Genomic DNA, 53,086 nt, shown 5'->3' with positions numbered 1-53,086 from the left:
CTAGCTCCCCCGGGGCTCCCCCGCCGGATCACCCGGTCATTTGCGGTACCCGAGGATGGTCATCATCCCGCTCTCCGAGTGGTACTGGTTGTGGCAGTGGAGCATCCACAGGCCGGGGTTGTCGGCGTCGAAGTCGACCACCAGTTTGCGGTGGGGGAGGACCAGGGCGGTGTCCTTGCGCGCGCCGACGCCGTCCAGTCCGGTGACGGCGAAGGTGTGGCCGTGCAGGTGCAGGGGGTGCCACATGTCCGTGGCGTTGATGAGGGTGAGCCGCACCCGCTCACCGGCGCGCACCGGGTGGCGCTGGCGCACGTCGTAGGGATGGTGGTCGAAGCCCCAGTCGTACTTCGTCATGGTGCCGGTGACCTTGATGCGCATCTCGCGGTCGATGTCGCTGTCGTCGAGGGCGACGGAGTCGTCCGGAACGAGGCGACGGGCAGGGATGACCTTCCCGTCGAGTTCGTCCGGGTGGACGTTGGCGGGGGGCATGCTTCTCCCGCTGTCGGTGCGCAGGACGGCGAGGCCCCGGGCGTTCTTGCCCTCGGCGAGCGCCACGAAGGGGAAGACACCGTCCTCGGCGGTGACGAGGACGTCGTACCGCTCGGCCATGCCGATGAGGAGGGCGTCGGTCTCCTGGGGCTCCACGGGATAGCCGTCGGTGTGCGTGACGGTCATGGTGTGGCCGCCCAGCGCCACACGGAAGGCGGTGTCGGAGCCGGCGTTGATGATCCGCATCCGGATGCGCTCGCCGGGCCGGCACCGGAACACGCGGGGATGGCTGGCCGTACGGCCGTTGACCAGGTAGTAGGGATAGGCGACGCTGCCCCCTTCCCCGTGGAGCATGCGGCTGTGGGAGTTGCGCAGCACACGGGAGGGGCCGGCCGGCCGGTTGTCTCCGGCGCCCATGGCCATGCTTCCCATGCTCATGCCCCCGCCGGGCTTGAGCTGGCCGAGCACCCGGTCGGGGGTGGAGCCGTCCACGCCGTCGACCCAGTCGTCCAGGACGATGATCCATTCGTGGTCGTAGGCGAGGGGTTCCCTCGGGTCGTCGACGACGAGCGGGGCGTACAGACCGCGGTCGGGCTGGAGTCCGACGTGGGAGTGGAACAGATAGGTGCCCGGATGGGCGACGGTGAAGCGGTAGGTGAAGTCGGCTCCGGGAGCGACGGCCTGCTGGGTCAGGCCCGGGGCGCCGTCCATGTCGCAGCGCATCCTGATGCCGTGGGAGTGGAGTGTGGTCGTGGTGGGCAGCCGGTTGGCGAGAGTGAGGCTGAGGACGTCTCCGGCGGTGATGCGCACCAGCGGCCCGGGCAGCGCCTCCTGGTAGGCCCAGGACCGAACCTGCCGTCCGCCCAGGTCCAGCGTGCTCTCGGCGGCGGTGAACCTGAGCATGCGTACGGGGCCGGAGCCGCGTGCGCGCTCGGCGGCGCGGACCTCCGGACCCGACGGGTCGACATATCCAGGGGGCCCCGGGGGAACGAAGCCCCCGCCGTCCGCCATGCCCGCGGGGCCGGAGCGGGCGTGGGCGCCGTAGTCGGTGCAGGCAGGCAGGAGTCCCGTGCCGACGGCAGCAATCGGGGCACGGAGCAGGCTACGCCGCGAAAGTGAGTGCATGAGGGAAATAAGACACGTTTTGCGCTGATATCTGATGGATCTGGGACGGCGCGTCCCATGGTGTCGGGTGTGGCAGGGCCGTGCGGGCCCGCCCGCGTCAGGCGGCGTCGTGGAACACCAGCCCCAGCGTGCGGCGCCGCCCGGACCGTACGGTGCTCACTCCGTGCCGCATCGCCCCGGCCGACCAGCCGCGGCGCGTCCGTACCGGGCGGTCCCGGGTCGTGAACACCAGGCCGTGCCCCTGCCGCAGGACACTCGCGGACCCTCGGGACTGGGCGCGCGGCCTCTGTTCCACCATCAGGAACTCGCCGCCGGTGTAGTCGGTGCCGTACGTGTCCAGGGCGATCACCACCTGGAGCGGGAAGACCAGCTCGCCGAACACGTCCCGGTGCAGGGCGTTCCAGTCGCCCGGACCGTGGCTGAGCAGGATCTGCGCCGACCGGTCCTGACCGGCCGCGTGGCACCGCTCGAGCCACGCGTCCAGGGAGTCCGGCCAGGGCGCCGGGCGGCCCAGGCGGGCCGCCCAGTCGCGGGCGACGGGGAGCAGATGCGGGTAGAGGGCGGCGCGCAGCGCGGCCACGGGGGCGGGCAGGTCGTGCGTGAAGTAGCGGTACGCGCCGGACCCGAACCGGTGCCGGGCCAGGTCGACAGTGGTGCGGAACAGCTCCGGCTCGTCGTAGAGGGCGGCAAGCTCGGCGCACTCGCCGGGCGTCAGCAGGGGGCCGGTGGGTGCGCTGCCGTCCTCGTCCAGTCCGGCCATGAGCGCGGTCCAGTCGGTGCGGGCGGCGCGGCGACGGGCCTCGGCCCGGGTGAGTTCCATGACTCCTCCTTCCGTCACACCAGGGTCGGCTGCAGCGCGCCCTCGTGGGTGAGCAGCCATACCTTGCGCTCCACCCCGCCGGCGTACCCGCGCATCGAGCCGTCCGTGCCGATCACCCGGTGGCAGGGGCGCACCAGCAGCAGGGGGTTGGCGCCGAGTGCCTGTCCCACCGTGCGGATCCCGTCCCGGGGCACGCCCAGGTGCGCGGCCAGTTCGCCGTAGCTGGTCGTGGTGGCGTACGGGATGTCCTCCAGGGCCTGCCACACCCTCTGCTGGAACGGCGTACCGGTGGCGGCGAGCGGGAGGGAGAAGCGGGTGAGGCGGCAGGCGAAGTACGCGTCCAGCTGACGGAGCACCTCGGCGAACGCCCGGTCGTCGCGGTCCCCGGCCCGCACCGTGGGCGCGCCGCGCTGCCCCGGCAGGGACAGCGAGGTGAGGGTGAGGCCGCCGGACTCCTCGCCGGTCAGCAGCAGTTCGCCGAGCGGGCTCGCGCAGGTGGTGTGGACGGTGTTCCTGGTCATCGGGTCCTCCTGACTCTCGTGACTCCCGATGGGTTCGCTGTCGAGTCTGCTCGGCCCGCCGCCTGGTCACCGGCGGAAATCGGACCTGGCTCTGAGATCCTGAAGGTACCGGGGGAAAGGGGGCTTGACCTGCTCGTATTTACGGGTAAGTACCCGCGCGGTACCGTGAGGGCATGCCAGCTCTCAACGTGGAGTTCAGCGAACGCGAACTAGAGGACCTGCGGCAGATCGCCAAGGAGCGCGGTACGTCGATGAAGGCCCTCGTGCGCGAGGCCGCCGCCGCCGACATCGCCCGGCACCGGGCGCTGCAGGAGGGCGCGGAGGCCTTCCGGAGCTTCTTCACCGCCCACGCCGAGGAGTTCGCAGCAGCGTTCCCCGACGACGAGTCGCCCGCCAAGGGCAAGGCCGCCTGAGCGATGCCCTCTGTCATCCACATCGACGTCCCGTGGCTGCTCCAGCGGCACGAGGAGGTCCTGCCCGACCAGCCCACGGTCGACGACTTCTCCGCGCTGGTCGCCGCCGTCGCCCGGCACCGCGTCGACCCGCCCCGGCTCGGCGTGGACTCCGACCCCGCCTGGCGGGCCGCCGCCCTGCTGCACACCCTCGCCGTCCTCAAGCCGCTGCCCGCGGCCAACGCCCGCTTCGCCTGCGCCACCGCCGTGGCCTACATGTTCACGAGCGGCGTCGGCATCGACCCGCCCTACGGAGCCCTCGTCGACCTCGCCCGCGACCTGATGTCCGGCAAGACCGACGTGTACGGCGCGGCCGACCGGCTCCGTTCCTGGCAGATCTGACACCGCCCCGGCCGGCGGGGGAAGCCGCCGGGGCCGCCGGCCGGGGCCCCGAGGGCGGGAGGAACGGGGCCGGCGGCCGGCTTCGCGCAGAACCGCCGTCCTGCGCGGGGCCTTCCGAGAAGGGCCGGATCCCAGTCCACTCCCGGGCCGTGTGCCCGGGGAGCGTGCGCGGCCCGCCGGTGCGTGCGCGCCCTTCACACGGGGCACGGGGAAAGCCGAAAGCCGCCGTACCGGACCTGGGTTCCCTGCCTGATTTCTGACTTTCTTTCAAACCTGCCGATGTCTTACGCGCGCCTTGTTGCGTGTGTGGAGGTTGTGCAAGGGTTGAAACACTCGTGCGGGGGATAATGACCGGGATTCTTCCGGTAGTTGGGGAACCGGGCCGCTACGGCATCGGCGAATTCCCGCTCCCCTCGCGCGCATCCCCGAGGTTCGTCACCAACGCACCATACGCATCAAAGGAATCCGCTCCGTGCCCACCCCCCACCCCCCTTGTCCTCCCTACCCGCCCTCCGGCGGCGATCCCGGAGAGTCCGACGAGTCCGTCGCCGCACCACTGCGCGCCGGTTCCGACGCGGAGGCCGCCCGGTCCGCCGCGCTGCTGATGGCCCGGCACTGGCAGCCGGTGCAGGACTACGCGGTCATCTGCCTGGCCGCACCCGGGCCCCTCGCCCACATGGTCACCGCCGCCGCCTTCCACCAGGTCCTCGACCGGCTCGCGCTCGGCGAACCGGCCGAGGCGCTCAGGCCCCGCCTGCTCGTGGCCGTGCGGGACACGGTCGTGAACTGGTCCGCCACGGACCGAATAGCCTCCGTACTGCCCGGACTTCTCAAACCCGCCGGGGGCCGCGGTATGCGCACCGCGAAGACCCTGATACCGGAAAACCGTGCACTCTCCGAACGTTCATTCCGCAGCCTTCCCCGGCTCGAACAGGCGTTGCTGTGGCACACCGAGGTCGAGGCCGAGCCGATAAACGTCCCCGCGGGCCTGCTCGGCATGGACTTCGACAGCGCGGCGACCGCACTCGAACAAGCCCGCGAGACATTCCGGGAAGGCTGTGTCCGCGCCCACCGGGAACTCGCGCCGAGCACCGACTGCCGCCACTACAACCGCCTTCTCGACGGGCCCATCCGCCGCGGCGGCGCCCTGCTGCCGGACGTCCAGCAGCACCTCGCCGCCTGCCCCTACTGCCGGCACGCCGCCGAGCAACTGGGGCAGATCGAGGCCGGACTCGGCGTACTGCTCGCCGAAGCGGTCCTCGGCTGGGGCGCCCGCCGCTACCTCGACTCGCGCCCGGGCCGCCGCGGGCCGGGCCCCGCCCGCACCCGCAGCACCTCCCGGCGCTCCGGCGGACGCCGGCACGGCGGCGGAAAGCCCGGGCTGCTGGCCCGGGTCCCGGTGCCCGGCGGACGCCGACGGGGCGGCGCGGAGCCGGGGGCGGTCGACCGGGTCCCCGTGCCCGCGCGCCGCGCGCGGGAGGCCGACCGGGCTGCGTCCCGGGTCGGCTGGTCGTCCAGGACGCTGCTCACCAGCGTCGGCGTCGCCTCGGCCGGGCTGCTCGCGACCGTCCTCGTGATCAGCGTGTGGCCGTCCGGCGGCGACGGCACCGACCCGGTCGCCTCGACGGGCGCGGCCCCCGGCACCGACGGCCAGTCCCCGCCCGCCTCCGCCACGGCGCCCGGCACGGCGGGACTGCCCTCGGCCGGCCGGCCGAACCGGCTGCACAACGCCGCCGCCGATCTGTGCCTGGACATCAAGGGCAAGCCCGCGGCCGGCGCGAGCGCGGTGCTCGCGGTCTGCTCCGCCGCGCCGACACAGCAGTGGAGGTACGACACCGACGGGCTGCTGCGCAGCGCGGCCGACTCCGGCCTGTGCCTGGACTCGCACGCCGACGCCGGCGTGGTCATCCTCGGCACCTGCGCCGGCTCCGGCGCGAAGCGGGAGGACGACGTGCGCTACGACCTCACCGTGCAGGGCGAGTTGCTGCCCCGCTGGGACGAGACCCTCGCCCTCGCCCCGGCGGGCGAGGACGCGGGCGCCGACATCGTCGTCAAGGTCCGGGACCGCTCCGCCGACCAGCGCTGGCTGACCGACGGGCCGTCGGCCGGCCCCGGCTCTCTGTCGATCGCCGGCACCGACGGACCCTCCGCACAGCCGGCAGAACTGCCGGGGACGGGCACGTAGCCCCCGGCACCGTGTCCCGCCGCGTCCAAGGGCGACACCGGTTTCCGCGGGGTGGGACCCGACCGACGCAGGCACTCGGTCGACGGGCGGCACGCGGTCGGCCGCGGGCCGGTGACGGGGCTTGGGCTGTGGGCGGGGCGTGGTCGGTTGGGGAGGCGGCCTGGCGGTCAGACGTGGTCTGGTGGCGGGGCTGGGTTTGTCCGTGGGGTGTGGTGTGGTGGTGGGTTGTGGTCTGGTGGCGGGGCTGGCTTTGTCGGTGGGGTGTGGTCGGTTGGGGGAGGGGGGGTCTGCTGGCGGGGTGCGGTCGGTCGGGGAGGGGCCTGGTGGCCAGATGTGGTCTGGTGCGGGACACGGGTCGGTGACGAGGCCGGGGCTGTCGGCGGGACACGGGCCGGTGGCGGGGCCGGACTGTCGGCGGGACTCGGCCGGTGCAGTGCGGCGAGACGCGAGCGGGGTGCAGGGCCAGGGTTGGCGGCGGGCGCCCGCGGGGTGTGTGAGGCCCGGTGGGCGCCCGTCGGGCCTCAGATGGGTGTCTCGGTGAGGTCGTCCGCGGTGACTGTCGCGGGTGTGGCGTGTCCGGACAGGGCGAGGGTGAGGTCGAACTCCGCGAGTGCGCAGCGGATCACATGCTCGACGCCCGCCTGCCCGTCCAGGCCGAGCCCGTAGACGTACGGCCGCCCGAGCAGCACCGCCCGCGCGCCGAGGGCGAGCGCCTTGAACACGTCGGCCCCGGTGCGCACCCCGCTGTCGAACAACACCGTCAGCCGGTCGCCGACCGCGGCCGCGACGCCGGGCAGCGCGTCGGCCGCGGCGACCGAGCCGGCCACCTGCCGGCCGCCGTGGTTGGAGACCACCACCCCGTCCATCCCGGCGTCCGCGGCGAGCCGGGCGTCGTCCGGGTGCAGGACGCCCTTGAGGACGATCGGCCCGTCCCAGTGCTCCCGCAGGAAGGCGAGGTCCGGCCAGGTGTGGCTCGCGTCCCCGAACAGGCCGAGGAAGTGCCGGACGGCGGCGTTCGGGTCCTCGTGGACGGGTTGGGCGAGGCCCGCCCGGAAGGCCGGGTCGGTGAAGTAGTTGGCGGTGCCCACCCCGTGCAGGAACGGCAGATACGCCTGGTCGAGATCGCGTGGCCGCCAGGCCATCATCGGTGTGTCCAGGGTGACGACCAGCACCGTGAACCCGGCGGCCTTCGCCCGGCCGAGGAAACTCCGGGTCACCTCGCGGTCCTTGCCCCAGTACAGCTGGAACCACCGCTCGGCGTCCCCCATCTCCTCGGCCACCTGCTCCATCGGCGTACTGGACGCCGACGACAGGACGTACGGCACGCCGTGCGCTGCGGCCGCCCGGGCGACGGCGGACTCGGCGTCCGGATGCATGATCGATATCGTGCCCACCGGAGCCAGCGCCAGCGGCGCCGGCAGAGCGCGCCCCAGCACCTCCACCGACAGATCGCGCTCCTGCACATCCCTGAGCATGCGCGGCACGATCCGGCGCCGGTCGAGGGCCGCCCGGTTGGCGCGCGCCGTGCTCCCCTCGCCCGCACTGCCCGCCACATAGCCCACCGGGCCGGGGCCGAGCCGGTGTTCGGCCAGTTCCTCCAGCCGGGTCAGGTCGGTGGGCAGCCGGGGCACGGCACCCGTCATCCCGTTCAGATAGATCTCGTACTGGAAGTCCGCCCAGTGCTTGGCCATCCGGCGCTCCCGCCGCTCGTCGCTGAGTACGCGTGCACCCCGACGATACTGGCGGGTAGGCGGCGGCTTCAGCCGCGGGTGGCCGCCTCGTTCAGGATCCGGGCCAGATCCCGCGGCCTGGAGAACATCGGCCAGTGACCGGTGTTCAGCTCCACCAGCTCCCAGCGCCCGCCCTCGAGCGCCTCGGTCACGGCGGGCAGCGGCGGGCGGCCGTCCAGCACGCACTTGATGTACGTCGCCGGCAGCTCGGCCGGCGGGCGCTTGAGCACGGCCGGTTCGGTGAGCGTGGCGGCCGGGTGCGGGGTGCCCTCGCCGACGAGACGGGCGATCTGCTCGTCGGTGAGGTCCTGGTTCGCGTAGGCCGCCGGGGCGAGGAGCGGCCACACGCCGTCCTGCTCGGCGAGGGCGGCACGGATGTGGTCGCTGGGGAAGGCGTCGAGGAACGACACGCCGTCCGCGGGCAGGTTGGAGTCGACGAACACCACGCGGCGCAGCCGGTCGCCGATCCGTTCGGCCGCCTGCCCGACCGGCACGCCCGAGTAGCTGTGCCCGACCAGGACGACGTCCCGCAGATCCAGCCGCTCGACCTCGTCGACGATGTCCTGGACATGGATCTGCTGCCCCGCGGGCAGCTCCTTCTTCTCGGCCAGCCCGGACAGGGTGAGGGCGTGCACCTCATGGCCGGCGGCGCGCAGGTCGGCCGCCACCTCGTCCCACGCCCATGCCCCGAGCCAGGCGCCCGCCACCAGTATGAAGTCGGTCATGGCCGTCAACGTACCGGATCGATCCGGCAACTCCGTATCAAGGGCCTGGAGTTGGTCATTCCGGTCGCGGGCCGGCCGGGCACATGGGCAGGCGCGGGCTCGTCCACCGGGGAGGGCCTGCGAGGCGCCGGGGAGGGCCTGCGAGGCGCTCAGCCGACCCGGGCGATGGCCCGTACCGGAGCACCGTCCGCCCCGCGGAGCCTGAGCGGAAAGAGGAACACCTCGACCTCCTCCGCGCCCACCAGCCGTTCCAGCCCGGTCAGGTTCTCGGCGATCACCCCGCCCGCGCCGCACAGCACCCGATGGGCCGGCAGGCCGGAGCCGGCGTGCGGATCGCCCGGCGGGGGAGTCGGGTCGACGCTGAGCGCGTCCACGGCCACGGTCCGGGTGCCGGCCGCCACGACGGCCTCGGCGGCCTCGGGAGTCAGCCAGGGGTGGGCGAGGTACATGTCGGTGCCCCAGTGCGCCGACCAGCCCGTGGCGAGCAGCAGCAGCGCGCCGGGTGCCGCCGCGAGCGCGTCGAGCGCAGGGGCCAGCAGGGCCGGCGTGATCGGCGACCGAGCGGGCAGCCCCCGGAGGTCGGCCACGACCGCGCGACCGGCGAACCGGTCCAGCGGCAGCTCGTCCAGGCGGGGCCAGGCGTCGTCCACGTGGTACGGCGCGTCGAGGTGCGTGCCGGACTGTGAACCCAGGTGCAGGGCCAGGACGTTGACGCCGTCGGCCGGCGCCCGCAGGGCGGGGGAGACCGTGACCTCCGGGTCACCGGGATACACGGGCATCCCGGTGACCACGGGCACCGACAGATCGAGCCAGCCGCTCATCGGCCGCCCTCCGCCGCGAGCGCGGTCGGCACGTCGTCCGCCGGAGCACCCGGACCGGTGATCGGCGGCACCGGAGCCTCGACGGTACGGGCCAGCCGCGCGCCCTCGGGGCCGTACGCCGCCCGGGGTTCGGGGAACAGCCGCAGGAGCGTCAGGAACAGGACGGCGGCCACCGTGAGCGACAGGGGCAGGCTGATGTCGACGCCGTTCGCCAGGTCGCCCAGCGGGCCGACGAACTGGCCGGGGATGTTCGTGAACAGCACGCCGATCACCGCGGACACCCACCAGGCGGTCATGCCGCGCCAGTTCCAGCCGTGCGCGAACCAGTAACGGCCGCCGCGCTGGCGCCGGTTGAAGACCTGGAGCGCGTCGGGGTCGTACCAGCCGCGCCGGGTGTGGAAGCCGAGCATCATCACGACCATCCACGGCGTGGTGCAGGTGATGATCATCGTGGCGAACGTCGAGATGGACTGCACGAGGTCCAGCCCGAACCGGCCGATGAAGATGAACGCGATGGACACCACGCCGACCAGCAGCGTCGCCTGGACACGGGACAGCTTCGGGAACACCGACGAGAAGTCCAGGCCCGTGCCGTACAGCGAGGTCGTGCCCGTCGACATACCGCCGATCAGTGCCAGCAGGCACACCGGCAGGAAGAACCAGCTCGGCGAGATCGCCAGCAGTCCGCCCACGAAGTCGGGCGCGGCCGGGTCGACGTACTTCGGCGCCTTCGTCGCGATGATGCTCGCGGTCGCCAGGCCGAAGACGAACGGCAGCAGCGTCGCGATCTGGGAGAGGAACGCGGCCCCGACCACCTTGCGGCGCGGGGTGGCGGCCGGGATGTAGCGCGACCAGTCGCCGAGGAACGCGCCGAACGACACCGGGTTGGAGAGGACGATCAGGGCCGCGCCTATGAACGACGGCCAGAACAGTGACTTGGTCGCCGCGTCCGCCGAGGCCGTGAACACACCGGCGTACGACGGGTCGAAGTCACCGGCGAAGGCGATCGCGCCGAGCAGGAACAGCACGGTCGCCGAGGTCACCGCGATCTTGTTGACGAACAGCATGAACCGGAAGCCGTACACGCACACGGCGAGGACCAGCCCCGCGAACAGCGCGTACGCGACGACGTAGGACAGCGTGCCGCGCTCCAGGCCGAACAGCCGGTGCGCGCCGCCGACCAGGGCGTCTCCGGAGCTCCACACCGAGATGGAGAAGAAGGCGACGGCGGTCAGCAGCGACAGGAACGAGCCGACCACCCGGCCGTGCACGCCCAGGTGCGCGGAGGACGAGACCGCGTTGTTGGTGCCGTTGACCGGGCCGAACACCGCCATCGGGCACAGGATCAGGGCGCCTGCGACGACACCGAGGACGGTGGCCGCGAGTCCCTGCCGGAAGGAGAGCCCGAAGAGGATCGGGAACGCGCCGAGGACGCAGGTGGAGAAGGTGTTGGCGCCGCCGAAGGCGACCCGGAAGAGGTCGAGCGGGGTCGCGGTGCGGTCCGCGTCGGGGATGCGCTCGACGCCGTAGGGCTCGACCTCGGTGAGGGAGGGCGGCGGCGCGGTGGGGGAGTCGGGGGACTGAGGGCTCAAGGGGGCTCCGGCGAGGCTGCGGCGGTGGAGCGCTTGGTGGCGCGGCGGTGGCGAACGACCGCCGGTGCCGCAGGGGTGTGCGACGCGGGCGGGAGGCCGTCCTCGAGGGGTCTGCCGACGGTACGGCGCCGGCGAAGACCCCTGCCAGAGGACGATTCATCCATCTGCGCCGTCATCAGTGGAGGAATCAGCCACCTCCTCCGTGTCCGGGCCCTGCGCCCGGACCCGCTGGACGTGTTCCAGGGACTCGCGCAGCTCGGTCAGCCAGTCGTCGGTGTGGCGCTGGACCAGGCGCACGCACCAGGCGAGGGCGTCACTGCGGCTGCGCGCGACGCCCCCGGCGATCAAGGTGTCCAGGACCTGCCGCTCGGGCTGTCGCAGCCGGGTCATCACCGGCGCCGCCACATGCGTGAACAGGGCGCGCTCCGCGCCGCACACCACGCCCCAGGACACCTTGCGGCGGAACCGGTGCTCGGCCTCGCGGGCCACCTCGATCCGGGCCTCGCGGGTCCGCTCCCGGAACTCGTGGATCCGCGCCTGTACGGCGGCCTCCCGCTCGGCGTCCGAGGCGCCCTCGGTGAGCCGGGGCTCGGGGATGCGCCCGATCACGGTGATCTCCTCGCGGTCCGCGGTCACCTCGACCAGTTCCGCGAAGAGATCGTCGCTCAGTCGGCCCGCGAACCAGCCGCGCAGCTTCTCTGTCTGCTCCGTTGTAATCATGTAATGAGGGTGACTCCGGCTCCTTCATGAACGCAAGGAGTCGTGAAGGGGTCGTGAAGGGGTTCGCCACAGGCGAAGCCGGAATGTTTCAGGCCTATTAACGAGGCGGTCTTTTTCGGCCATCTGGCCGCATCCATCGATCGAGAACCGCTCAATTATGCGGTCGACCTGTTCGATTTCCGTGACTTCACGCCACTGATTCAACACGCAAGGTTACTGAAAGCTATGGGTTGGATGTGTGTTTCGACGGCGGACTCGGCAGAGTGGCGCTCGCCGCTCCGGCGCAGACCGGGCCGGAGTGAGCAACCGTCTATTCGAGCGGAAGGATGCACACAATGCGGAACACCGCGCGCTGGGCAGCGACCCTTGGCCTTGCGGCCACGACCGTTTGCGGACCCCTGATCGGGGCTGCCGCCGCTGCACCGCACGCCGCCCCGTCGTCGCTCTACGCCCCCTCGGCGCTGGTGCTCACCACCGGCCACGGCGACAATGCGGTCGCGGCGACTCCGGAGCGCGCCGTCACCCTGAACTGCGCCCCGACTGCCTCCGGCACCCATCCGGCTGCGGCTCAGGCCTGCGCCGAACTGCGTGGCGTCGGCGGCGACTTCGCGGCCCTCAAGCCCCGCGGCGACGTGTGGTGCACCAAGCTGTGGGACCCGGTAGTGGTCACGGTCCAGGGGGTATGGCAGGGCAAGCGCGTCTCCTACGAGCGCGTCTTCGGTAACACCTGCGTGAAGGACGCTCTGGACAGCAGCGTCTTCGCGTTCTAGGGACCGGGATCGCAGGGTCCCCGAATCGCCGGATCAGGCTCGCAACTGGGGAGTGCGGCCCCCTGGATCGGGTACCTGCGATCTCGCACCGGGATCGGTGGGCGGAGTGGGGCCGCCCTCCGGTTCCCGGGCTCACAGCCGCTCCCCGGACAGGTCCGTGGGGGGCCTTCCGGGGAGCGGCGAAAACCAACGATGCACGACCCGCCGCCGCGGTCTCACGTGCCCCGCCAGGGCGTGCGCCGCGGCCGCCAGGCCGGTACGGCCCGCCGGTAGTGTTCGTACTCCGCGCCGAACCGGCGCACCAGCCCCGGCTCCTCGGACCAGCGGACGAAGGCCCAGGTCAGCACTCCGATAACGGCGGCGTAGCCGAACAGCACCGGGCGGGCGAGCAGCAGGGCCTGGCCGCAGATTACGGCGACGACCGCGATGTAGACCGGATTGCGTACGAACCGGTACGGCCCGTTCACCACCAGCCGTTCGGGTGGCGCCACCGGTGACGGCGTGCCGAGGCCTTCCAGAGCGAACCGGGCGAAGGCATCCAGGATCACCGCCGCCCCGGCGGCCACGGGCAGCAGCCCGATCAGCCGCAGCGGTGGCCACCAGTGCCCGGCCTGCCAGCCGTCCGTCAGCAACCAGGGCACCAGAACCGACACGCTGCCCGTGATGAGGACGAGGAACAGGGCGCTGCCGAGTACCGCGCTCGTCTTGCGCATACATCCACCATGGCACCGCGAGGGGCCGCCGTCTCCCTGCTGACGGCGGCCCCTCCTGGCGTGCGCGGCGGTCACATGTGGACGACCTGCGTGGTCACGGCGTCCTGTTGCGGCACTCCGCGCCGGTAGAGCAGGAACGCGATGACCGTGCCCGCGGCGAAGAAGCCCGCCGACCTGAGGCCGCGGCGAAGCCCGCGACGTCGACGAGGAAGGCGGGCTTGCGGCCGAACAGGTCGGCTGTCCGGCCGCCGAGCAGCAGCAGCGAGGCGAAGGCCGGCGCGTAGGCGGTCACGATCCTCCCCCACTGCCTCAAGGGCGTGGGGGGACCCCCAGCCGGCTGCCGTCGGAGAAGCCGAGGTCGGCCTGGGCCGAGGGCAGGGCGATGTTCACGATCGTGGCGTCGAGCACCACCATCAGCTGGGGCGACGGCGATGACAGCGAGGATCCACCAGCGCTGGGGGGAGGCGGCCGGCGGCGCCTCCACGGCGGCCGTGCGGTCGCCGTCGGTCAGGGTCTTCCGGGACATCGGGAACCACTCCAGGGAAGTCGTTCGAAGCGGGAACACGAGCAGCCCGTAAACGAAACTATTTCGTACACGTCGAGCCTGGAGCGGCTCGAACGAAACGGCAACGTTTCGTTTCCGTCGGCGGGCCGTCGGGGAGATCGTGGAGGCATGCGGGCGCCCCTGCCGCACCTGAAACCCCACCGCGAAGGACCGAGCACCATGCCCGTCGACCTCACCGGTACCTATCTGACCCTGGAGGACGGCCGTCCCGCCGTCCGGTTCAGCCGTACCTACGACCACCCGGTCGATCACGTCTGGCACTTCGTGACCGACCCGGACGAACTCGCGGCCTGGTTCCCCTCCCGCGCCGAGCTGGACCTGCGTCCCGGCGCCGCCATCCGCTTCAGCGGCGACCCCGGCATGCCGGAGTCCACCGGCCGGGTGCTCGCCGTCGACCCGCCCCGGCACCTGTCCTTCGAGTGGGGCGGCGACGAACTCCGCTTCGACCTGGAAGAGGCCGCCGAGGGACGCACCCGGTTCACGCTCACCAACGTCCTCGGCGCCGAGAACACCGCCGCGCGCAACGGCGCCGGCTGGGAGGTGTGCCTGGCCGCCCTGGACGCCAGGGCACGCGGCGAACACTTCGAAGGACCCCACGCCGGGGCGAGCGCACCCTGGAGGGAGTTCTACGACGGCTACACCGGAGCCGGGGTGCCCTCGGGCGCACCCGTGCCGGGGCTGGACTGACCCCTGCCCCTCATCCGGCGAACACCCGGGCACCACGCAGGAGCAGGCCGGCCTGCCGGGCCGGGACCGGAAGACGGCCCCACGGTCGCAGGATCGTCCGGGCCGGCGGTGCCGGACGCCCTACGCCAGCTGCCTGCGCACCAGCTCGTGCAGTCGCCCCCCGGTGTCGGCGAGCAGCTGCGCGGGCGGGCCCTGCTGGATGACCTTGCCGTCCTCCATCACGACGACCCGGTCCGCGTCCAGCACCGTCGACAGACGGTGGGCGATGACGATGCGCGTGGCATTCAGCTTGCGGGTGCTGTCGATGACGATGCGCTGGGTGTCGTTGTCCAGGGCGCTGGTCGCCTCGTCGAAGAAGAGGATCCGCGGGCGGCGGATCAGCGCCTGGGCGATCATCAGGCGCTGGCGCTGGCCGCCGGAGATCGCGCCGTTGCCCGCGACGATCGTGTGCAGGCCCATCGGCATGCGCTTGATGTCCTCCGCGAGACCCGCCATCTCGGCCGCCGCCATCGCCTCCTCCGGCGTGTACGGCTCGGTGCCGCAGATGACGTCCAGGATGGAACCGGTGAAGGGCTGCGCGTGCTGGAGGACGACCCCGCACTGGCGGCGCACCGCCGACTGGTCGAGGGCCGCCAGGTCCTGCCCGTCGTACAGGACGCTGCCCGAGACCGGCTTGTCGAAGCCGATGAGCAGCCGCAGGAGTGTGGATTTGCCGCAGCCGCTCGGGCCGACGACCGCCACGAACTCGCCCGGCCGGACGCTGAAGGACACGTCGTCCAGGACGAGCGGGCCGTCGTCGGCGTACCGGAAGGAGAGCCGGCGGGCCTCCACCGCGCCGGACAGCGGGCCCGGGCGGGTGCTCGCCGTGCGCACCTCGGGCGTGGCGTCCAGCACCGGCCTGATCTCCTCGAACAGCGGCAGCGCGGCCACCGCCGAGACGAACGAACCCGTGAGCTGGGTGACCGAGGTCAGCACCATCGTCACCGAGGTGTTGAAGGTGAGGAAGGCCGCCGCCGACATCGCGCCCTTCGCCGGACCGGCCAGCAGCATGAACATCAGCAGGGTGCACACCGGCAGATAGACCGCCCCCAGCACCGAGGTGAGGTTCTTGATCCGGCCGACCTTCTGCTGGAGTTCCCGGCTGTGCGCGAACTGACGGGCCCAGGCGGCGTACGCGTAGTTCTCCGCCGCCGCCACCCGCAGCTTCGGCAGGCCCCGCAGCGTCTGGAAGGCCTGGTTGTTCAGCTTGTTGCCGAGCACCACGAGCCGGCGCTGCCAGCGCACCTGCCACAGCCCGAGCCCCAGGAACACGGCCGCGATGACGACGAGCATGCCGATCGCCGCCATGGCCATCGCCGTGCTGTACCAGAACAGCAGGCCCAGGTTCATCGCGCCGACCGTCACCGACTGGGCGACCACCGGGCCGACGCCCGCCAGCAGCCGCCGGATCGCGCTGATGCCCATGGCCGCACTCGCGAGTTCACCGGTGGAGCGCTGCGTGAAGAACCGGGTCGGGAGCCTGAGCAGCCGGTCCCAGACGGCCGGCTGGAGCGCCGACTCGATACGGCCCTCCAGGCGCAGGATGGTCAGGTTCTCCAACAGCGTGAACGCGGCCGACACGACGCCGCTGATCATCACCGCCAGGCAGACCTGCACGATCAGGCCCACCTGGGCCTTCGGCACATACTCGCCGAGCACCTTGCCCGTCGCGATCGGCACCAGCGCGCCGATCGCCACCGTCACCAGCCCGGCGAGCATCAGGTTGAGCACGTCGCCGCGGGTGCCGCGCAGGCTGAACCGGAGCAGCCCGAGCGGGGTGAGCCGCCGCTCGGGCAGCGGCCGGTAGAACATCACCGCGCGCGGCTCGAACTCCTCCGCGTTCGCCTTCTCGACCGGGGTCTCGCGTCCGGTCGCCGGCTGTACGGCCACATAGCCGCCGCGCCGCCACAGCAGGGCGACCGGCGCGCCGGACAGCGCCCGGTGCCCGACCAGCGGGCCCACGTTCTCCCGCCACCAGCGGCCGTCGAGCCGCACGGCACGGGTGCGCACCCGGGAGGCCAGGGCGACCCGCTCGACCGGGTCGAGGCGCTCGCTCTCGGTGCCGCTCTGCGCGGGCTCGGCGAGGGTGATCCCGGCCGCCTCGGCGACCAGCTTGCAGGCCGCGTAGCTGGCGTCGGCGTCGGCAGCCGTCGTACGGCGGGCCGAGCGCTTGCCGATGGAGGCCAGCAGGGTCTGGTCGGCCTGGGCGCGGACCGCCTCACCGGCCTTGATCCCGGCGGCCGTGCGCGTTTCGTGGGTGCGCTCCAACTGCTCGATCCACCGGTCCAGCGCGGTCAGCAGCCGGTACTGCTGGTCGACCATGCTCTGCCACAGCGCGGGGTCCATCAGCAGGTCGGCGGCCGCCTCCGCGCCGTACAGCGAGCCGTACTGGACGCTGCCCGGCGGCACCTGCATCCAGAACACGTCGTCGTCGGCGGGTGCCGCGGCCCGCTCCTCGGCCATCGGCGCCTGGAAGAGGACCGACAGACCACGGCCGACACCCAGCGCCAGGGCGTACTCCAGCGGGCTCGAAGCGGGCGGCACGTACTGCGGGTTGCCGTACTCGTCGTACGACCAGGTCTGGGTGTGGGCGGGCTGGTACAGCTCACGCAGGTTGACGCGGTGGACCACGCAGTCGCGGACCGGGCGGGCCACCAGGGTGTGCTGGGGTCCGGCGACCGGGCCGAGCAGCAGCGAGCCCGCCTCCAGCCGGCCGAGGTGGTGCCAGTGGCCCTGCTGGGCGGCGTCCACCGCGAACAGGTCCAGGGCGCCGCCCGCGACCAGCCACAGCACCTGCGGGCCTTCCAGGTCCAGCCGGTTGAAGCCCGCGCAGTCGATGCGCGTGCCCATGGACCCCAGCGCACCGAGCACCAGGTCACCTTCGCCGACGGTCGTCATCTCACCGCTCCCTGACCAGCGCGGCGTACGCGCCTGCGTGCGCCACCAGCTCCTCGTGCCGCCCGCGCTCCACGACCGCGCCGTGCTGGAGCACCACGATCTCGTCGCTGTCCCGGACGGTGCTCAGCCGGTGGGCGATCACCACGCAGGCGCAGCCGCGCCGGCGCAGGTTGTCCATCACGACCAGCTCGGTCTCCGCGTCCAGCGCGCTGGTCACCTCGTCCAGGACGAGGATGCTGGGCCGCCGCACCAGCGCCCGGGCGATCTCCAGGCGCTGGCGCTGCCCGCCGGAGAAGTTCCGGCCGTCCTGCTCGACCTTGCTGTGGATACCGCCGGGCCGGCGCATCACCACGTCGTACAGGGCCGCGTCCTTCAGTGCCTCCACCACGGCCTCGTCCGGGACCGAGGGATCCCACAGGGCCACGTTGTCGCGGACCGAGCCCTCGAAGAGGAACACGTCCTGGTCCACGAAGGAGACGGAGGAGGCGAGCGCGCCGCGCGGGATGTCCTCCAGGCGTCGGCCGTCGATGCGGATCACGCCGTCCCAGGGCGCGTACAGACCCGAGATCAGCCTGGACACCGTCGACTTGCCGCTGCCCGAGCCGCCCACCAGCGCCACCTGCTGCCCGGGACCCACGGTCAGGTCGAATGCGGTCAGCAGCGGCTGGTCCAGCGGGCTGTAGCCGAAGGTGACGTTCTCCAGCTCGACGTGCCCGTGCAGCCGGCGTGTCGAGTCGCTGCCGCCGGGGCGGGCGTAGAGGGGGTCGGCCTGGAAGTTCTCCACGTCCTTCAGCCGGGCCACGTCGGCCGCGAAGTCCTGGATGCGGCCCGCCACGCCGTTGAGCCGGGTGAGGGGCGCGGTGAAGCGGGTGACCAGCGCCTGGAAGGCGACCAGCAGACCCACCGAGAGGTGACCCTCGACCGCCCGCAGGCCGCCGATCCACAGGATCAGCGCGCTGTTGAGCGTGGCCAGGGTCGGCGCGACCACCCCGAGCCAGGCACTCGGCACGCCGAGCCGCTGCTGCTCCTCCAGCGTGGCGGCGTGCTGCCCGGCCCACTTGCGGAAGTAGCCGTCCTCGCCACCGGTCGCCTTCATCGTCTCGATCAGCTGAAGGCCGGTGTACGACGTGTTGGTGAGCCGCGCGGTGTCCGCCCGCAGCTTCGCCGTCCGGGTCGCGCGCAGCCGTACGACCAGCCGCATGGCCACCACGTTCAGCAGGGCCACGCCGATGCCGACGAACGTCAGTTGCGGGTCGTAGGTGTAGAGCAGTACGGCGTACAGCACGACCACGATCGCGTCCACGCCCGCCGCCGCGAGGTCGCGGGCCAGCGTCTCGGCGACCTGGTCGTTGGACTGCAGCCGCTGCACCAGGTCGGCCGGGCTGCGCTGGGAGAAGAACGTGACCGGCAGCCGCAGCAGATGGCGCAGGAAGCGGGCGCTGGAGAGGGTGGAGGAGATGATCCGGCCGTGCAGCAGGTTGGCCTGCTGGAGCCAGGTCAGCACCAGGGTGAGCAGGACGCAGGTGGCCATCGACGCGAACAGCACGCCCAGCAGCGAGGTCTGCCCGCCGATGAGGAACATGTCGATATAGGTACGGCTGAGCGCGGGCACCGCCGCGCCCACCGCCACCAGCAGCAGGCTGGCCAGTACGGCGGCGGGCAGGGTGCCCGCGGTGCCGCGCAGCCGGGCCGGCATCGCGCCGAGCACGCCGGGCTTGCGCCCGCCCTTGCTGAAGCCGTCGCCCGGCTCCAGCACGAGCACGACACCGGTGAAGCTGCCGTCGAACTCCTCCATGGGCACGAACCGGCGGCCCTTGGCGGGGTCGTTGATGTACACCCCGCGCCGGCCGAAGCGGCGGCCCATGCCGTCGTATACGACGTAGTGGTTGAACTCCCAGAACAGGATGGCCGGCGCCGCGACCTCGGCCAGGGCCGCCAGGTCCATCTGCATGCCCTTGGCGGTCAGGCCGTAGCTGCGGGCCGCCTTCAGCAGGTTGCTGGCGCGCGAGCCGTCGCGGGAGACACCGCACGCGATGCGCAGCTCCTCCAGCGGGACGTGCCGGCCGTAGTGGCCGAGCACCATCGCGAGGGAGGCGGCGCCGCACTCGACGGCCTCCATCTGGAGCACGGTCGGTGTACGGACCGTGCCGCCACGGGACTTGGGGACCGGACGCCGGGCGGGGGCGGCCCGTCTGCGGCCGCGGGTTTCCTGGGTGGTGCTCACGGCAGCAGCCAATCGACGGGACGCTGGTCGGCCAGCCGGATCGAACCGCCGGCGAGGGTCATGGAGTCGAGCTTGTACGGCGGCCCGTCAGCGGACGACCACTGGTAGCCGCTCTTCGTGCCGGACGCCTTGTCGAGCTCGACCAGGACCGCCACCGGGCGGCCCTTCTTCGTGAACTGCTCGCCCAACTGGCTGTCCCCGAGAAAGGCGGCGATCGACTGGGCGGACTGGGCGGTGCGGTCCACCGACTTCACATGTCCGCGCAGCACGCCGTACCGCTGCGTCGGTACCGACGACACGGTGAGGTCCACGGAGGCGTGCGCCGGGATGGCCGCGGCGCTCTCGGCGGGGACGTACACGGTGGCGTACAGCGGGTCGAAGGCGTGGGCGGCCTTCTCGACGGCGGCCACGTTGGTGCCGGTCTGGATGATCTGGCCGATGGTGGCGGCGAGCGCGGTGACGCGGCCCGCGGCGACCGTGCGGACCACCGAATCGCCCTGAGCCGTGCGCACCTTGAGGACGGGGGCGTTCGCGGGCAGGCGTTCGCCCTGCTTGGCGAGTACGGCCGTGACCTGGCCGGCCACGGGGCTCTGCAGCAGATAACTGCCCTGCCCGTGGGTGAGGATGGCCTGCGCGCTCACCGTGGAGGTGACCGAACCGGTCACCGCCCACACGGAGGCCGCCGCCATGACGACGACGGTGACGCCGAGCGCGAGCCAGCCCTGGGGGCGGGCCAGCCGCACCGGAAGATCCAGCTCCTCCGGCGACTGGAGCTTGGCGAGGGCCTGTTGGCGGAACTGCACGGAACTTCCCTCACCCGAGGAGAGACATCGTTACGACATGATGTGGGCGCCTTCAGGCACTTCAGGTACCTTCAGGCGCCTTCGGGAACCCGAGAGCCCCGGAGCCGAGGGACGGCTCCGGGACTTCGGTGTCACCGAGGTGCGATCAGAGACCGGCGACCAGGCCGGAAACCGGGGCCACGTTCAGGCCGGTGACACCCTCGACGGTGCCGACGACCGTGTCCACCAGGCCGGAAACCGGGGCAACGCCGTTCACGGCGCCGGTCACGGTGTTCAGGGCGTTCACGGAGAGACCGCCGGAGACGTTGTCCAGCTCGGCGTCCGAGATCTCGACGGTCTCAACCTGGGGGGTGGAGTTCATGGTGGAACTTCCCTTCATATGGATATTTCACAAGGGGGAAGCGGCCCCCTCTGGGGACAGACGGACGGCCGCGCTCCGCGGGCGTCGGGCCCCCGTCTCCGGAGGCCCGGGGGACCCCCGCGGTGCGATGGATCAAAGCACGCACGCGGGGCGCGCTTCCAATCAATCAGGCCTCTCACCAGCGCACTTGGTCCGTGCGGAGCCCCAAGCGTGCAGGCGTGCGCACCGCTTGTCAGCGACTCCTTCACATGCCGCACGGCATCGGCGCACCCCGGCCCTTGCCCGCCGGGCGGCGAATCCGGCACTCGGCGCCAAAGGCATGCCAGGGGGCGCGCGGATGTGCAGAACCGGGGGCGGCGGTGACTTGGTTGAGTATTCAATGTGTAGATTCCCTGAAGCAGGGATTCCGCTACGTGTTCGGAACGGACCGCTACCGATCAGTAGCTGAGCGTGTCAGCCCATCAATGCATAGACCGTGCTCGCGCGCGCCGCGAGCGCACCCGATCCGGCGTCGCTCAGCGTGATGTCCGCGAACGCCATCCGCCGGCCCAGCTTGGTCAGCACCGCTTCGATCAGGACATCCGAACCGGTCACCGCCCGCTGGAAGGACGTCGACTGCTGCACGGTCGTCATCGGCACGAAGCCGCCCCGCGCGGCCGAGACCGCGATCACCGTCGCCGTGTCGGCGGCCGCCATCAACGCCTGCCCCGACAGCGCGCCGCCCTCCCGGGCCAGCCGGTCCGACCAGGGCAGACGCAGGACCGCACGGTCCTCGCCCAGCGCCTCGACGGACAGCCCGAGGTCGAGGACCCAGGGGGCGAAGTTGGCGGAGAGGATCTTGTCGGCTTCGGCGGTGGTCATCGTCATATGGGGGATTCTTCCCGGCCGTGCGGCGCGACACGCGGAGCGTGGCCGATTCACCGTCGTGGCGCGGAAGTTGGCAACCGGAATTGAACGCACCGCGTGACCCGCCCGTACCTACAGCCATCCAGGCGCCCCCCGATCAACTGCCCGACAGCGGCAGACCCCCGTCCCCAGGAGGTCGAGAAGTTTGAGTCACAAGCGAATGCCCAAGCGCAAGGCTGCGATAGCGGTGGGCGGTGTCGCGGCGCTCGGAGCGGCGGCCCTCCTGCTGCCGAACGCGAACGCGTCACAGGACAAGAACGACGCCTCGGGCGCCACCGGCACCGCGAAGACCCTGAAGTCCGCGGATGCCTCGAATCTCGCAGCGCAGCTGCAGAAGCTGCTCGGTGACGCCCTCGCCGGGTCCTATTACGACGGCTCCAAGCAGCAGCTGGTCGTCAACGTGGCCGGCGGCGACAACAACGTGGTCGCCCAGGCGCAGAAGGCCGGTGCGGTCGTCCGCCAGGTCGAGAACAGCATCTCCGAACTCAAGGCCGCCGCACGGACGCTGAAGACCAAGGCGACCATGCCGGGCACCGCCTGGGCCGTCGACCCGCGCACCGACAAGGTCGTGGTCACCGCCGACTCCAGCGTCACCGGTGCCCAGTGGAACCGGCTCCAGTCGACCGTGCGGAGCCTCGGCTCGGGCATGGCGACCCTGAAGAAGTCCTCCGGCACCTTCAAGACCTTCGTCTCGGGCGGCGACGCCATCTTCTCCCAGGTGCAGGGCGGCAACGTGCGCTGCTCCCTCGGCTTCAACGTCAAGGCCTCCGACGGCAGTCCCGCCTTCCTGACGGCCGGTCACTGCGGGGTCGCCGCCAAGGACTGGTCCGACTCCCAGAACGGCCAGCCCATCGCCACCGTCGACCAGGCCAAGTTCCCGGGCAACGACTTCTCCCTCGTGAAGTACAACGACGCCACCACCCAGGCGCCCAGCGAGGTCAACACCGGCAACGGCCAGACCGTCCAGATCACCCAGGCCCAGGACGCCACCGTCGGTGAGACGGTCTTCCGGATGGGCTCCACCACCGGACTGCACAACGGCCAGGTGACCGGCCTCGACGCCACCGTCAACTTCCAGAGCGAGACCGACCCGAACGGCGTCGACACCGTCAACGGCCTCATCCAGACCAATGTCTGCGCCGAGGCCGGCGACAGCGGCGGCTCCCTGTTCACCCAGGACGGCGGCGCGGTCGGCCTCACCTCCGGCGGCAGCGGCGACTGCAAGAGCGGCGGCGAGACCTTCTTCCAGCCGGTCACCGCCGCCCTGCAGGCCACCGGCGCCACCCTCGGCGACGGTGGCAACGGCGCGGGTGGCAACGGTGGCAACGGCGCGGGTGGCCAGGCGGGTGCGGGCGACCAGGCCGGCACCGCCGACCCCTCGGCCTCGGCCGGCGACCAGTCCGGTGCCGGTGCCGGTGCCGGTGACCAGTCCGGTGCCGGTGACCAGGCGGGCGGCAACCAGATCGGCGGCACCGCCGACCCGTCCGCCACGGCGGGCGACCAGAGCGGAACCGGCGACCAGAGCGGCACGGGCGACCAGAGTGGCACCGGTGCCGGCACGGGCACCGGCGACCAGTCGGGCGCGGGTGCGGGCGACGGGTCGTCGTCCCTCACCGGGAGCAACTGACCCATCCTCAGCGGGGCCCTCGGGGTGGTCCCCGAGGGCCCCGGGACTCCCTGACCGGCCCACAGCGGTTCCGGCCGGCAGGGACGGTCCGGCCCTCCGGCGGGAGGGCCGGACCGTGTGCGTCGGGCCGCGCGGCTCAGTCGCCGTCGCGCGCCCGCAGCAGCAGCACCGCCGTGTCGTCCACCCGCTCCCGCGCCGCCACGCTGTGCCGCACCAGCTCGTCGGCCAGGTCCTCCAGGGGCTGGTCGCCGGCCTCGGCGAGCAGCGTGCCGAGGCCGGCCAGGGCGTCCTCGATGTCCACGCCGGGCGACTCCACCAGACCGTCCGTGTAGAGGGCGAGGACCGAGCCGGGGGGCAGGGACACCTCGGTCGTCGGGTAGACCGCCGCCGCGTCGATCCCCAGCAGCGGGCCGCCGGCCAGGTCCAGCACGCGCACCCGTCCGTCCGGGCGTCTGAGCAGCGGCGGGGGATGCCCGGCGCGCGCCATCACGGCCCGTCCCCGCGCCGGGTCCAGCCGCAGATACAGGCAGCTGGCGAACAGGTCGGCGCCGAGGTCGATGAGCAGCCGGTTGGTGCTGCCCATCACCTCCTCGGGCGGTTGTCCCACCGTGGTGTACGCCCGTACCCCCGTCCGGATCTGCCCCATCAGCGCCGCCGCCGTCACGTTGTGACCCTGGACGTCCCCGATCACCGCCGCCGCCAGCGGCCGGGTCGGCACCAGGTCGTAGAAGTCGCCGCCGATCTCCATGCCCTGGGTGGCCGGCAGATAGCGGGCGGCCGCCTCGATGCCGGGCGGCGGCGTCAGCGAGTGCGGCAGCAGCCACTCCTGGAGCCCCTGCGCCAGCCGGTGCTCGGCGTCGTAGAGCAAGGCGCGTTCCAGCGCCTGCGCGATCAGGCCGCCGAGGCTGGTCAGCACCGCCCGTTCGTCGGCGGGGAAGACATGCCGCTCGGCGTACGCCAGCACACAGGTACCCACCGGCCGCCCGGACGCGATCAGCGGCAGATACGCCCAGGCCGCGAACCCGTCCGGGGGCTCCTGCCGGTCCGGGTACAGCCGCTCCAGCTGCTCCTGCGAGTCGAAGAACGCCGGTACCCCGCTGTTCAGGACATGGGCGCCCGGGGTGCGCTCGCTCAGCGGCAGCCCGTCGAACCGCTCCGCGACCCGCGGGTCGGGGTATCCGCGGTGCCCCAGCACATGCAGCCGGCCGCCCTGGGAGCCGAGGATCACCAGCGCCTGGCTGCCGACCGCCGGTGCGACCTCGTCCGCGACCAGCTGCACCACGTCCTGCACCCACACCGCCTCGGTCAGCGCGCCGGCCAGGCTCAGCACCTGAGAGATGGTCACCAGCCGTGAGGGTCCGGGGCCCGACTGAGGCGTCCCCCGTGTCATCTCCGCCACCGCCCGGGCCCGGCTGATCCGCACGCTCAGCCCGGTCGTGCTCGGATACATCCGGAAGGAGAGCCACTCGCCCGGCGGGCGCAGCGCCAGGAACGACGTCACCTGCTGGCTGATCAGCGCGGCCCGGTACCGGTCCTCGTACATCGGATCGTTCAGCCACGGCACCGACACCCACGGCAGGGTGCCCAGCAGCTCCCCGGCGGGTCGGCCGAGCAGTTCGGCGGCCGCCGCGTTGACGAAGGCGATCCGGCCATGCAGATCCAGCGACACCAGCCCGTAGGGCAGCCGGGCCACCAGCCGCGCTGCCTCCACCGAGCCCAGCGTGCCCGCCACGCCCGAGCCCGGCGCCGCCAGCAGGTCGGCCTCGGGGCCCAGCGGCCGGTTCTCCTCGGCGGCCCGCGCCAGCCGCAGGGCCAGCCGCTTGCAGGCCGAGGTCAGTTGCTCGCGCTCCGAGTCGGACAGCTCGGGCGGATGCGCGCCGGGCCAGGTCACGAACACGGCGCCGTAGACCCGGTCCGCCGTCGCCACCGGCAGCGCGGCCAGCGCGAACGGGTACGGCAGCACCACCGCGATCCGCGGATAGCGGCGCGCCATCTCCTCCTCGCTCCCCACCCACACCACCCGCCGCCCCCGCACCGCGTCCGCGACCGGGATCGGCGCGCTCAGCCCGACCCGCTCCCACGGCGCCGCGAACGCCCGGGGCATGCCGGCCATCACCGCCATCTCCAGGACCGGCTCGTCGGGCCTGAGCAGGTACACCGCGCCGGAGTGCGCGCCCACGTCCTCGAGCATCGAGGCCAGCGCGAGCGACAGCACCGGCCGGCCGACCGGCGCCCTGGTGGCCGCCGGTGCCTGCGCAGGCCCTGGCCCGTCGGACACGCCGACCACCTCCTCGTACGGCCGCGCGTCGCATCCCGGGGTCAAGGCTCCCCCGTGGGGGCGCCCCGCGCACGGCGAGCGCCGCCCGCGCGCACCCGGGGCAGCCCTGACCTGCGGGGGAGCCCGGCTGCCCCGGATACCCCGTCCCGCTGATCCCATGCCACCTCGGCCGAAGCGCGGGGTGGCGTACGGGTGCCCCGCGTGCGCCCCCGCGCACCCTGATGGCCGGATCTCCGCGCCCGCGGACGGTGACGTTGCCCAAGAATGGGGCACGCGCCGAACACGTGAAGGCGAGAGTACGGCGATGCAGGGCGAAGTACGGCGAACTGGAGGGGCGGGGGCAGTGATCCGGGTACTTCTGGTGCACGATGCGTGTCTGGTGCGATCGGTTCTGGCCGAATGGCTGCGGCGGGCTCCCGGGCTACAGGTGGAGGACACACCGTGGCGTGGCGCGCTCGCGAAGGTGCGTTCCTTATGCCCGGACGTGTGCGCGGCGGACCTGGAGTGCGGCGACGGCCATGGTGTGCCGCCACTCGGCGACCTGTGCCCGCCGAGTATGGCCGGCCGGCCTCCGGCACTCGTGGTTCTGGCGAGTGCGAACCGGCCCGGGCTGCTGAAACGGGCGGCCGAGGCGGGTGCCCTCGGCTTCGTCGACAAGGCGGGCTCGCCGGACGGGCTGGTGCGGGCGATCCGCAGCGTCGCCGGGAGGGAACGTTTCGTCGATGCATCGCTGGGCTTCGGCTTCCTCAAGGCGGCGCAGATGCCACTCACGAGACGCGAGCTGAGCGTGCTGTCCCTGGCGGCCGGCGGGGCGTCCGTCGCGGAGATAGCCGGGAGCCTGCACCTCTCGCACGGCACCGTGCGCAACTACATGGCGGCGATCACCCGTAAGACCGGCGCGCGCAACCGCATAGACGCGATCCGGATATCGCGCGGAGAGGGGTGGGTGTGATCACCGCACCGGTACGGCCGGCTGCGCCGTCCAGCCTCCGACCAGGTCCCGGTACAGGGCCGAGGTCCGCAGGAGTTCGTCGTGGGTGCCGCAGGCGGTGCGCGCGCCGTCCATCACCAGGATGCGGCCGGCGCGGCGCGCGGAACTGATGCGGTGCGCGACGACCACCAGGGTGCCGCCCGGGCGCGCCGCGAACGCCCGCTCGGCACGTGCCTCGGCCTGCGGGTCGAGATGGCAGGTCGCCTCGTCGAGCAGGGCGAGCGGCGCGGGTGAGAGATAGGCCCGGGCCAGCGCGATCAGCTGCCGCTCGCCCGCCGACAGGGCGGCCGGGTCGACCCTGCCCGCGGGACCGCCGAGCGCCTCCAGCAGCGGGGTCAGCCCGACCGCCTCGGCGGCGGCCAGCAGTTCCCTCTCCGGTACCGGGTCCCGGCGGAAGAGGCCCAGATTCTCGGCGAGGGTGCCGCCGTGGACGTACGCCTCCTGCGGGATCAGCACGCGCGACGCGGCCGCCTCTGGCCCGGGCACGGCGTGCCCGCACACCCGGATCACCCCTTCCCGGGGCTCCAGCAGCCCGGCGACCAGCCCCGTGAGCGTCGACTTCCCGATCCCGCTCGGCCCTACGACGGCGAGGTGGCCGCCGACGGGGACGGCGAGGTCGAGCCTGTCGAGGACGGGTTCACTGGCGGGGCCGTAGGCGAAGGTGACGCAGGCGAGGGTGAGGGCGTAGGCGCCGGGTGGCGGGGGTGGGGCGGCCGCTGCTGCGGTGGACGACCCGGGCGCGTCCTGCGGGACACGCTGCACGGGCTCGTGTCGTGGGGCGCGTGGATCGGGCTGGGGCCGGGGGCCGAGCGGCTCGGGCAGGTCGTGCGGCTTCGGCCCCTCGCCGGACCCGGCCGGGGCGTGCGGCGCCGGGGCCTTGTAGCGCCCGCGCACGGTGTGTGGCGTCGATGGCTCGGGTGGTCCGGTCAGGTGCGGTGGTGCCGGCGCTTCGTGTGACTCGGGCATGTCGTCAGGCGTCGGTGGCTCGTTCGGTCCGTGCGAGTTGTGGGGCGTCGGTGGCTCGTACGGTCCCGGCGAGTCGTGAGACGTCCTCGGTCCGGGCGGGCCGGGCGAGGCGTGTCGCTCCGGTCCGCCCTGCAGGCGTGGAGGGCTCGTGGTTCGGGGCGGTTCGGGGCGGTCCTCGGGGCGCGGTGCTGCGGAGTCTGCCGACGGGGTCAGGCGGCGCAGGACGACGGTGAGGCGGGAGCCGCCGGTGCCGAGGCCGTGGACGAGGTTCTGGAGGGCGGGGAGCAGGGACTGGGTGACGTAGGCGAGGGCGCCGACCAGCGCGCCCGCGGACACACCGTGGCCCAGCAGCCAGGGCGCGGTGGCGAGCAGCAGGACCACGGGCAGCTCGCCGCCCACCGCCAGGGCGGCCACGCGGGCCACGCTCCAGCGGGCCAGGGCCCGGGCGGCCCGCTGCTCCGCGTCGATCCGCTCCCCGGTGCCGGCCGCCACCTGCGCTTCGGCGCCGGCGGCGGTGACATCCCGAAGGCCCCGGCACACCGCGCCCAGGTCCTCGGCGAGCGCTTCGTCGGCGGCGAGGAAGGCCTCCTGACGGCGGGCCAGCGGCCGCAGGGTCGCCGCGAACAGGCACACCCCGGCCAGCAGCGGAGGCACGACGACCGCCAGCAGCAGCGGGGCCAGCGAGAACAGGCCGATCAGCGCGCCGGCTGCGGTGAACACGAACGAGCGGGAGACCAGCACCAGGCCCGCGAGGGTGTCCCGGGCGATCTCCACCTGCTGGGTGAGCCCGGACAGCGCCCCGGCGTCCGCCTCCCGCACCCCGCGCCCGACCACGGTCGTCACCAACCGGTCCCGGACCGGTTCGACCAGCGCGGCGACCACGCCGTACACCCGCCCGGTCCCGTACGCCCCGGCGCCCACCGCGAGCCCGGCCGCCCCGAGCCACAGCAGACCGACCCGTGTGTTCCCGGCCAGGAACCCGGCGTCCAGCGCCCGCGCCAGCGCGTACCCGGCCAGGAAGGTCTGCCCGGCCTCCAGGACGGACCAGACGCCGAGCCGGACCAGCACCCGCCACCGTGCCCGCAGGGCCGGTATCCACGCCCTCACGCCGGGACCCCCTCGGCGAACACCGCCCGGTACGCGGCGTCCTGCCACAGTTCGGCATGCGTACCCACCCCTCGTACCCGGCCCCCGTCCAGCCAGGCGACCGTGTCGGCGCGGGCCGCCGTGGCCGTGCGGTGGGCGATCAGCAGCCGGGTGGGGCCCGCACCCGGGGCCAGCAGGGACTCGGTGATCTGGTGCTCGGTGACCGTGTCGAGGCTGGAGAGGGCGTCGTCCAGGATCAGCAGGCGGCCGCCGTGGGCGAAGGCGCGGGCGAGGCCGAGGCGCTGGGACTCGCCGCCCGAGTGGGGCGCCGCGGAGCAACGGGTGGCGTAGCCGTGCGGCAGGCGGCGGACGAAGGCGTCGGCGCGGGCCGCCATCGCGGCCGACCGGATCCGGTCGGCCGCGGGCGCGGTGAGCCCGAACGCGATGGTGTCCTCGATGGTCGCGCCCAGCAGGGCGGGGCGTTCGAAGGCGTAGGAGACCGCACGGCGCAGGTCTGTGTGGGCCAGGGCGCGCAGCGGAACCCCGTCGAGGAGGACCTCGCCCCCGTCCGGGTCGGTGAGCCGGCCGGCGAGTTCGGCGAGCAGGGACTTGCCGGTGCCGGAGCGACCGACCACGGCGAGAGTCGTGCCGCCGGGCACGGCCAGGTCGACGCCGTCCAGGACGGTGTGCCCGCCCCGGCGGGCCGTCACGCCCCGCAACTCCAGTCGTCCGGGGCCGGGCGGCAGATGCCGGGTGCCGAACCCGGGCGCCGGTTCGGACAGTACCTCGGTGAGCCGTCCGGTCGCCGCGCGGGCCCGGGAGAGCGCGGCCAGCTGTCCTACGAGCACGCCGACTCCCGTCGCGAGGACCGCGTACCGGGAGGCGGCCAGCACCTCGCCCACCGTGAGGCGGTGCCGGACGAGCAGCAGCCCGGCCACCGCGACCACGCCCAGGTTCAGCAGCGGTGCCACGGTGACCGCCTGGGCGGCGGCCCGCCCCTGCACCCGCCACATGCGGTGCCCGGCGCGGGACAGCTCGGGCAGCGGCGCGAGGATCCGGGCCGTCTCCCGGTCCGCCACGCCCGCGGCCCGGATGGTGCGGTAGCCGCCGACCGCCTCCGCGAGCGCGCCGGCGATCCGCCCCTGCACGCGCTGGTAGTCGGCCGCGCACGCCGACGTGTCCCGGGCGAAGGCACGCAGCAGCAGCGCGAGGACCGGCGCACCGGCGAGGAACACGACCGCCAGCCACGGGTCGATGAGGCCGAGCGCCAGCACACCCCCGACCGGCCCGGCGAGCGCCGCGAGCAGCGCGGCCAGCGTTCCCGGTGCCGTCCCGGCCTGAGCAGCGCTGCCGACCAGCCGCGCCACGAGGTCCCCGGCGCCGAACCGGGCATCCGCGCGCGGGCCCACGGCCAGCACATGCCCGGTGATCCGGCCGCGCAGCCAGGCGGTGGAGCGGGCGTCGACCGTGCCGGTGAGCACGCCCGCGCACCCGTCCAGCACGGCGAGCAGCAGCACCAGGCCCGCACAGCAGGCCACCCAGCGGGCGGCCGGTGCGTGGGCGAGCAGGAGGTCGAGGGTGCGGCCGAGTGCGGCGGGCAGCAGCAGTCCGGCGGCCGTGGCGGCCGTGCTCACGGCGCACAGGGCGGCACAGCGGGCGCCGGCGTGCCGGAGCACGGCACGCGGGAGACGGTCGGGAGCGTCGGGAAGGGGCGTCATCGGCTGCGCCTAGCGTCGGATCGGACGGGAAGGCTCCGGACGCCCCCTCCCCACGCGGGGAGAGGGGTCGTCCGGAGCCGTGGACTCGTCGGCCCGGTCAGAGACAGAGCAGAATGCTCGCCGCCGAGACGCACGACAGCAGGCTCAGCGTGCTCGCGCCGCCGCCTCCGGTGTGCTCGTCGGCCTCGAGGGTCTGCAGGTCGAGAAGTGCCATGATCGTGTCCTTTCCCTTGGGGACGGGGGTTGTGTCACGACTCCGTCAGATCGCGGAGCCGCGTGTGGGGGCCGCCGGTGGCGGCGGAAGGAAGGGCAGGTGCGCGGTGTGCTCGGTGTCGAGGGCCGAGGCGAGCGCGAGCAGGCAGCCTGCCGTTCCGGTGGCGAGGTCCATGGAGAGCCGCATCATCTGGTGCCCGGGGAAGGCGAGTTGGCCCTGGTAGGCCATCGCGAACCAGCCGAGCCCCGCGATCTGCTGCTCGAGCCGTTCCCGAGTGGCGCCGGGCGCGCTGCTGCGAGCGAGGAGCAAGGCCATTCCGGCGCGGCCCTGGAAGAGACCGGGCTGCGCGTAGAAACGGGAGGTGGCGGAGGTGAGGATGCCGGCCCGGGCCCGCTCGAACTCCTCGGCGGCGTCGGCCGCGTGGGCGAAGAGAGCCGACTCGCGGCTGTCGTCCGCCGCCCGGGCGAGCGAACCGAACCTCCGGCCGCCGTCGCCCGCCTGCGCCAGGTAGTCGTCGAGGACCAGCCCGATCCCCGCGCTCCCGTCACCGAGGTAGGGCAGCGTCCGCCAGCCCTCGTCCACCTCCAGGCCGCCGCCCGCCTCCTGGACGACACAGCAGGCCAGGTCGCGCCGGAGCGCCTCGGTCGCTGCCGCCAGGAGCCGCGGCTCACCGCTCTCCTCGTACTGCCGGAGCAGGAACAGCGCGGGCCCGCTCGCGCCCCGCATCAGCCCCGCCCGCCGCCGGGGCGTGTCCGGGACCGGTTCGGCGAGGCGTCGTACGAGGATCTGGGCGGCCTCGGCGGCACGCGTGCGCAGCTCCGGCTCGCCGGTCGAGTCCGCCAGGTGGCCGAGGACCAGGCCGAGTCCGGCGAGGCCGCCGTGCAGGTCGGAGGCCAGGCTGCGCCAGTTCTCCCGCAGGATGCCGTCGACGAGGTCCAGCGCCCGCTGCCGGTGGCCGAGCCGGTCGAGGACCAGAGCCACGCCCGCGAGTCCGTCGTACAGGCCGAGCGCGGTGCCGGGCGGCGGCGGGGCGGTGTGGTCCAGCAGCCAGCGCTCGCCCTCGTCGTACCGGCCGGCTCCGGAGACCTCCAGCGCGTACAGCACTCCGGCCGCGCCGTGGGCGAGCCCGAGGCCGCCGCCGTCGGAGAACTGGGCGATGTCGCCCGGGAAGAGCCGGTCGTCGCGCTCCGGGGTCGCGGAGGCGAGGATCGCCTTGACCATCGAGTCCCGGCTGTAGGGCCAGTCGCCCGGCACCACCAGGGGAGCGGGCGCGGGACGGGCCTGCCCGCCCGCCGTGTCCCGGGTGATCTCCGCGACCGCTTCGTCCAGGAAGGCACGCGGCACGCCCGGGAACTGCTCCGCGATCACGTCCGCCAGATGGGCCGCCTTGCCGCGGTCCACCACGAACAGCGTGGTCACGGGCAGGAACAGGGCGAGGCGCAGACAGGCCAGCGCGTACCGGTCGACGTCCGTGCCCCGGCGGTCCGGCGGGGCGAAGAAGCCGGGGTGGGCCACCGTCTGCCGGCCGTTCTCCGCGGCGGGGGCGGCCGCCTCGAAGTCGATGAGGTACACCGTCTCCTCGTCCGGGGCGACCATGATGTTGAAGACATGCAGGTCGTTGAAGACCAGTCCGCGCGCGTGCACCGCCTCCACCGCCTGCTCCACGGCCCGGTGGATGCGCAGCGCCCACGCCGTGTACGCGGTGACCTTCGCCGGATCCGGGTCGGCGGTGAGCAGCGGATGCCGTTCGGCGAAGAACGAGTTGAGCGGGCGGCCCTCCAGGTGGTCCATCACCAGGAACCGGTGGTCGCCCAGCGTGAACCAGTCCCGTACCTCGGGCACCACCCCGGTCCCGGCGACCTGCTCCAGCGCGGCCTTCTCCCGCTCCAGCCGGGCCACCGCGTCCGCCCCGTCGCCGGCCAGCCCCGCGTGCGGACGCCCCTCCTTCAGCACCACCCGGCGCCCGTTACGGGTGTCCGTGCCGACGTACACCCCGCCGCCGTTGGAGAAGTGCAGCGCCTTCTCGATGCGGTACGGCAGCTCGCCCACCGTCGTCGCTTTGCGGGCCTCCAGATGCGGCTGGAGGAAGTCCGGCAGCGTGATCCAGTCCGGCACCTGGAAGGACGGCGCTCTGTTGTCCGGGACGAGGTGCCCCTCGCCGTCGGCCACCGCCGGGACCAGTGAGCCGCGCTCGTCGACGACGTACCGGCGCGCGAAGGCGCCGTAGCGGACGTAGAGCGGACCCTCGCCCCAGCGCAGATCGGTCAGGATGTAGGGCCCCTCGCAGCCCGCCAGCAGTGCGCCCAGTTCGCGCAGCACCTGGTGCAGCTGCTCCTCGTCGGCGGGATAGACGGTGACGAACTTGCCGCTGGTGTCGCGGCCCGCGTACTTGGCGTTGCGCAGGTGCAGCAGATGCGCGGACGGCACGAACTTGAACGGGATGCGGCGCGGCACGCAGTAGTCCCACACGGCCTGGGCGATCCGCTCCGCGTTCACCGCCGTCGCCGAGGAGTGGATCTTCCAGCCCTGGGCCGGCGACGGGAGCGGCGTGCCGTCCTCGTCGAGCGGGGTCAGCATCAGCCAGTCGCCGGTGCGCGCCGTGTGCCAGCCGTCCGGGACCGGGCGGCGCGCCGTCGCGAACAGCGGCGCCGGCTCGTTCCCGTCCGCCGAGAGCCGGTCGGGCGTGTCGTAGAAGTGCCGGTCGGCCAGCGCGTACACCTCGTACCGCTTGTCCATGCGCCTTGCGCCCCCTCCCTCGGTGACCCGGTAGACACTCGCAGGAGGCGGACGGTCGCGGACAGTAATGCATGTCATGAGATCACCATGCGGAACGCACGGGTAAAGATGTGTTCGGCAGGTTTCGAGTGAGCCGCGCGCCCACGGCACACGGAGCGTTCACAGGGGCTGCGCAGGCGGCTCATACGCGCTGTAATGACGAAGTGGCCAGTAAGGGTGCTGCTGCGGTGCGTAGAACGAGGACGGAGCGTGCCGAAGCCGCCCTGGACGCGCTCGCTGCCACGCCTGCCTCCCCCGACCGGCTCCGCCGCGTTCTCGAACAGGCGCTCGTGTTCGCCACGGCGGCGTTCGCGGGCGTGTACACGCCCGGCGACGACCCCTCCACGCTGTGCCTGGCCGAGTCGGCCGGTCTGCCGCGCACGCTGTACGGCCTCAGGGACGGCTATCCGGCCACGGGCGGCTCCCGCGTCGCCGAGGTCCACCGCACCGGGCGGCCCGTCTGGCTCGGCCCGGACGAACTGGCCGGCTGCCCCGAGGCGCGCCGGACGCCGTCGGCGGACTTCTCCGTGGCCGTCCTGCCGCTCGGTCCGGCGGGCGGCGGCTGTCTGCTCGCCGTCAGCGAGCACCCCGGCGGCTTCGGCACCGACGACCGGGCCTGCCTGGAGCTGATCGCCCGGGCGGTCGCCGTACCCGCACCGGCCGCTGCGGCGGCAGACACCGGCGAACTGCCACCGGACGCCTTCAGCCTGGCCATGGACACCGGCCGGGTCGAGGTCGGCGACGCGATCCTCACGCTCTTCCAGATCGGCCGGGACGAGTTCGACGGCAGGGTGGAGACGCTGCTCGCCCTCACCGTGCCCGAGGACCTGCCCGCCCTGATGTCGGTGGTCGAGGCCGACCACATGTCGATCGGCGAACGCGAGCTGGAGTTCCGCGTCCTGCAGCCCTCCGGCCCGCCCAAGTGGCTCCGGCTGAGCGGCCGCATGCTGCCGGGCGGCGAGGGCCGCCCGGCCCGGCTCGTCGGCACCGTCGCGGACGCCTCCACCCTGCGCTCCGACGTCACCGACGTGGCCCGCGTGCAGCGCCTGGCCGCAGCCCTCGCCATGGCCGGAACCGTCAAGGACGTCGGCCAGGCCGTCGTCGCCGCCCTGCGCAAACCCCTCCAGGCCGACCGCATCGCCCTGGCCGAACTGGAGAACGACCGCCTCGTCGTCACCGTCCTCGACCCGCCCGAACCCGAGGCCTGGCCCGAGCTGTGGCGCACCGAATGGCGCACCGAATGGCCGGACGCGCCGGTGCGCGCCATGCCGACCCTCGCCGCCGCCCTGCGCGAGGGCCGCATCCGGATCTGGCCCGCCGGCTCCCCGCTGGAACCCGCCCTCGCCGGCGTCGGCCCCGGCGGCCTCGCCGTGCTGCCGCTGCCCGCGGGCGGCCGCATGGCCGGCGCCTGCCTGATCGGCTGGGACAGCCCGCACGAGTTCGGCGCCGACGAGCGCGCTCTGCTCACCGCCTGCGCGGGCCTGACGGGTCAGGCCCTGCTGCGCGCCCACGCCTTCGACGCCGAGCACGAACTCGTCGGCATGCTCCAGCGCACCCTGCTGCCGCGCCGCCTGCCCCGGCTGCCCGGCGCGGTCGCCGTCGCCCGCTATCTGCCCACCACCGCCGGACTCGAGGTCGGCGGCGACTGGTACGACGTGATCCCGCTGGCCGACAACCACGTGGCCTTCGTCATCGGCGACGTCCAGGGCCACAACGCGGGCGCCGCCACCCTGATGGGCCAGATGCGCACCGCCCTGCGTGCCTACGCGGCCGAGGGCCACGCACCGGACGTGGTCGTCGCGCACGCCAACCGGCTGCTGCTGGACATGGAGACCGACCTCTTCGCCACCTGCTGCTATGTCGACGCCGACATGGAGGAGGGCACCGCCTGGTGCGTACGCGCCGGCCATCCGCCGCCCGTACTGCGCCACCCGGACGGCTCCACCGAGATCGTATGGGCCGAGGGCGGCCCGCCGCTCGGCGTGCTCACCCAGGCCGAGTTCCCGATGACCCCGCTCAGGCTCCAGCCCGGCACCGTCCTCGCGCTCACCACCGACGGCCTGGTGGAGTCCGCCGAGGCCGACATCGACGTGGGTCTCGACCGGCTCACCCGCGAGCTGGCCGCCGCCGACCCCGGCCATCTGGGGCTCGTCGCCGACGCCCTGCTCACCGGCGCCCACCGTGGCGACGACGTCGCCCTGCTGCTGATGCGCTACGACGGCATGGCCGTCCGCCCGCTGCGCGAGACCTGGACCGTGTGGCGGGTCCCCGAAGCCGTCCGGCACGCCCGCCGCTTCACCCGGCGCACCCTGCGCACCTGGGACGTGTCGCCCGACACCATGGACACGGCCCTGCTGGTCGTCTCCGAACTGGTCACCAACGCCCTCGTGCACACCGACGGCCAGGTCCGCCTCGACCTCAGCCTGGTCAACCACCGGCTGCGGCTCGCCGTCGCCGACGCCTCCCCGCGCAGCCCCGTCAAGCCCACCAACATCGGCTGGGAGGCCACCGGCGGCCGCGGCATCCTGCTGGTCGAGGCGGTGTCGGCGGCCTGGGGAACCCTGCCGGTCAGCGGCGGCAAACAGGTGTGGGCGGACCTCGTCCCCGACGGCTGACCCGCCACTCGGGTACCGGTCGGGGCCGCTCACGGCAGGTCGGAGGGGCCCGCACGCTCCGCGTGCCTAGGGTCGGTTGGCGTGGCACACACCTTCGAAGAACTGGTGGAGAAGCAGCGCGCGGCCGACGCGGCGCACCGCACGGTCGAGGAGCTGCGCGACACCTACGGGCCGCCCGCCGAACGGGGGATGACGGGCGCCCAGTCGGGCACCTACGAGACGGCCCTGCGCGCCTGGCGGGACCTGGCACGGGACCTGCAGACCGCGGTGAGCGACTACGCGCGACAGACCGGCCGGCCGCGCCCCGAGGTGGAGGCCGAGGTGGAGCGGGCGGCGGCGCCGGAGGACACATGAGCCGAGCCGGCCGCCGCGCCGAGCGGCTCGCGGACGCGGCGGACGCCCGGCTGCCCGTGCTGGAGGGCGGGGCGCTGCTGCGCAAGGCGTTCCCCGAGCACTGGTCCTTCCTGCTCGGTGAACTCGCCCTCTACAGCCTCCTCGTGCTGATCCTGACCGGGGTGTGGCTGACGTTCTTCTTCCAGCCCGAGATGCGCGAGGTCGTCTACGCCGGCCCCTACGCCCCGCTGCGCGGTGTGCTCATGTCGGCGGCCTTCGACTCCACCCTGCGCATCAGCTTCGACGTGCGCGGCGGACTGCTGATCCGGCAGGCCCACCACTGGGCCGCGCTCGTGTTCGTCGCCGCGATCGGCCTGCACATGCTGCGGATCTTCTTCACCGGCGCCTTCCGCCGGCCGCGCGAGCTGAACTGGACGATCGGGCTCACCCTGTTCGTCCTCGCGCTCGCCGAGGGCTTCGCCGGCTACTCGCTCCCCGACGACCTGCTCTCCGGCACCGGCCTGCGCATCGCCCAGGGCATCATGCTGTCCCTCCCGGTGGTGGGGACGTACGTGGCCTTCTTCGTCTTCGGCGGCCAGTACCCGGGCCACGACATCATCACCCGGCTCTACCCGGTGCACATCCTGCTGCTCCCGGGCGCGCTCATCGCCCTGGTGACGGTGCATCTGATCCTGGTGTTCCACCTCAAGCACACCCAGTGGCGCGGCCCCGGCCGCACCCATCGCAACGTCCTCGGCAAGCCGCTCTTCCCGCACTTCACCGCGCTCTCGACGGGCCTGTCCCTGACCGTCTCCGGCGTGCTCGTGCTGCTGTCCGGCCTCGCCCAGATCAACCCGATCTGGAACTACGGCCCCTACCGCCCCGACGTGGTCTCCACCGGCTCCCAGCCCGACTGGTACGTCGGCTTCCTGGAGGGTGCGCTGCGGCTGGTACCGCCGTGGGAGACCGACCTCGCCGGACACACCCTCATGTGGAACGTGCTGCTGCCGGCCGTCGTCCTGCCCGGCCTGCTGTTCACCGTGCTGTACGCCTACCCGTTCGTGGAGCAGCGCCTGACGGGGGAGTGGCACCACGAGCAGCACCTGTGCGACCGGCCGCGCGAGCGTCCCGTCCGCACCGGCCTCGGGGTGGCGGGCACCGTCTTCTACGGCGTGCTGCTGCTGGCCGGCGGCAACGACATCATCGCCCAGACCTTCCGCATCTCCGTCAACGCCCTGACCTGGATTCTGCGCGTCGCCCTCGTCGTGGCCCCCGTGCTCGCCTTCCTGCTGACCCGCTGGCTGTGCCGGGCGCTGACCGCGGCCGAGTGCGAGCGCCTCGCCGAAGGCGTGCCGACCGGCGAGATCCGCCAGAGCGTCGCCGGCGGCTACGGCAGCGCCCACGAGCCCGTCGAGGAGTTCCGGCCCGGCGCGCCCCGCAGGCCCCTCACCGGTGCACGTACTGGAACACCATCCCGAACACCCCGCGCGCCAGAACACCCAGACCGATGAGGAACAGCCACAGCCCGTAGACCACGCCGGTGGCCGTCACCGCGGACCCGAGCGCGGTGACGACCGGCCACAGGCTTTCGTCCGGGAAGAACGCCACCGGCCCGGCCCCGTCCGCCACCTCCGCGTCCGTACGGTCCTGGGCCCGTGCCCCCCTGCGCCGGTACTGGATCAGACAGAAGAAGGCGACCAGCGCCGCCATCCCGAACGCGACGACGAGCACGGTCGTGCCCGTGTCGTCCTGGGACCACACCCCGTAGAGGGCGGCGGACCCGCCGAAGAACAGCGCCACACCGCCGAACAGCATCGCCTCGGCCTTCATCGCAGTCCCTCCTTTTCGGCCATCCGTACCACCTCCGGATGGTGCAGGTCGAAGGCCGGCGACTCCGACCGCACCCGGGGCAGTGCCAGGAAGTTGTGCCGCGGCGGCGGGCAGGACGTCGCCCACTCCAGGCCCCGTCCCCACCCCCACGGGTCGTCCTCGGTGACCTTCTCCGCCTTCGTGGAGGTGCGCCAGACGTTGTAGAGGAACGGCAGCGTGGAGACGCCGAGCAGGAACGCCCCCGCCGACGACAGGGTGTTGAGCAGCGTGAAGCCGTCCGAGGGCAGATAGTCCGCGTACCGGCGGGGCATCCCGGCCTCGCCCAGCCAGTGCTGCACCAGGAAGGTCAGCTGGAACGCCGGGAACAGCAGCCAGAAGTGCAGCCTGCCGAGCCGCTCGTCCAGCATCTTCCCGGTGAACTTCGGCCACCAGAAGTAGAACCCGGCGAACATCGCGAACACCACCGTGCCGAACAGCACATAGTGCAGATGGGCGACGATGAAGTACGAGTCGGTCAGATGGAAGTCCAGCGGCGGCGAGGCGATCAGCACCCCGCTCAGCCCGCCCAGCAGGAACGACACCAGGAACCCCAGCGACCACAGCATCGGCGTCTCGAACGAGAGCGACCCATGGATCATCGTCCCGATCCAGGCGAAGAACTTGATGCCCGTGGGCACCGCGATCAGGAACGACATGACCGAGAAGAACGGCAGCAGCACCGCGCCGGTGGCGAACATATGGTGCGCCCACACCACCGCCGACAGCATGGTGATCGCGATCGTCGCCCCGATCATCGGCAGATAGCCGAACAGTGGCTTGCGGGAGAACACCGGCAGGATCTCCGAGACGATCCCGAAGAACGGCAGCGCCACGATGTACACCTCGGGATGCCCGAAGAACCAGAACAGGTGCTGCCACAGCAGCGCGCCGCCGTTCGCCGCATCGAAGACGTGCGCCCCGAACTTCCGGTCCGCCTCCAGGCACAGCAGCGCCGCCGTCAGTACCGGGAACGCGGGCAGGATCAGGATCGAGGTGAACAGCACGTTCCAGGTGAAGATCGGCATCCGGAACATCGTCATGCCCGGCGCGCGCAGGCACAGGATCGTCGCGATGAAGTTGACCGCGCCCAGCGTCGTCGACACACCGGCCACCACCAGCCCCATCGCCCACAGGTCACCGCCCGCGCCGGGGGAGAAGTAGCCGCTGTTCAGCGGCGCGTACGCGAACCAGCCGAAGGCGGCCGCGCCGCCCGGCACCAGGAACCCGGACACCACCATCAGCCCGCCGAACAGGTACATCCAGTACGACAGCGCGTTCAGCCGTGGGAAGGCCACGTCCGGAGCGCCGATCTGCAGCGGCATCACGGCGTTCGTGAACCCGGCGAACATCGGCGTCGCGAACAGCAGCATCATGATCGTGCCGTGGATGGTGAAGAACTGGTCGTAGCCCTGCAGGCTCAGGAACTGCATCCCCGGCCGGGCCAGTTCGGCGCGCATGCCGAGCGCGAGCAGCCCGGCCAGCAGGAAGAAGCAGAACGCCGTGACCATGTACAGCCGGCCGATCACCTTGTGGTCGGTCGTGGAGACCCAGCGCAGCAGGGCCCGGCCGGGCCGCGGGGCGGGGGCCGTGTACCGCGCGACGATCTCTGTGGTGTCCGGCATTCCGGGTAGTTCGGTCATCGCCGGTGACGCTACTCCCCGTGACCGGGAGGCCTGCTCGCGCCACGCCCTGACGGTCGTACGGTGCGCGTGCGGCCGGATGCCGGCCCGGCCCCTTGCGCGAGCGACCGTTCGCGTGAACGCCCGCCGTCGGGCAGGGTCCGGGCCCGCCGGTCAGGCGTGCGTCTTGGCCAGCAGCTCCAGGACGTCCGCCGTCGTGCCGCTCTCGCCGAGCCGCGGGAAGATCCGCTCGACGCTGCCCGCATGCGCCTCGGGGTCGCTGTCGGCCATCGCGTCGGTGGCGAGGGTGACGTGGTAGCCGTGCGCGTAGGCGTCACGGGCGGTGGACTCGACGCCGATGCTGGTGGCGATGCCGGTGAGCACGATCTGGGTGATGCCGCGGCGGCGCAGTTGGACGTCCAGGTCGGTGCCGTGGAAGGCGCTCCAGTTGTGCTTGGTGACGCGGATGTCTCCCGGCCCGCCGGACAGCTCGTCGACGATGACGTCCCATCCGTCCGGGAAGGCCAGACCGCGGGCCTGACGCTCGGTACGGCCGGGGACGGCGTCCGCCCAGTCGGCCGCGAAGGAGACCCGGACGAGGACCACGGGCAGGCCGCGGGAGCGGAACGCGTCGGCGAGTGAGGCCGTACGGGAGACGACGTCCGCGGCGGCGTACGGCTGGGTGGGCATGCCCACGATGCCGTTCTGGAGGTCGATCGCGACGAGGGCGGTACGGGGGTCGAGCGTGGTGAGCGACATGGGTCGGTCGGGCCTTTCGAGGGGTGAGGGTGCCAAGTGATCGGTCGGGCAGGGTCGTCGCCGGCAGCAGAGCCGAACCGGCGAGCATGAACAGGGCCAGGCCGTGCAGCCCGGCCCTTTCGGCGCGTTGCGGGTAGAACGCCGCGATGGCGGCGGACGCGCCCAGCGCGCCGAGGGACGTGAAGGCAGGTCCGCAGCAGCCCGGCCGTCGAGGCGGTCCGCTCGGGGTCGGTCTGCCGGTACAGGTCGTTCTGGGTGGCCAGGCCGATGAGGCCCTGCGGAACGCCGAGGAGCGCGCCACCGCGAGCAGCAGCCACAGCAGGCTGTCCGCGCGGACCAGGAGCAGCACGGAACCGGCCGGCAGCTCGGCGCGCACCGCCTCGCGGCGACCGGTGAGCATCGAGACGGTGAGCGCACGGTGGTGCAGGCGAGGAGCCGGCGCAGGCAGGTGGCGAGCAGCGGGCCGTTGCCGCCCCGGACCCTGAGGTCGATGAACGCGTCCGGCAGCCGCAGTTCGCGCAGCGCGAAGGAGGCGGCCGCGGCGGCGGACAGGGTTGGCAGGTACCAGTGGTCCGCGCACGGCTCCATCAGGAAGAGCATCAGGGCGACCAGCAGCACCGCGAAGAGGGCCGTGCCGGGCAGGTCGATGCTCCGGCGCCCGCCGGGAGACCCGGACAGCCGCAGCGCGCCGAGGACCGGACAGGCGGCGGAGAGCGGCACGTCGACGGTGAGGACGGCACGCCGGCCGCCGAGCGCCGGGCCGACCACGGCCACCGTCTGGTTGGCCACGGCCGGCACCGCCGGCACGCCCGCCGGGTACGCCGCCGGCGTCCCTTGAGCCGGTCCGGCGGATCCTGCCGGAATCGCGGGGTCTGGCACGCATATCTGCGGCGTTGTCGTCGGTTGCCGACTCCCCCACGCTCGGCTGCGCTCGCGAGGGAACCCCCATAACCCCGCTCACCTGTGTTGATGAGGCACCGTCGGCCGGAGCCGGCCTGATCCGCCGGACAGGCCCTGACCCGAGCAGCACCTGCGCCGCGATCGGCGCGCCGAGCGAGGATGCGAGTGCCCCCAGCAGACCGGCGCCGCCGACCAGGGCCGTACCGCCCAGGCAGACCGTCTCGGCGGGCGCTGCCCCGAAGGCGACACCGATCGGGACCGGCGCCACGGCGATCATCGAGGAGTCGACCGGGTTCGGTACGGAGCCCAGGACCATCGGCGCGATCAGCCGGCGGTCGAATCCGGCGGTTGGCCCGGAGCGGCGGGCGAGCCTCGGTATCACGGCCGCGAGAGCCGTTCCAGCAGCTCCAGCGCCGTCAGGACCGTCTGCCGCTCCTCCTCGGTGTAACGGTCCTGGAAGGCGCGGGCCAGCCACTCCTCGCGCAGCTGCCGGTTGCCTTCGACCCGGGCCCGGCCGGCCTCGGTGAGGGTGACCAGCTGACGGCGGCCGTCCTCGGGGTCGGGGGCGCGCCGGATCAGGTCGTGCTGCTCCAGGGCGGCCAGCGTCGTCGCCATCGACTGCGGCCGCACCCCCTCCGCGGCGGCCAGCGCGCTGGCCGTGGCCGCGCCGTGCTTGCCGACCAGGGAGAGCGCGGACTCCTGAGACGGAGTCAGGTCGGAGTCCTGCGCGACCTCGCGGATACGACGCCGCAGCCGGCTGAAGACCACCCGCAGGTCGCGCGCGGTGCGGGCGGCGGAGTCCGAGATGTGAGCCATGCCGTCAGCGTAGAACCGACAGAGGGAACTGTCCAGCTTGGACTGTTCAGTTTCACCTGAATAAATCTCCGGGTCGTGCGGCCGTGCGGCCCCCCGGATTCCCTAGGCTGATGGCGTGCGTCTGCTCCTGATGTCCGACACCCACCTCCCCAAGCGCGCCAAGCGGCTCCCCGAGGAGCTGCTCGCCGAACTCCCGCACGCGGACGTCGTGATCCACGCCGGCGACTGGGTCGACACCGCCACCCTCGACCTGCTGGAGAGCCACAGCCGCCGCCTGGTCGGCGTGTACGGCAACAACGACGGCCCCGAACTGCGCGCCCGGCTCCCCGAGGTCGCCTACGCCGAACTGGGCGGCCTGCGCTTCGTCGTGGTGCACGAGACCGGCCCCGCGCAGGGCCGCGAGGTCCGCTGCGCCGCCCGCTTCCCCGACCTGGACGTGCTGGTCTTCGGCCACAGCCACATCCCCTGGGACACCGTCGCCCCCGGCGGGCTGCGGCTGCTCAACCCGGGCTCCCCGACCGACCGCCGCCGCCAGCCGCACTGCACCTACCTCACGGCGACCATCACCGACGGCACGCTCACCGACGTCACGCTGCGGCGGCTGCCCCAGCGGTAGCGGGGCTGTGGCACGATGCGGAGATGATCTCCGACCACGGCATACCCGGCGTCGTACCCGCAGGCAGCATGGCCGACCGCAGCCAGCCCGTCCTCGTACTCCCGGGCGGTCTGGAACTGCGGCCCTGGCGGACGGACGACGCCGACGCCGACGCGCTGCTCGCCGGCGGGCAGGAGCCGGCGATCCGGCAGTGGAACCTGTTCTCCGTCGGCAGCCGTGACGAGGCCCGTGCCCGGATCGAGCGCATGCACGAGCGGTGGCGGGCCGAGACCGGTGCGGTCTGGGCCATCGCCCGGCCCGGCGGCCCGCCGCTCGGGCTTGCCGGGCTCCACGCCGTCGACCTGGCCGGCGGCAGCGCCGACATCATGTACTGGCTGCTGCCCGAGTCGCGCGGCGGCGGCATCGTCGTCCAGGCGGCCCGGCGGCTCGGCCGGTGGGCCCTGGACGAGCTGGGCCTGCACCGTCTGCGGCTGTGCCACGCGGTCGCCAACCCGGCGTCCTGCCGCGTCGCGGAGAAGGCCGGATACGCCTACGAGGGCACCATGCGCTCCTCGCTGCTGCACGCCGACGGCTGGCACGACGAACATCTGCACGCCCTCGTGGCCGGGTCCGACTGAGCCGGAGCCCGGACATCCGCGGCCCGGGCACGGGCACTACCGACGGCGGCGGGATGCTGGGGGGTAACCCCCTGTCCGGGGGAGGCGGTCGACGGCTGCGCGTCGGCGCCTGCCTCGCTCATGTCGGCCAGGGGCACGGCCGGGGACCGGTACGGACACCGGCGGGTGGTGCCGGCCTCCGTGTTCGGCGCCGGGTCACGGAGGTGTGGAGGCGGCGCTCGCCGCGCCTGCCCGGGACCGGCCCGCAGTGCGGATCCACGGCGACCTGTACACCGGCAACCTGCTCGCCCGGGACGGCCGGCCGAGCTCCGTCATCGACGTCGGCACCCTCGCGGTGGCCACCCGGCGGTGGACCTGGTGCCCGCCTGGAAGGGGGCCCGCGGCCGCGGCTGGTCCCTCGCCGGATCCCTCCCCGTACCCGAGGCCCCGTACTTCCAGGCCCGGATCCGCCTTCGGTGTCGTACGCACACGGCCACCAGCGCCAGCACCACGCCCGCCACCACCGCGCCGGCGACCCGCTTCGCCACCGGCACCGCGGCCACGCGCAAGAGGTCCAGCGGCTCCGTTTCTTCCTCGTCTTCCCGGGCGGGCGGCTCCGGTTCCTCCTCGGCGGTCCGTACAGGCCGTTCGCCCAGCCGCTGCGCGAGGCACGCCGCGAACTGCCCCACCAGCCGGTCGCCCACTTCGGCCAGCACCCCGCGGCCGAACTGCGCCGGACGCCCGGTCACCGTCAGGTCGGTCCGCACCGACACCGCCGTGGCGCTGGCACGCTCGCTCAGCGTGCCGGTGACCGTCGCCCTGGCCGTGCCCTGCCCCCGGGTCTCCCGGCCGCTCGCCACGAGCACCATCCGGTGCGCCGCCTCGTCCTGCTCCTCGAACACCGCGGTGCCCCGGTACGTCACGGTGACCGGCCCTACCCTGACCTTCACCGAGCCGGTCACGGTCGTGCCGTCGTACTCCTCCACCACCGCGCCCGGCAGACAGGGCGCGACGCGTTCGATGTCGAGGAGCGCGCGCCAGGCGTCGTCGACCGGGACGGGGACCGTGAACTCGTGGTGCAGCTCCATGGGTTCCTCCTCGCACTCAGGGAGCGGCGGGGTGGTGGATGGCCCCGGCGGTCGTGGTCAGGGGCGCGCCGCTGCCGCCCCAGCGCAGCGCGACGATCTCGGCGGCGACGGACACGGCGACCTCCTCGGGCGTACGGGCCCCGAGGTCCAGCCCGAGCGGTGAGCGCAGCCGGGCCAGCTCGGCCTCGGTGAGACCGGCCTCGGTCAGCCGCTCGCGCCGCTCGTCGTGGGTACGGCGGCTGCCCATCGCCCCGATGTAGGCGGCCGGCCGGCGCAGCGCCTCCTCCAGCAGCGGCACGTCGAACTTCGGGTCGTGGGTCAGGACGCAGATCACCGTGCGCTCGTCGGTGTCGGTGCCCCCGAGATAGCGGTGCGGCCAGTCGACGACGACCTCCACGCCCGCCGGGAAGCGCGCGGGCGTGGCGAAGACCGGACGGGCGTCGCACACCGTGACCCGGTAGCCGAGGAAGTGGCCGATGCGGGCCACCGCCGCCGCGTAGTCGATCGCGCCGAAGACCAGCATGCGCGGCGGAGGCGCGAACGACTGCAGGAACACCGTGACGGAGTCCTCGCGGCGCTCCCCGCGCGGCCCGTAGTGCCTGAGCACCGAGGCGCCGAGGGCGAGTTCGCCGCGCGCGTCGGCGGTGACCGCGACCTCGAGGCCGCTCGCGCCGAGCGTACCGGCCACGGTGTCCGGCCAGACGGCCACCGTGGCCCCGCGCGGGGCGGGCCCGGCGACCACCGTGGCCACGGTCACCGGCTCGCCCGCGGCGACGGACGCGGCGACCGCGCCGAAGGCCCGGTCGGTCTCGGGCGTCACCGGCCGCACCAGCACGGTGATCTCGCCGCCACAGGTGAGACCGACCGCGAACGCGTCCTCGTCGCTGTACCCGAAGGTCGCAAGCCGTGCCTCGCCGCTCGCCACGACCTCCTGCGCGAGCTCGAACACCGCACCTTCCACACAGCCCCCGGAGACGCTCCCGACGACCTCGTCGTCGGGCCCCACCGCCATGGCGGCGCCGGGTCCGCGCGGCGCGCTGCGGCTGACCGCGACGACGGTGGCCAGACCGAACGGAATCCGGGCCGCGTACCAGCGCTCCAGCGCGGGCAGAATCTCACGCACGCTCCGCTCCTTTCCCGTGAACCACGGGGGCCTCGTCGGCCTCCGCCCCGCGCACCACTGCCGCAAGCCGTTCCAGTGCCGCCAGGCTGTGACCCTCGACGAAGACGTCCACGCTGGGCAGGGCCGCTGCCATCCCGGCGGCCAGCGGGGCGTAGCCGGGGCGGGCCTTGCGCGGGTTGGCCCAGATCACCTGGTGTGCCAGCCCGTGCAGGCGGCGCATCTGCGCGCCGAGCAGCTCCGGATCGCCGCGCTCCCAGCCGTCCGAGAGCAGGACGACGACCGCGCCGCGCGCCATGCCGCGCTGCCCCCAGCGGTTCAGGAACTCGCGCAGCAGCTCGCCGAGTCGGGTGCCGCCGCGCCAGTCCGGCACGGCCGCCGCGAGGGCCGCCATCGCCAGGTCCGGGTCGCGGTGCGAGAGCTCGCGGGTGGCCCGGGTCAGCCGGGTGCCGATGGTGAACACCTCCGTCCGGCCCCCGAGGACCGCCGCATGAGCGAACCGCAGCAGCGCGTCGGCGTAGGGGGCCATCGAGCCGCTCACATCGACGAGGAGCACGACCCGGCGGGGCCGCCGCACGCGCGCGTGCCGCCGCAGCCGGGCCGGCTCCCCGCCGCGCCGCAGCAGTTCCCGTACGGTACGGCGCGGGTCGACATCCCCGCGCCGGGCGGGCCGTCGCCGTGCCGAGCGCCGGGTCTGCCCGTGCAGGGCGAAGGCCGCGAGCAGCCGGTTGAGCTGGGCCCGTTCGGCGGCGTCCAGCCCGGCGACGTCGCGGTGCCGCAGCACCTCGGCGGAGCTGGCGAGGGTGGCGGTGGGCGGCCCGAGGGGCTCGCTCTCGCCGGGCGCACGCGTCTGTGCGGGCGCGTCCCGCACGACGAGCCGCATCCGGGGCGGGGGAGCGGCCCGTACCCCCTGCCGGGCGGGCTCGCCGACCGGCCCGAAGTAGGCGGCGAACACCCGCTCGTACCGCTCCAGATCGTCGTGCCCGCCGCACAGCGTCGCCCGCCCCGCCCAGTACACATCCGCCCGCACCCCGGGCCGCAGCACATCCACAGCACGCAGGAACGCATACAGCCGCTCGGTACTCGCATCGACCCCCGCCGCCCGCAGCGCCCGCACAAACCCGACCAGCACGACATCCACCACCCCACCCCCACCCATCCCGGCCCCACCCCCCGATCCGCCCGCAGCCCGGCCCCCGGCTCCGGTGGGCTTGCTCGCACCGGGCTCTGCCGGAGGCATGGCGTTTGCGTCCCCTGGTCCGTGCGCAGCCCGTGCCCCGGCTCCGGTGGGCTTGCTCGCGCCGGGCTCTGCCGGAGGCATGGCGTTTGCGTCCCCCGGTCCGCTGGGTGCCCGAGTCCCGGCCCCGGAGAGCCCGCTCGCACCGGGACCCGCCGGGGCGACAGCGCCGCAGCCCTGCGGCCGGCCCGGAGTTGGCTCCCCGGTCTCCGAAGGCTCGTCCGCGGTGTGTCCTGGTTCGGGCGTGGGGCTTACGTCGGCTGGTTTGCCTGGATCGCGCGGTGGTTGGTTTCGGGGCTCCGGAGGTGTGTTCGTGGTGTGTTCCGCCGGGGCGATGGCGTCCCTGCTCTGCGGGTCGCGCGGAGTTGGCTTCCCGGTCCGTGGGGGCTCGTTCGCGGTGTGTCCTGGTTCGGGCGTGGGGCTTTCGTCGGCTGGTTTGCCTGGATCGCGCGGAGTTTGATCCCGAGTCCCCGAAGGCCCGTTCCTGCTGTGTCCCGATCCGGTCATGGCGGTCACGTCGTCCCCCGGGTCGACAGGACCGCGGCGAGGTCGAGGCCCCGTGCGCGGTCCGTGTCCTCCCGGTACTTCAGGACCGATCCCAGTGTCGCCACGGCCAGTTCCGCGTCGACCTCGTTGGCTCCCAGCGCGGCGAGGGCCTCGGCCCAGTCGATCGTCTCGGCCACGCCGGGCGGCTTGAGCAGGTCGGCGCCCCGCAGGGCCTGCGCCAGCGAGGTGACCTGCTCGGCCAGCCGTGCCGAGACCTGCGGCAGCCGGCGCCGCACGATGGCCAGTTCACGGGCGAAGGAGGGATGGTCGAACCAGTGGTAGAGGCACCGCCGTTTCAGCGCGTCGTGCACCTCCCGGGTCCGGTTCGAGGTCAGCACGACCACCGGCGGCTCCCCGGCCCGCAGGGTGCCGATCTCCGGGATCGTGACGGAGTACTCGGACAGCAGCTCCAGCAGGAACGCCTCGAACTCGTCGTCGGCCCGGTCGATCTCGTCCACGAGGAGGACCGACGGCTGCGTCTGGAGGGCTTGCAGCAGCGGCCGGGCGATGAGGAAGCGCCGGTCGTACAGCTCGCTCTCCAGACGGTCCGCATCCTGGACACCGGCCGCCTCGGCAGCCCTCAGGTGCAGCAGCTGCCGCGGGAAGTCCCAGTCGTACAGGGCCTGCGAGGCGTCGATGCCCTCGTGGCACTGGAGGCGGATCAGCGGCGCGCCGAGTGCCCCGGCCAGGGCGGTCGCGAGCGCGGTCTTGCCCACGCCCGCGTCGCCCTCGCAGAACAACGGCCGGTGCAGCCTCAGGGCCAGGAAGCAGGTGACGGCCAGCCCTTCGTCGACGAGGTACCCCGTCTCCTCCAGGCGGGCCCGCACCTGCTCCGGGTCGTCCATCCGGGTGATCGGCGCTCACCCCATTCCGGTGGCGGTCAGTACCGCCCGCTTGGTCAGGACCCGCGCGAGGTGTTCCCGGTACTCGGGCGAGGCGGACAGGTCCTGCGACGGCCGGGTGCCCTCGGCCGCCGCCTCGGCTGCCCGGGCCACGGCCTGGGGACCGTCGGCACCGGACAGCGCCTCCTCGGCCGCCGTGGCCCGCAGCGGGGTCGCGCCCATGTTGGTGAGTCCGATGTGCGCCTCGGCGATGTGTCCGTCGGCGCGCCGCACCAGCGCCGCCACGCCGACGATCGCCCAGGCCTGGGCGGTCCGGTGGAACTTCTCGTAGTGGAAGCTCCAGCCGTCCCTCTTGGGTACCCGCACTTCCACGAGGAGTTCGTCCGGCGCCAGTGCCGACTGGAGGTAGTCGACGAAGAAGTCCCGGGCCGGGATCGTGCGCCGCCCATGCGGCCCGGCTGCGACCAGTTCACCGTCCAGGGCCAGCACCACCGCGGGCAGGTCCCCGGCCGGGTCGGCGTGCGCGAGCGAGCCGCCCAGCGTGCCCCGGTGCCGTACGGCGGGATCGGCGACCGTGGCCGTCGCGGCCGCCAGCAGACCGGCGTGCCGGCGCACCAGCGGGTCGCGGATCACGTCGTGGTGCGTGGTCAGCGCGCCGATGACGAGCGTGTCGCCGTCCTCGCGGACCCCGCGCAGCTCCGGGATCCTGCCCACGTCCACGACCAGCTCCGGGAAGGCCAGCCGCAGCCGCAGCAGCGGCAGCAGACTCTGCCCGCCCGCCAGCACCTTCCCCTCCTCGCCCGCGTCCGCGAGCGCGCGCACCGCCTCGTCAACGCTCGTCGGACGGGCGTACTCGAATGCCGGGGGAATCATGCCGACGCCTCCTTCACTGCTCGCCACACCCGCTCGGGAGTGCAGGGCATCCGCACGTCGTGCACGCCCAGCGGTCTGAGCGCGTCCACGACGGCGTTGACCACGGCGGGTGTCGACGCGATCGTCCCGGCCTCCCCGACTCCCTTGACCCCCATGGAGTTCGAGGCCGCCGGGGTCTCCGTCCGGTCGGTGACGAAGTCCGGCAGGTCCGCCGCCGACGGCACGAGGTAGTCGGCCATGGTGCCCGAGACGAGGTTGCCCTCGTCGTCGTACACGGCCTCCTCGTACAGCGCCTGCGCGATGCCCTGGGCGACCCCGCCGTGCACCTGGCCCTCGACGATCGTCGGGTTGACGACCCGGCCGACGTCGTCGACGCAGACGTACGACCGGATGTGCGTCGCACCCGTCTCGGTGTCCACCTCGACCGCGCACAGGTGGGTGCCGTGCGGGTAGGAGAAGTTCTCCGGCTCGACCAGGGTCTCTGCATTGATGGACGGTTCGACGCCGTCGGGCAGGTCGTGCGAGGTGAACGTCTCGAAGGCGATCTCCTGGATGCTCTTGCGTGCCTCCGGGGAGCCCTTCACGGAGAACACGCCGTCCCGGAACTCCAGGTCCTGCTCGCTCGCCTCCAGCAGGTGCGCGGCGACCTTCCGCGCCTTGTCGACCACCCTCGTCGCTGCCCGGTGCACGGCCTCCCCGCCGACGGCCAGCGACCGCGAGCCGTAGGTGTCCATGCCTTGCGGCGACGCCTTGGTGTCACCGTGCAGCACCTCGACGTCCTCGAACGGCACGCCGAGCACGTCGGCCGCGATCTGGCTCCAGCAGGTCTCGTGGCCCTGCCCGTGCGGGCTGGTGCCGGTGACGACCTCGACCTTGCCGGTGGGCAGCATGCGGATGCTCGCCGCCTCCCAGCCGCCGGCCGCGTACCTGAGGTCGCGCAGCACCCGGCTCGGTGCCAGGCCGCACATCTCGGTGTACGTCGACACGCCGATGCCGAGGCGTACGGTGTCCCCGCGCTCGCTGCGCTCGCGCTGCTCGGCGCGCAGGTCGTCGTACCCGAACAGGGCGAGCGCCTTCTCCGTCGCCGCCTCGTAGTTGCCGCTGTCGTAGGTCAGCCCGGCGATCGAGGTGTACGGGAACTCCTCGTGCCGGATCCAGTTCCGGCGCCTGAGCTCCACCGGGTCCAGGCCGAGTTCGGCCGCCAGCTCGTCCATGACCCGCTCGATGGCGAATGTCGCCTCCGGGCGTCCGGCACCGCGGTAGGCGTCGGTGGGCGTGCGGGTGGTGAAGACACCGGTGCAGGTGAACTCGTAGGCGTCCATCTTGTAGATCGCCGGGTACATGAAGGCGCCGAGGATCGGGATGCCAGGGGTGACGAGCATCAGGTAGGCGCCCATGTCGGCGAGCAGGCCGACCTTCAGGCCGAGCAGCCTGCCCTCGCGGGTGGCGGCGACCTCGACGTCCTGGATCATGCCGCGGCCGTGGTGGGTGGCGAGGTAGCCCTCGGAGCGGGACTCGGTCCACTTCACCGGGCGGCCGAGCTTCCGGGCGACGGCGAGCGCCAGGGCCTCCTCGCCGTACACCTGGAGCTTGGAGCCGAAGCCGCCGCCCACGTCCGGGGCGATCACCCGCAGCTTGTGCTCGGGGATCCCGGTGACCACCGCGAGCATGACCCGCAGGATGTGCGGGATCTGGGTCGCCGAGTAGACCGTGTACTCGCCGGAGGCGGCGAGCGGGGTGACGACGACCGCGCGCGGCTCCATGGCGTTGGGGATCAGCCGCTGCTGGTGGTAGCGGCGCTTGAGCGTGACCTCGGCGCGCTGTCGTACGGACTCGAAGCTCTCGCCCGTGGCGAGCGGCCAGGTGTAGCAGCGGTTGGTGCCCTTGTCGGAGTGAACCAGGGGGGCGCCCTCGGCAAGCGCGGACTCCAGGTCGAGCACCGGGGGCAGCGGGTCGTAGTCGACCTCGACGGCTTCCAGCGCGTCGGCGGCCGCGTACCGGTCACGGGCCACCACGACTGCCACGGGGTCGCCGGCGTAGCGCACCTCGTCGACGGCGATCGGCGGGTGGTCGGGCAGCACGATGTCCTCGGTCACCGGCCAGGCACAGGGTAGCGAGCCAAGACCCTCGGCGAGGTCAGCACCTGCGAACGCCGCGACGACACCGGGGCGTTCCAGGGCGGGGGAGACGTCGACGCGGGTGATGCGGGCGTGGGCCATCGGGCTGCGCAGGACGGCCAGGTGCAGCAGTCCGGCGACCTGGATGTTGTCAGTCCAGTTGGTCTGGCCCGTGATCAGGTGGGCGTCCTCCTTGCGCAGCCGGGCGCGGCCCACCTCGTGTTCGACGTGTTGGACGGCCTGATCGGTCATGCCGGGGCCTCCTCGGCGACCTGCTGCCCGGAGGCGGCGAGCACCGCCCGGACGATGTTCTGGTAACCGGTGCACCGGCAGAGGTTGCCCTCCAGCGCCTGGCGGACCTCGTCGGAGGTGGGGTGCGGGTTCTCGCGCAGCAGATCGCGCGCCGCCATGATCATCCCGGGGGTGCAGTAGCCGCACTGCAGGCCGTGCCGCTCGTGGAAGGAGTGCTGCAGCGCCGTCCACTCGCCGTCCTTGGCCAGCCCCTGGACGGTGGTCACCTCGCCTCCGTCCGCCTGTACGGCCAGCACCGAGCAGCTCTTGACGGTCGTCCCGTCCAGGTCGACCGTGCACGCGCCGCAGTTCGAGGTGTCGCAGCCGATCGGGGTGCCGGTCAGGCCGAGGCGGTCGCGCAGGTAGTGGGCCAGGAGCAGACGGGGTTCCACGTCGTCCTCGTAGGCCGTGCCGTCCACGTTCACCTTGATGTGGGTCATGTGCCCTCCAGACCGTGTGGGCAGGAGCGAGGGAATCAGTCAGACGGACGTGATGTACGTCACTCTATGGCCGCGCCCTGGCGGCGGCGAGCGCTGCGCCAGGGCTTTTGTTGAACGTTAATCCATTGTTGTCGGGGGGCGGCCCTGCTGCACTGCTCCTGACCCGACGGCACACAGAGAGGACCGGCAATGCGCGCTGCGTGCATGTCCACCGAGGAAGGAATCCCACCCATGCCGAAGGACATCACGCTCAGTGCATCTGCTCAATCTCGGAATTCTCGCGCATGTAGACGCCGGTAAGACCAGCCTGACCGAACGGCTGCTGCACGCGGCCGGCGTAACGGACGCGATCGGCATCGTCGACGAGGGCAGTACCCGGACGGACACGCTGGCGCTGGAACGCCGGCGCGGCATCACCATCAAGTCGGCGGTCGTGTCGTTCCCGCTCCGTGGAGTCACCGTCAACCTGATCGACACTCCCGGTCACCCGGACTTCATCGCCGAGGTGGAGCGGGTGCTCGGCGTGCTCGACGGCGCCGTCCTGGTCGTCTCGGCCGTCGAGGGCGTCCAGGCGCAGACCAGGATCCTCATGCGCACCCTGCGCCGGCTGCGCATCCCCACGCTGGTCTTCGTCAACAAGATCGACCGGCGCGGCGCCCGCGGCGAGGCCGTGCTGAGCGAGATGGCGCGCAGGCTGGACGTGCCGCTCGTGCCCCTGGGGACGGCCGCCGGGCTCGGCACCCGCGCCGCCCGCTTCGTCCCCAGGCTCGGCCCGTCCGCCCTGGACGTACTCGCCGACCACGACGACGACCTGCTCAGGGCCTATGTGGACGGCGGTGTCTCCGACGACCGTCTGCGCACCGCCCTCGCCACCCAGACCCGGCAGGCCCTCGTGCACCCGGTCACCTTCGGGTCCGCCATCACCGGTGCCGGAGTGGACGACCTGATCACCGGGATCGAGAGGCTGCTCCCCCGCGCCGACGGCGACCCCGACGGCCCGCTGTCCGGCACGGTGTTCAAGGTCGAACGGAGCCCGGCGGGGGAGAAGATCGCCTACGCCCGGATCTTCTCCGGCACCCTGCACGTACGCGACCGCATCCCCTTCGGGGACGGGCGCGAGGGGGGCGGGGATGGTCAAGAGGGGAACGGGGGTGGTCCTCGGGCGCGGGGGGCTGGTTGCGGGGGTGGTGGTGACGGTCGTCAGGCGGGCGGGGCCGGTCGCGAGGAGGGTGGTGGCGGTCTTCGCGCGTGCGGGGCTTGTCGTGA

Annotated in this window: 43 protein-coding genes and 2 pseudogenes; 14 read left to right on the top strand and 31 right to left on the bottom strand. The window is 73.1% G+C overall.

Annotation, left to right across the window (positions count from 1 at the left end; genetic code table 11):
• Nucleotides 1-36: 36 nt before the first annotated feature.
• The 3 genes from AQI88_RS09500 to AQI88_RS09490 form a co-directional block, all read right to left on the bottom strand.
• Nucleotides 37-1,614 carry a multicopper oxidase family protein gene (locus AQI88_RS09500; protein WP_066994932.1) on the bottom strand — a complete coding sequence of 526 codons (1,578 nt, stop codon included), beginning with the start codon at nucleotides 1,612-1,614 and terminating at the stop codon, nucleotides 37-39.
• Nucleotides 1,615-1,711: 97 nt separating this feature from the next.
• A complete protein-coding gene (locus tag AQI88_RS09495; protein ID WP_066994929.1) occupies nucleotides 1,712-2,434 on the bottom strand; it encodes a 2OG-Fe(II) oxygenase in 723 nt (240 codons plus the stop codon).
• 14 nt (nucleotides 2,435-2,448) lie between these two features.
• Entirely contained in the window at nucleotides 2,449-2,955 is a 507-nt protein-coding gene (locus tag AQI88_RS09490; protein WP_066994926.1) for a methylated-DNA--[protein]-cysteine S-methyltransferase, read from the bottom strand.
• 173 nt (nucleotides 2,956-3,128) lie between these two features.
• On the opposite strand from AQI88_RS09490, the gene AQI88_RS09485 reads away from it, so the two are divergent.
• The 3 genes from AQI88_RS09485 to AQI88_RS09475 all read left to right on the top strand — a co-directional run bounded on the left by AQI88_RS09485 (nucleotide 3,129) and on the right by AQI88_RS09475 (nucleotide 5,934).
• Nucleotides 3,129-3,368, top strand: a complete 240-nt coding sequence (locus AQI88_RS09485; RefSeq protein WP_066994923.1) for a hypothetical protein — start codon at nucleotides 3,129-3,131, stop codon at nucleotides 3,366-3,368.
• Between the two features lie 3 nt (nucleotides 3,369-3,371).
• Nucleotides 3,372-3,749 carry a toxin Doc gene (locus tag AQI88_RS09480; protein WP_066994920.1) on the top strand — a complete coding sequence of 126 codons (378 nt, stop codon included), beginning with the start codon at nucleotides 3,372-3,374 and terminating at the stop codon, nucleotides 3,747-3,749.
• Nucleotides 3,750-4,221: 472 nt separating this feature from the next.
• Nucleotides 4,222-5,934, top strand: coding sequence for an RICIN domain-containing protein (locus AQI88_RS09475; protein WP_066994916.1), 1,713 nt, complete (start codon nucleotides 4,222-4,224; stop codon nucleotides 5,932-5,934).
• 521 nt (nucleotides 5,935-6,455) lie between these two features.
• Here the strand turns inward: AQI88_RS09475 and AQI88_RS09470 are convergent.
• The 5 genes from AQI88_RS09470 to AQI88_RS09450 all read right to left on the bottom strand — a co-directional run bounded on the left by AQI88_RS09470 (nucleotide 6,456) and on the right by AQI88_RS09450 (nucleotide 11,522).
• Nucleotides 6,456-7,625 (bottom strand): lactate 2-monooxygenase, encoded by a 1,170-nt coding sequence (locus AQI88_RS09470; protein ID WP_066994913.1) that lies wholly within the window; start codon nucleotides 7,623-7,625, stop codon nucleotides 6,456-6,458.
• Between the two features lie 68 nt (nucleotides 7,626-7,693).
• Nucleotides 7,694-8,389 (bottom strand): alpha/beta fold hydrolase, encoded by a 696-nt coding sequence (locus AQI88_RS09465; RefSeq protein ID WP_066994910.1) that lies wholly within the window; start codon nucleotides 8,387-8,389, stop codon nucleotides 7,694-7,696.
• Nucleotides 8,390-8,538: 149 nt separating this feature from the next.
• Nucleotides 8,539-9,210 (bottom strand): cyclase family protein, encoded by a 672-nt coding sequence (locus tag AQI88_RS09460; RefSeq protein ID WP_066994908.1) that lies wholly within the window; start codon nucleotides 9,208-9,210, stop codon nucleotides 8,539-8,541.
• Nucleotides 9,207-10,802 carry a purine-cytosine permease family protein gene (locus tag AQI88_RS09455; protein ID WP_066994905.1) on the bottom strand — a complete coding sequence of 532 codons (1,596 nt, stop codon included), beginning with the start codon at nucleotides 10,800-10,802 and terminating at the stop codon, nucleotides 9,207-9,209. Before AQI88_RS09455 ends, AQI88_RS09460 begins: the two co-directional genes overlap by 4 nt.
• 156 nt (nucleotides 10,803-10,958) lie before the next feature.
• Complete coding sequence (locus AQI88_RS09450; protein WP_066994902.1) at nucleotides 10,959-11,522, bottom strand: hypothetical protein; 564 nt, start codon at nucleotides 11,520-11,522, stop codon at nucleotides 10,959-10,961.
• A gap of 335 nt (nucleotides 11,523-11,857) precedes the next feature.
• Between AQI88_RS09450 and AQI88_RS09445 the strand changes: the two genes are divergently transcribed.
• Nucleotides 11,858-12,292, top strand: a complete 435-nt coding sequence (locus tag AQI88_RS09445) for a subtilase-type protease inhibitor (protein WP_066994900.1) — start codon at nucleotides 11,858-11,860, stop codon at nucleotides 12,290-12,292.
• Nucleotides 12,293-12,507: 215 nt separating this feature from the next.
• On the opposite strand, the gene AQI88_RS09440 is transcribed toward AQI88_RS09445, so the two are convergent.
• Together AQI88_RS09440 and AQI88_RS42855 are read right to left on the bottom strand one after the other, a co-directional pair.
• Nucleotides 12,508-13,005: a methyltransferase family protein gene (locus AQI88_RS09440; protein WP_066994897.1), complete on the bottom strand. Its 498-nt coding sequence runs from the start codon at nucleotides 13,003-13,005 to the stop codon at nucleotides 12,508-12,510.
• 175 nt (nucleotides 13,006-13,180) lie between these two features.
• Nucleotides 13,181-13,531 (bottom strand): annotated as a pseudogene (locus AQI88_RS42855) (MFS transporter); the annotation flags it as partial.
• Between the two features lie 198 nt (nucleotides 13,532-13,729).
• Here AQI88_RS42855 and AQI88_RS09430 point away from each other — a divergent pair.
• Nucleotides 13,730-14,257, top strand: coding sequence for an SRPBCC family protein (locus AQI88_RS09430; RefSeq protein ID WP_066994891.1), 528 nt, complete (start codon nucleotides 13,730-13,732; stop codon nucleotides 14,255-14,257).
• Nucleotides 14,258-14,377: 120 nt separating this feature from the next.
• Here the strand turns inward: AQI88_RS09430 and AQI88_RS09425 are convergent, their stop codons facing one another.
• The 5 genes from AQI88_RS09425 to AQI88_RS09405 form a co-directional block, all read right to left on the bottom strand.
• Nucleotides 14,378-17,194, bottom strand: a complete 2,817-nt coding sequence (locus AQI88_RS09425; RefSeq protein ID WP_066994888.1) for an NHLP bacteriocin export ABC transporter permease/ATPase subunit — start codon at nucleotides 17,192-17,194, stop codon at nucleotides 14,378-14,380.
• 1 nt (nucleotide 17,195) lies between these two features.
• Nucleotides 17,196-19,418 (bottom strand): NHLP family bacteriocin export ABC transporter peptidase/permease/ATPase subunit, encoded by a 2,223-nt coding sequence (locus AQI88_RS09420; RefSeq protein WP_066994884.1) that lies wholly within the window; start codon nucleotides 19,416-19,418, stop codon nucleotides 17,196-17,198.
• Nucleotides 19,415-20,221 carry an HlyD family efflux transporter periplasmic adaptor subunit gene (locus AQI88_RS09415; protein ID WP_066994882.1) on the bottom strand — a complete coding sequence of 269 codons (807 nt, stop codon included), beginning with the start codon at nucleotides 20,219-20,221 and terminating at the stop codon, nucleotides 19,415-19,417. The genes AQI88_RS09420 and AQI88_RS09415 overlap by 4 nt, the downstream gene beginning before the upstream one ends.
• A gap of 145 nt (nucleotides 20,222-20,366) precedes the next feature.
• Nucleotides 20,367-20,582, bottom strand: coding sequence for a hypothetical protein (locus tag AQI88_RS09410; protein WP_066994879.1), 216 nt, complete (start codon nucleotides 20,580-20,582; stop codon nucleotides 20,367-20,369).
• 453 nt (nucleotides 20,583-21,035) lie between these two features.
• On the bottom strand, nucleotides 21,036-21,449 hold the full coding sequence (locus AQI88_RS09405) for a PaaI family thioesterase (RefSeq protein WP_066994874.1): 414 nt from the start codon (nucleotides 21,447-21,449) through the stop codon (nucleotides 21,036-21,038).
• A 199-nt stretch (nucleotides 21,450-21,648) separates the two neighbouring features.
• On the opposite strand from AQI88_RS09405, the gene AQI88_RS09400 reads away from it, so the two are divergent.
• Nucleotides 21,649-23,115, top strand: coding sequence for a S1 family peptidase (locus AQI88_RS09400; RefSeq protein WP_066994871.1), 1,467 nt, complete (start codon nucleotides 21,649-21,651; stop codon nucleotides 23,113-23,115).
• Between the two features lie 136 nt (nucleotides 23,116-23,251).
• Here AQI88_RS09400 and AQI88_RS09395 read toward each other — a convergent pair whose 3' ends face one another.
• Complete coding sequence (locus tag AQI88_RS09395; protein ID WP_208615746.1) at nucleotides 23,252-25,402, bottom strand: SpoIIE family protein phosphatase; 2,151 nt, start codon at nucleotides 25,400-25,402, stop codon at nucleotides 23,252-23,254.
• Nucleotides 25,403-25,736: 334 nt separating this feature from the next.
• On the opposite strand from AQI88_RS09395, the gene AQI88_RS09390 reads away from it, so the two are divergent.
• On the top strand, nucleotides 25,737-26,345 hold the full coding sequence (locus AQI88_RS09390) for a response regulator transcription factor (RefSeq protein WP_066994868.1): 609 nt from the start codon (nucleotides 25,737-25,739) through the stop codon (nucleotides 26,343-26,345).
• On the opposite strand, the gene AQI88_RS47570 is transcribed toward AQI88_RS09390, so the two are convergent.
• The 4 genes from AQI88_RS47570 to lanKC form a co-directional block, all read right to left on the bottom strand.
• The gene (locus AQI88_RS47570; RefSeq protein WP_244184095.1) at nucleotides 26,346-28,457 is read right to left on the bottom strand and encodes an ABC transporter ATP-binding protein; all 2,112 of its coding nucleotides are present in this window, start codon (nucleotides 28,455-28,457) and stop codon (nucleotides 26,346-26,348) included. It abuts the gene before it with no gap.
• The gene (locus AQI88_RS09375) at nucleotides 28,454-30,154 is read right to left on the bottom strand and encodes an ATP-binding cassette domain-containing protein (protein WP_066994865.1); all 1,701 of its coding nucleotides are present in this window, start codon (nucleotides 30,152-30,154) and stop codon (nucleotides 28,454-28,456) included. Before AQI88_RS09375 ends, AQI88_RS47570 begins: the two co-directional genes overlap by 4 nt.
• Before the next feature lie 97 nt (nucleotides 30,155-30,251).
• On the bottom strand, nucleotides 30,252-30,368 hold the full coding sequence (locus AQI88_RS09370) for a SapB/AmfS family lanthipeptide (RefSeq protein ID WP_066994862.1): 117 nt from the start codon (nucleotides 30,366-30,368) through the stop codon (nucleotides 30,252-30,254).
• 45 nt (nucleotides 30,369-30,413) lie between these two features.
• Entirely contained in the window at nucleotides 30,414-33,104 is a 2,691-nt protein-coding gene (gene lanKC, locus AQI88_RS09365; protein ID WP_066994859.1) for a class III lanthionine synthetase LanKC, read from the bottom strand.
• 203 nt (nucleotides 33,105-33,307) lie between these two features.
• Between lanKC and AQI88_RS09360 the strand changes: the two genes are divergently transcribed.
• The 3 genes from AQI88_RS09360 (at nucleotide 33,308) to qcrB (ending at nucleotide 37,602) form a co-directional block, all read left to right on the top strand.
• On the top strand, nucleotides 33,308-35,758 hold the full coding sequence (locus AQI88_RS09360; RefSeq protein ID WP_066994856.1) for a SpoIIE family protein phosphatase: 2,451 nt from the start codon (nucleotides 33,308-33,310) through the stop codon (nucleotides 35,756-35,758).
• An 81-nt stretch (nucleotides 35,759-35,839) separates the two neighbouring features.
• A complete protein-coding gene (locus AQI88_RS09355; RefSeq protein ID WP_066994853.1) occupies nucleotides 35,840-36,112 on the top strand; it encodes a hypothetical protein in 273 nt (90 codons plus the stop codon).
• Nucleotides 36,109-37,602: a cytochrome bc1 complex cytochrome b subunit gene (gene qcrB / locus AQI88_RS09350; protein WP_079057473.1), complete on the top strand. Its 1,494-nt coding sequence runs from the start codon at nucleotides 36,109-36,111 to the stop codon at nucleotides 37,600-37,602. Before AQI88_RS09355 ends, qcrB begins: the two co-directional genes overlap by 4 nt.
• On the opposite strand, the gene ctaF is transcribed toward qcrB, so the two are convergent.
• The 3 genes from ctaF to AQI88_RS09335 form a co-directional block, all read right to left on the bottom strand.
• Nucleotides 37,538-37,921, bottom strand: coding sequence for an aa3-type cytochrome oxidase subunit IV (gene ctaF / locus AQI88_RS09345; protein WP_066994851.1), 384 nt, complete (start codon nucleotides 37,919-37,921; stop codon nucleotides 37,538-37,540). The genes qcrB and ctaF overlap by 65 nt on opposite strands.
• A complete protein-coding gene (gene ctaD, locus AQI88_RS09340) occupies nucleotides 37,918-39,582 on the bottom strand; it encodes an aa3-type cytochrome oxidase subunit I (RefSeq protein ID WP_066994846.1) in 1,665 nt (554 codons plus the stop codon). Before ctaD ends, ctaF begins: the two co-directional genes overlap by 4 nt.
• Nucleotides 39,583-39,753: 171 nt before the next feature.
• The gene (locus AQI88_RS09335) at nucleotides 39,754-40,338 is read right to left on the bottom strand and encodes a hydrolase (RefSeq protein WP_066994843.1); all 585 of its coding nucleotides are present in this window, start codon (nucleotides 40,336-40,338) and stop codon (nucleotides 39,754-39,756) included.
• Between the two features lie 490 nt (nucleotides 40,339-40,828).
• Here AQI88_RS09335 and AQI88_RS47010 point away from each other — a divergent pair, with 490 nt between their 5' ends.
• Complete coding sequence (locus AQI88_RS47010) at nucleotides 40,829-41,176, top strand: hypothetical protein (protein WP_208615743.1); 348 nt, start codon at nucleotides 40,829-40,831, stop codon at nucleotides 41,174-41,176.
• A gap of 440 nt (nucleotides 41,177-41,616) precedes the next feature.
• Here the strand turns inward: AQI88_RS47010 and AQI88_RS09325 are convergent, their stop codons facing one another.
• Nucleotides 41,617-42,054, bottom strand: coding sequence for a MarR family winged helix-turn-helix transcriptional regulator (locus tag AQI88_RS09325; protein ID WP_066994837.1), 438 nt, complete (start codon nucleotides 42,052-42,054; stop codon nucleotides 41,617-41,619).
• A 115-nt stretch (nucleotides 42,055-42,169) separates the two neighbouring features.
• On the opposite strand from AQI88_RS09325, the gene AQI88_RS09320 reads away from it, so the two are divergent.
• Nucleotides 42,170-42,670 (top strand): metallophosphoesterase family protein, encoded by a 501-nt coding sequence (locus tag AQI88_RS09320; protein ID WP_066994835.1) that lies wholly within the window; start codon nucleotides 42,170-42,172, stop codon nucleotides 42,668-42,670.
• A gap of 23 nt (nucleotides 42,671-42,693) precedes the next feature.
• The gene (locus AQI88_RS09315; protein WP_066994832.1) at nucleotides 42,694-43,287 is read left to right on the top strand and encodes a GNAT family N-acetyltransferase; all 594 of its coding nucleotides are present in this window, start codon (nucleotides 42,694-42,696) and stop codon (nucleotides 43,285-43,287) included.
• 446 nt (nucleotides 43,288-43,733) lie between these two features.
• On the opposite strand, the pseudogene AQI88_RS09310 reads toward AQI88_RS09315, so the two are convergent.
• From AQI88_RS09310 to AQI88_RS09280, 7 genes and pseudogenes are all read right to left on the bottom strand, one after another.
• A pseudogene (locus AQI88_RS09310) lies at nucleotides 43,734-44,354 on the bottom strand (SRPBCC family protein); the annotation flags it as partial.
• A 16-nt stretch (nucleotides 44,355-44,370) separates the two neighbouring features.
• On the bottom strand, nucleotides 44,371-45,477 hold the full coding sequence (locus AQI88_RS09305) for an XdhC family protein (RefSeq protein ID WP_066994829.1): 1,107 nt from the start codon (nucleotides 45,475-45,477) through the stop codon (nucleotides 44,371-44,373).
• A complete protein-coding gene (locus AQI88_RS09300; protein WP_066994826.1) occupies nucleotides 45,470-46,633 on the bottom strand; it encodes a vWA domain-containing protein in 1,164 nt (387 codons plus the stop codon). Before AQI88_RS09300 ends, AQI88_RS09305 begins: the two co-directional genes overlap by 8 nt.
• A 590-nt stretch (nucleotides 46,634-47,223) precedes the next feature.
• Entirely contained in the window at nucleotides 47,224-48,102 is an 879-nt protein-coding gene (locus AQI88_RS09295) for an AAA family ATPase (RefSeq protein ID WP_066994823.1), read from the bottom strand.
• A gap of 15 nt (nucleotides 48,103-48,117) precedes the next feature.
• Entirely contained in the window at nucleotides 48,118-48,972 is an 855-nt protein-coding gene (locus tag AQI88_RS09290; protein ID WP_066994820.1) for an FAD binding domain-containing protein, read from the bottom strand.
• Nucleotides 48,969-51,341: a xanthine dehydrogenase family protein molybdopterin-binding subunit gene (locus AQI88_RS09285; protein ID WP_066994817.1), complete on the bottom strand. Its 2,373-nt coding sequence runs from the start codon at nucleotides 51,339-51,341 to the stop codon at nucleotides 48,969-48,971. The genes AQI88_RS09290 and AQI88_RS09285 overlap by 4 nt, the downstream gene beginning before the upstream one ends.
• Entirely contained in the window at nucleotides 51,338-51,820 is a 483-nt protein-coding gene (locus AQI88_RS09280) for a (2Fe-2S)-binding protein (protein ID WP_066994814.1), read from the bottom strand. Before AQI88_RS09280 ends, AQI88_RS09285 begins: the two co-directional genes overlap by 4 nt.
• A gap of 253 nt (nucleotides 51,821-52,073) precedes the next feature.
• Between AQI88_RS09280 and AQI88_RS09275 the strand changes: the two genes are divergently transcribed.
• The coding region (locus tag AQI88_RS09275; RefSeq protein WP_159050324.1) for a GTP-binding protein at nucleotides 52,074-53,086 on the top strand (1,013 nt) is incomplete at its 3' end.

Origin of the sequence: Streptomyces cellostaticus, from assembly GCF_001513965.1 — a bacterium.
GTDB lineage: Bacteria > Actinomycetota > Actinomycetes > Streptomycetales > Streptomycetaceae > Streptomyces > Streptomyces cellostaticus.
This window is presented reverse-complemented; position numbering and strand designations above follow the sequence as displayed.

What these genes read in the sequence shown, in the direction of transcription:
- AQI88_RS09400 (WP_066994871.1), top strand. Translation starts at nt 21,649, where the DNA reads ATGCCCAAGCGCAAGGCTGCGATAGCGGTGGGCGGTGTCGCGGCGCTC.
- lanKC (WP_066994859.1), bottom strand. Translation starts at nt 33,104, where the DNA reads ATGGACAAGCGGTACGAGGTGTACGCGCTGGCCGACCGGCACTTCTAC.
- AQI88_RS09445 (WP_066994900.1), top strand. Translation starts at nt 11,858, where the DNA reads ATGCGGAACACCGCGCGCTGGGCAGCGACCCTTGGCCTTGCGGCCACG.
- AQI88_RS09485 (WP_066994923.1), top strand. Translation starts at nt 3,129, where the DNA reads ATGCCAGCTCTCAACGTGGAGTTCAGCGAACGCGAACTAGAGGACCTG.
- AQI88_RS09410 (WP_066994879.1), bottom strand. Translation starts at nt 20,582, where the DNA reads ATGAACTCCACCCCCCAGGTTGAGACCGTCGAGATCTCGGACGCCGAG.
- AQI88_RS09470 (WP_066994913.1), bottom strand. Translation starts at nt 7,625, where the DNA reads ATGGCCAAGCACTGGGCGGACTTCCAGTACGAGATCTATCTGAACGGG.
- AQI88_RS09280 (WP_066994814.1), bottom strand. Translation starts at nt 51,820, where the DNA reads ATGACCCACATCAAGGTGAACGTGGACGGCACGGCCTACGAGGACGAC.
- AQI88_RS09375 (WP_066994865.1), bottom strand. Translation starts at nt 30,154, where the DNA reads ATGACGCCCCTTCCCGACGCTCCCGACCGTCTCCCGCGTGCCGTGCTC.
- AQI88_RS09425 (WP_066994888.1), bottom strand. Translation starts at nt 17,194, where the DNA reads ATGACGACCGTCGGCGAAGGTGACCTGGTGCTCGGTGCGCTGGGGTCC.
- ctaF (WP_066994851.1), bottom strand. Translation starts at nt 37,921, where the DNA reads ATGAAGGCCGAGGCGATGCTGTTCGGCGGTGTGGCGCTGTTCTTCGGC.
- AQI88_RS47010 (WP_208615743.1), top strand. Translation starts at nt 40,829, where the DNA reads ATGAACGCGTCCGGCAGCCGCAGTTCGCGCAGCGCGAAGGAGGCGGCC.
- AQI88_RS09335 (WP_066994843.1), bottom strand. Translation starts at nt 40,338, where the DNA reads ATGTCGCTCACCACGCTCGACCCCCGTACCGCCCTCGTCGCGATCGAC.
- AQI88_RS09295 (WP_066994823.1), bottom strand. Translation starts at nt 48,102, where the DNA reads ATGGACGACCCGGAGCAGGTGCGGGCCCGCCTGGAGGAGACGGGGTAC.
- AQI88_RS09500 (WP_066994932.1), bottom strand. Translation starts at nt 1,614, where the DNA reads ATGCACTCACTTTCGCGGCGTAGCCTGCTCCGTGCCCCGATTGCTGCC.
- AQI88_RS09285 (WP_066994817.1), bottom strand. Translation starts at nt 51,341, where the DNA reads ATGACCGATCAGGCCGTCCAACACGTCGAACACGAGGTGGGCCGCGCC.
- AQI88_RS09290 (WP_066994820.1), bottom strand. Translation starts at nt 48,972, where the DNA reads ATGATTCCCCCGGCATTCGAGTACGCCCGTCCGACGAGCGTTGACGAG.
- AQI88_RS09430 (WP_066994891.1), top strand. Translation starts at nt 13,730, where the DNA reads ATGCCCGTCGACCTCACCGGTACCTATCTGACCCTGGAGGACGGCCGT.
- AQI88_RS09495 (WP_066994929.1), bottom strand. Translation starts at nt 2,434, where the DNA reads ATGGAACTCACCCGGGCCGAGGCCCGTCGCCGCGCCGCCCGCACCGAC.
- AQI88_RS09465 (WP_066994910.1), bottom strand. Translation starts at nt 8,389, where the DNA reads ATGACCGACTTCATACTGGTGGCGGGCGCCTGGCTCGGGGCATGGGCG.
- AQI88_RS09370 (WP_066994862.1), bottom strand. Translation starts at nt 30,368, where the DNA reads ATGGCACTTCTCGACCTGCAGACCCTCGAGGCCGACGAGCACACCGGA.
- AQI88_RS09480 (WP_066994920.1), top strand. Translation starts at nt 3,372, where the DNA reads ATGCCCTCTGTCATCCACATCGACGTCCCGTGGCTGCTCCAGCGGCAC.
- qcrB (WP_079057473.1), top strand. Translation starts at nt 36,109, where the DNA reads ATGAGCCGAGCCGGCCGCCGCGCCGAGCGGCTCGCGGACGCGGCGGAC.
- AQI88_RS09315 (WP_066994832.1), top strand. Translation starts at nt 42,694, where the DNA reads ATGATCTCCGACCACGGCATACCCGGCGTCGTACCCGCAGGCAGCATG.
- AQI88_RS09300 (WP_066994826.1), bottom strand. Translation starts at nt 46,633, where the DNA reads ATGGGTGGGGGTGGGGTGGTGGATGTCGTGCTGGTCGGGTTTGTGCGG.
- AQI88_RS09460 (WP_066994908.1), bottom strand. Translation starts at nt 9,210, where the DNA reads ATGAGCGGCTGGCTCGATCTGTCGGTGCCCGTGGTCACCGGGATGCCC.
- ctaD (WP_066994846.1), bottom strand. Translation starts at nt 39,582, where the DNA reads ATGCCGGACACCACAGAGATCGTCGCGCGGTACACGGCCCCCGCCCCG.
- AQI88_RS09325 (WP_066994837.1), bottom strand. Translation starts at nt 42,054, where the DNA reads ATGGCTCACATCTCGGACTCCGCCGCCCGCACCGCGCGCGACCTGCGG.
- AQI88_RS09490 (WP_066994926.1), bottom strand. Translation starts at nt 2,955, where the DNA reads ATGACCAGGAACACCGTCCACACCACCTGCGCGAGCCCGCTCGGCGAA.
- AQI88_RS09450 (WP_066994902.1), bottom strand. Translation starts at nt 11,522, where the DNA reads ATGATTACAACGGAGCAGACAGAGAAGCTGCGCGGCTGGTTCGCGGGC.
- AQI88_RS09405 (WP_066994874.1), bottom strand. Translation starts at nt 21,449, where the DNA reads ATGACGATGACCACCGCCGAAGCCGACAAGATCCTCTCCGCCAACTTC.
- AQI88_RS09440 (WP_066994897.1), bottom strand. Translation starts at nt 13,005, where the DNA reads ATGCGCAAGACGAGCGCGGTACTCGGCAGCGCCCTGTTCCTCGTCCTC.